Here is a 57,671-nt window from a genome sequence, read left to right as displayed (position 1 = left end):
CCGAGTGCTCGGCCTGGCCCCGTACAACGGCTACCGCGAGCACTGCCGCTTCCCCCGGGTGCGCGCCTTCGAGCAGATCACCGGTGACCGGCGGGTCAGCGGCGCGCTGCGCGACCTCTACCGCGACGTCGACGACGTCGACCTGTACGTCGGGCTGTTCGCCGAGGAGCCCGGCTCCCCCGACGCGATCCTGCCGCCGCTGCTGACCAAGATCATCGCCATCGACGCCTTCTCCCAGGCGCTCACCAACCCGCTGCTGGCGCCGCGGATCTTCAACGCCGCCACGTTCTCCCCCCAGGGCCTGCGGGTCATCGCGGCCACGCGCACGCTCGCGGACGTGCTGCGCCGCAACACGCCCGAGGACCCGGCCCCCCGCTTCGTCAGCATGTCCCGGCGGGCCCGGCCGTGACCGGCGACGACGATCCGGCCGCCGGGCCCCTGCGCGCCCTGGCCCGGGAGCTGGTGGACGTCGCGGTCACGATCCACGGCGCGGCGTCGCACGCCACGGCCGCGCTGACCGACGACGCGCTGCTGCGCGCCGTGCCGCGCGCCCCCTCGGCGGCCCGGCCCGCCTACCGCGCGCTGCTGCGGGCCACGACGAACGGCCGCGGCCTCGGCTACTCGTTCGCCGGGGGCCGGCTGGCGACCGCGGCCGCCAAGGCCGGCGCCATGCTGGGGGCCGAGAGCCTGGCCGTACGGGTGCTGGCCACGTCGTTGCGGTTGCGCGTGGCGGCGGTGGCGGTGACCCATCCCGAGCTGACCGAGGACCCCATGCTCGCCCGGCTCATCGAGGCGGCCGCCGCCGACCGCGACGTGGAGGCCGTCCGGGCCCTGCGCGCCCTGCTCAAGGACCGTGGCGCGGTGCGCGCGCTGAGCCAGCTCGCACCGGTCTTCGGCGAGGTCCTGGCGCTGCGCGCGCTGCTGGACGAGAACCCGCTCAACGACGCCGCCGCCTGGCTCATCGCGACGGGGAGGGGCTTCGCCACCGCCGATCCGCTCCTCGGGCTGAGCAACAGGGCGATCGCCGTCCTCGACGTCGGGGAGGGCGCCGCGCGCCGGGTCGAGCTGAGCGCGGCCGAGTCCGCCCGGCTGTGCGCGCGCGGGTCGCTGCTCGGCTTCCTGTCCAACATCAGCACGATCGGCACCACCGGGCGGGCCCTCCTCCAGAGCGTCGAGGGGCCGGACGGCGTGATTCGGCATGTCCTGCACGCGCCGGGCATGCGGCTCGGGCGTCCCGACGGCGAGTCGCCCCAGGACCTGCTCGGCGCGTTCAGCAGCGCCGTCCTGGCGGCCAGCCCCTACAGCCGCGCCCTGGCACAGGCCGTCGCCGACTACGGGCCGCCGCCGGGCGCCGAACTGGCGCTCGTCGGGCACAGCGCGGGCGGGGCGGCGATCATGAACCTGGCCCAGGACCCCGCCTTCTGCGCCCGGCACACGGTCACGCACGCCGTCGCCGTCGGCTCGCCCGTCGACTTCAAACGCCCCGCCGACCCGCGCACCTGGGTGGCCAGCGTCACCAACCAGCACGACATCATCCCCACCCTCGACGGCCAGGGCGCCGGCACCTGCTTCGACCTGCACCCCGACTGGTACGTGGTGGACTACAGCGATTCCACCCACATGTTCCCGCAGTGCCACAGCATCGAGCGCTACCTCGCCAACCTCACCGACGACCTGCCCGAGGCCCGCGACGTCATCGAGCAGCGGCTCGCCCCGTACCGGGGGCGGGTCGTGCGCTCCCAGGCGTACCTGCTGTTCGACCGTCCGCCCGCGCCGGAGCGGTCGCCCTTCCGGGCCGTGCCGGTGGACGGGCCCGAAGGGGTCGTCCAGTTGCCGATCAGGTGCCGCGACGGCGAGGCGCTCACGGCCTGCTTCGCCGTCAGCCCGGCGGCGGTGGCGGGGCTGCTGGAGGGCACGGGGCTCGGTCCCGTCGTACGGGTGGCGGGGCGGGCGCTGGTCGTCGTGCACGCCGCCCGGAACCGGCGCACCGGCGTGGGCGACTACGCGGAGCTGCAGGTCGGCGTCGTGGTGCCGGGGCCGTTCCGGTCGCCGGAGTCCGGTCCGCCGTGGCGGGGCTTCGGTCTTCCCGACCTGCTGCGGGCCGCGGACGTGCGCCGCTCCGGCGCCTTCCTCGTCGGCTCCGCGGTCGACAGCGCGGTCGTCCAGGCCCTGGGCGCGCGGCTGTGGGGCGGCGAGACGTACCTGACGGCTCTGGAACTGCGGCTCGGCGCGCGGTCCGCGCATCTCGCCGCCGACCGGGTCCTCACCCTGCACGGGCGGCTCGGTCCCGGCCTGCCGCTGAACGATCCCGGCCTGGTCGGCTACGCCCGGGAGGCCGGCGCGGTGCTGCGCTCCCACGTACGCGCCCACGGGCGGGCCCGGCTGCACGCGGCGCCGTCGCTGCGGCTGGCCGTCGAACCGCGGTCGGCCCACCCGCTGGCCGGACGGCTGCGCGAGCTGGGCCTCGACGGCGCCCGCCCGCTGCTGTGCCTGTCGGCCACCACCCGCCGGACGCTCCGGGACGCCGCCGTCCCGGTGCCGACGGGCTGACGGAGGAGCCATGTCCGCCCGGATCGCCGCGATCGTCGCGCACGCCGAAGTCCTGCGCGCGGACGCCCGCGCCCTCGCCGCCTGCGCCGAGCGGCTGCGCGCCGTCGAGGCGGGTCTGAAGGCGGGCGACGGGACGCCCGCCTGGTTGCGCTCGGCGGTGACCGCCCATCTGGCGGCGTGCGTGACCGCCGCCGCCGACCTGGAGGCGTCCGCCCGCCACCTGCTCCGCTACGCGGCCGAGGCGGGCGGCGAGCACGCACGGCCCGGTCGCGGCGAGCCCGGCCGGTAGCGGCGCGGGGTCATTCGTCGGCCCGCGGCTCCGGCTGCCGTTCCCGGTCGGGCGGGGCCGCGGCCCGCTCGCGCGCGGCGCGGGCTTCGGCGGCCTTGGCCCGCCCTTCGGCGCGCACCAGGTGGACGACGCCGACGATGAAGGCTCCGCCGACCACGACGGGGGGCGCGAGAGCGGCCACGATCTCGTACACAGGGGCACCTCTTTCCGGGCGGGCTGCCCAGGATATGCAGAACGTCTAAGCCTTGGCGGTGCCGAGTTCCTCGACCAGGCCGTCGAACTCGGCGGCGAAGGCGGCCCGGTTCGTCCGGGCCAGACCGGCCACCTCGTCGCCGCGCCACCACACCCGGCGGCGGCGCACGCCGACCGCGAGGGTGACGCCGATCGTGGCGGCGGTGACTGTCGCGTCGGAGACCCCGCGCTGCGGGATGAGCGACCCGGGCACCGAGGCCAGGGCGAACAGGAACAGCAGCACCAGGGCGGTGCGCATCGACGTCAGCGTCCGCCAGGCCCAGCGCAGGCTGGCCTTCATCGCGCACCTGGCCGACGGCTCGCAGCAGGTCGTCGTACGTGACCGCGCCCAGGGCCCGGCCCGCGATCCGTCCCCGCCGGTCGATGATCAGCGTGGCGGGGACGGCGGCGGGCGGCACGCTGCCCTGGAACGACAGCACGATCCGGCCGGGCTGGTCGTACAGGCTGGGGTAGCCGGGAGCGGCCTTCCGTTCGAAGGCCAGTGCCTGGGCCTTGTCGTCCTTGATGTTGACGCCGAGGAAGCGCACGCCGCCGGCTTTCGTCCTGGCGGCGACGTCCCTCAGGACGGGCGACTCGGCCCGGCAGGGCGCGCACCGGAACGCCCAGAAGTTCAGGACCGTGACCTGCCCGGCGTACGGGACGGCCGACAGGGGGCCATCGCCGAGCCGTTCGCCCCGCACGCCGGGCGCCCGGCGCCGCGGCACGCTGCCCCCTCCCATAACTTCTACAAGACGTAGAAGATACTAGCGGGCAGGTGGGACGCCCCCGAGACGACCCCTCACCGGACGGAAGCCGCGCGCCGTTCCCCCGCCGGCCAGGACGACCGCGGCCACGATCAGGACCAGGGCCGCTAGAGCGCGAGACAGACCAACGGCGCGATCAGGACCGCAAGCGGCCCGCTCAGCTGCAGGACGGCCGCCGAGTAGGCCGCCGCCGACACCCAGCGGGGCCGGCCGCGCCCGTCGAGCAGACGCTCCAGCCGTTCCACCACACCGGCGTCGGCCAGGGCGAACGTGGCCACCCCCGGCGCCGCGCCACCGGCCGCCATGCGTACCAGGGCACGCGCCAGAGGCAGCTCTCCGTGCAGCCGGCGGGCGTGGTCGTCGGCGATCATCTCCAGCAGCACGGCCACCGCCTCGCGGGCCGTGCGCGCGGCGGGCAGCCACGAGAACGCGTGCGACAACGCCACGAACGGCAGCAGGGCCAGGTGGTGACGGCCGCGCGCGTGCGCCCGCTCGTGCTCCAGGACGGCCCGCAGCTCGGCCGGCGCCAGCGCGTCGAGGGTGCCCTGGCTCAGCACGATGCGCCGGCGTCTGCCCGGCACGCAGTAGGCCACCTGCCCAGCCACCGGCAGCACGTAGGCGTCGTAGGCCGGATGGTGGTCGGCCACCACGTCGACCAGCAGGCGCTGCCGCCGCCGCTCGCGAAGGGTCTTGGCCGTGGCCCGCGCCGTGTGCACGGCCAGCCAGCTCAGCAGGCCCGCCGACCAGGCCAGCGCCAGCAGGTGCAGCGGGCCGAGGCCGTCCAGCCCGTGGCCGCTGACGATCTGCCGCAGCAGCGTGTGCATGCCGTGCGGGAACACCGCCGCCGGCGGCGCGACCGCGGCCACCAGCCCGAGGCCGACCGCGCCCAGGCCCGCGCCCAGCCCGATGGCCTGCCAGAGCGCCAGCGCCGCCCGCGGGCAACGATATGACCAGGCCGCTCCGGCCAGCGCGCGGGCGACGCGGCCGCCCAGCGTCACCGGCAGCAGCGCCGCCCCGGCGGCGACGAACCAGGCAATCACCGGGCCGGTCCGTCCTGCTCCTCCAGCGCCTCGCGCAGCGCCGCGGCCACCTCGGGGGTCACCGTGCCGACGAACCGCTGCACGGCCGCCACTACGTCGCCGGCCTCCGCCAGCGCCGCGCGCATGGCTTCGGCGACGAAGGCGTCCTTGCCCGCGGTGGCCTTGTAGAGGTGGGCCCGGCCGACGCGCTCGCGGGCGACCATGCCCTTGTTCGCCAGGCGCATCAGCACGGTCAGCACCGTCGTGACGGCGGGCTCGGAGGGCAGGCCGGCCGCGAGGTCGTGGGCGAACATGCCCTGAGGATGCCGCCACAGGGCTTCCATGATCGACCGTTCGAGATTGCCCAGTTGCATCCGCGCCTCCTCCCGGGTTCTACCCGGGGTAGAAGGCTACCGCCCGGACGTGCTCAGGAGTCCGTGCGAGCGGCCTCGGCGGGATGCGGGCCCCGCCGATGAGTTTCGCGACCGCGGCGGGTCTGTCCCTGTGCATCGCAGGCCGCGACCGATCAGTGAGGGACCATGAGCGCGAACGCACTACCGCCCGTCGTCGACGCCGAGACCTGGCGGCTCCGGCTCGACGAGCTGCGGGCCAGGGAGAAGGCCGCCACCCGCGAGCTCGACGCCATCGCCGCCCAGCGCCGTCGCCTGCCGATGGTGCGGATGCCCGACTACGTCCTGGAGGGCGAGGACGGGCCGGTCCGGCTGGCGGACGTCTTCGAGGGCAGGCGGCAGCTGATCGTCTACAACCACATGTGGTTCCCCGGCAAGGAGTGGCAGTGCCCGGGATGCACGGGGTTCACCGCGCAGTTCACCCGCCTGGAGTTCCTGGACGACTACGACGCGCGGTTCGTCGTCGTCACCCAGGGCCCGATCGGCGAGGCCCTGGCCTACCGGCGGCGGGTCGGCAACCGGATGCCCTGGTACTCCACGTCCGGGAGCCCGTTCGGGGCCGACGTCGGCGCGCCGCCCGGCGCGGGCTTCGCCGTGAACGTGTTCCTGCGCGACGGCGACGCGGTGTACCGCACCTGGCACACCGACGGCCGCGGCACCGAGCAGCTCACGCACACCTTCGCGCTGATCGACCTGCTGCCGTACGGGCGGCAGGAGGAGTGGCAGGACTCCCCCGACGGCTGGCCGCGCTCGCCGGCCTACAGCCGCTGGCCCTCCTCTCAGGACATCGCCCGCCGTTACGGGCCGGACGATCAGGTTTAGCGATCTTCCGTCATGTCAGGGGGAATGACATGACGGACGACTTACAGCCCATGCCCGATGACTGGACGAGAGCACTGGCCGTCGTGGCCCATCCCGACGACATGGAGTTCGGCAGCGCCGGCGCCGTGGCCGCCTGGACCGGGGCCGGCAAGCAGGTCGGCTACCTCCTGCTCACCCGCGGCGAGGCGGGCATCGACTCGATGCCCCCGGACCAGGCGCGCAAGGTGCGGGAGGAGGAGCAGCAGGCGAGCGCCGCCATCGTCGGCGTCTCGTCGGTCGAGTTCCTCGACCATCCCGACGGCGGGATCGAGCACTCCCCCCGGCTCCGGCACGACCTGGTGGCGGCGCTGCGCCGGCACCGGCCCGAGCTGGTGATCACCTTCAACCACCACGACTTCACCTTCACCGGGAAGTGGAACAGTCCCGACCACCGCGTCACCGGCCGGGCCGTGCTGGACGCGGTCCTCGACGCGGGCAACCGCTGGATCCTGCCCGACGCGGGGGCCGAGCCGTGGGGCGGCGTCAAGTACGTGGCGATCGCCGGTTCCGTCCGGCCGACGCACGCGGTGGACGTGACCGGGCACCTGGACACGGCGCTGACCTCGGTCGAGGCGCACGCGGCGTACCTGTCGGCGCTGGGGGTGCCGCCGGGCGGGGCCCGGGTGCCGCTGGAGGGGTTCGTGAACGCCGCAGGTCAGCGGTTCGGCGGCCGTCCGGCGGTGCCGTTCGAGCTGATCTCCTGCTGAACGCCGCCCGGCCCGGCCCGCCGCGCGCGGACCGGGCCGGGGGCGGCTCGCCGGCCGTCAGCCGACCTCGTGGCCGTCAGTTGACCTCGTCGACGTACTCGGCCAGGCGTTCCTCGTCCACGACCAGGTACGGGTCCGAGGTGGGCAGGACCAGGCCGGCGTCCTTGAATCGTTTGAGGAAGAATCCGACGCGCGACCGGGTGGTGCCGACCATGCCGGAGAGTTCTTCCTGGGTGATGCGTTCCTCGATGGCCCGCACATTCGGGGCACGGCGCTTACCGATCTTTCTGGATAAGCGCAGCAGAACGGAGGCCAGGCGCTGCTCGCTGTCCATCGTGACCATTGTCGCGATCACTTCCTGCTGTTCCCGCAGGCGTAGCGCGAGATAGTCGATGAATCCGTCCATGAGTTCGTTCTCGGCCATGGCGGCGCGGAAGCGGGCGGCCGGGATGCGGCGGACCCAGGTGGTCCGCATGGCGGTGGCCGTCTCGCTGCGCTCGGCCCCGAGCAGGGAGGACTCGCCGAAGATGTCGCCCGCGGTGAAGATCGAGAGCAGGCATTCCTTGCCGCACCGCGCGTACATCTGGGTCTTGATCTGGCCGCTCTCGATCACGTAGATGTTGCTGTCGCGCTGGCCGCAGTTGTAGATGTTGGTGCGTCTCGGCACCCGGATCGAGCAGGCGCCCGACGTTTCCTGCGAGATGAAGGAGCGGAGCCCGGCTCTCAGTTGCGCAGCGTCCGATGACTTCATTTACCCCGCCCCTCGGAATTCATTTCATGTCGTCGTTGCCCCTACCCATCAATCGACTGATTAACAAGCTGCCCCATAATTCTCTGATATGTCCGGAGAATTACCTGGAAGCGGATTTCGGCTGTTATCGGGCGGCTGCGGAGTCAATAAAGTCCCGGGCCATATCCATCAACTCCGGGTCACCTTTGAACAGCGAAATGTGGTCGCCGTGCGCCCGCAGATGCAGGACGGCGTCCGGCAGCGCCGCCGCCACCGCCTTCGAGCCCGCCGGGTGGGCGGTCTCGTCGTCGTGACTGGAGACCACCAGGACGGGCCGGTCGATCCCGGCCAGCCAGGGGCTCACGTCCGTGGTCATGATCTCGCCGTTCAGGCGGCAGTAGCGGTGCAGCAGCTCGGGCGTCGCGTACGGGTAGACCACCAGGTGCGCCAGGTCGGGCGGCACCGAGGAGAGCATCGTCTGGCAGAGCACGGGATGGATGGCGGCGGCCCGGTCGGGGCCGGTCGCGGCCATCTCCATGAGCCCCACCAGGTTCTGCTGGTGGTGGGTCCGGTCGGCGCCCTTCACGGCGGCGAAGTCGCCGTGCCACAGGCTGAGCGAGCCGACGCGGCCGGGATCGAGGTGCGCGGCGGCCAGGCCGATGACGGCCCCGCCGCACAGGCACATCAGATGCGCCTGCCGAACGCCGAAATGGTCCATGACCGCGAAGAGGTCACCGGCCTGCGCCGACACCCCCACGTCCGGCGGCTCCGCCGAGGGGTCCGGCCCGAACAACGCGCGGGTCTCCCAGGTGAGGACGTGATGGGTGCGGGACAGGAACCGCATCCACCGCTCGCACAGGCGGGCCGGCATGCCGCAGGCGGCCACGATCACGACGGCCGGGGCCTGCGGGTCGCCGGCCGCGTAGGCGGGCAGCGGCGGGCCCCCGTCCGCCGGCACGACCTGCTCGCGCGTGCACAACCCCTCGAAGCCGTCCCGCGCCGCGCCGTCCACGACCTCGTCGACGGCGGCCGGCGGCAGGTCCTCGCCCATGCCGTCGCGGAGCGCGAGATGGTCGCTGACCAGGCGTTCGAAGGTGTCGAGCGAGTCGTGGTCGGTCAGGGCGAACTCCGGTGCGCCCAGCCGTCGGGTCACACGGCCCAGGAGGGAGGCGAGGCCGGGCGGGCCGGCCAGGCGCACCGGATGCCGCAGGACGTCCACCAGCGGCCGCGCGTCCTGCACGGCCCGGGTCAGACGTCTCAGTTCGGCGGCCACGAGATGATCACCGCATTCCGTGGATCGTCAGAAGACGCGCGGGTCGCCGCGCGCCGTGGGCTTGGAGAGGTCACGGCGGGCCTCATCGGGTGGTGAAGGGGTGGCCGGTGGTGGTGGCCGTGGCGATCCGGTTGCCGGGGTTGGTGTTCTGCCCGGTGACCAGGACGGCGCCGTACCGGTCCAGGCTGACCCGGCCGCCGTACTCCTCGATCTCGTCGGTGTCCGGGTAGACGTCCACCTTGGTCGGGACGTACCGGGCGGCGAACCCCAGGCGCATCTCGTCGGTCAGGCCCTTGTGCGGCAGCGAGGCGTGCATGAGCGTCGACCAGAACAGGATGGCCTCGCCCGGCCTCATCACCATGGAGACGGCCTGCGACTCGTCGGGCTTCCAGTCGGGGTCGATCTGCAGGTCGCGGTAGTCGTAGCCGAAGAAGCCGCGCCGGACGCCGTCCTTGTCCTCCTGGTTGATCTTGTTGGGGTCGTAGTGCATGCGCTTGGTCTCGTCGTAGAACATCGTCTCGTGGGTGCCGGGGATGAACTGCAGGCACCCGGTGTCCTCGTTCGCCTCGGTGAAGGCGGTCCAGACGGTGATCGTGCCGCCGAACTCCTCCGCCTGCGGCCAGACGATCTGCGGCTTGCCGGAGGCGTTGGCGAAGGTGTCGGCCTGGTGCCAGTCGGTGCCCTCGTCCCCGGGGTACTTGGGGAAGAACTCGGTGCGCCAGCAGAGCACGTCCGGGCCGAGCACGCTGACGACGCGGTCCACGATCTGCGGCCGGCTGATGTGGTCGGCCAGGAAGGCCGAGTCCAGGTGCCGGTCGTAGTTGGAGATGTTGGTGTTGCCCGAGGCGGCGGCGTCGTCGCGGTAGACGGCGTTGCTGCGGTCCATGAGACGCATGCGCTCGCGCCGCCAGTTCTGGCGCATCTCGTCGATCTCGTAGACCTTGAACGGGCCGAAGTAGCCCTGGGTGTGGAAGCTCTTCAGCTCCTCGGGGGTCATCGAGTGCTCGCCCCGGACGGTGGTCTCGTGCATGGTCTATCCCCTCACGGTCAGTCGTTCCTCGACGCAGGAGGCCAGGGCGGCGACCGACGCCTCCTCCTCCAGTTCGCGTCCCGTCAGCTCCAGCCCGAAGCGCTCGTTCACCTGGGCGATGATGCGGGTCATCGCCAGCGAGGTCGCGCCCAGGTCGAACAGGTCCACCCGGGGTGGCACCTCGTCGCGTTCGAGCACGTCCTCGGCGATGCGCTGCACGACCTTGGCGGCCGACGATGCCTGCGCGGACCTGGCCAGAGCGGCGCGGTCCGCCTTTCCCTGCGGCGTCATGGGGATCTCCGACACGATGTGGTAGGTGGACGGGCGGGCGTGCGCCGGCAGCCGGCTCGCGGCCCGCTCGGTGAGCTGGTCGATCAGGTCCGGCCGCGGATCGCCGTCCGGCACGACGAAGGCCAGCAGCCGGACGTCGCCCTCGCCGTAGTCGCGGTGGGCCACCACCGCGTGGGCGACCCCCGGATGGCCGAGGAGGCACAGCTCGATCTCCCTGGGCTCCAGGCGGAACCCGCGGACCTTGATCTGGTCGTCGGACCGCCCGAGGTAGGCGTACTCGCCGCCGGGCAGGCGGGTGACGACGTCGCCGGAGTCGTAGCGGCGCCCGCCGTCCGGCGCGACCCTGAACCGCTCGGCGGTCAGCTCGGGCCGGTCCAGGTAGCCGCGGGCCAGCCCGGGGCCCGAGACGTGCAGGTTCCCGGTGACGGCCGGGCGTCCGTGCTCGTCGAGCACGTCGAGGCGCAGGTCCGGGATGGGCACGCCGATCGGGCTCAGCTCGGGGTGGCCGAGGTCGGCCGCGCGGACGCGGCGGTAGGTCACGTGGACGGTGGTCTCGGTGATGCCGTACATGTTGACGAGCTGCGGGTGCTCGTCGCCGTAGCGGTCGATCCACGGGGCCAGCAGCTCGACGTCCAGCCGCTCGCCGCCGAAGACGATCCGGCGCAGCCGGTACGGCGACGGCTCCTCCTGCCGGGCGTCGGCCGCCACCAGGTGCCGGAACGCGGAGGGCGTCTGGTTCAGCACGGTGACGCCCTCCGCCACCAGCAGCCGGCGCAGCGACTCGGGCGACCTGGCCACGTCCGCCGGGACGATCACCAGCCGGCCGCCGTACAGCAGCGCGCCCCAGAGCTCCCACACCGAGAAGTCGAAGCTGACGGAGTGGAAGAGCGTCCAGACGTCGTCGTCGCCGAAGCCGAACCACTGCTCGGTCCGCTCCAGCAGGCGCACGACGTTGCGGTGCTCGACCAGCACCCCTTTGGGCGCGCCGGTCGAGCCCGAGGTGTAGATGACGTAGGCCAGGTCCTCGTCGCGGGCCGTGGCCGCGGGGCGTCCCTCGGGCGGCTCGGTGTCGGCGAGCACGACCTCGCCGGGCAGGACGCCGCCGAGCCGGCCGGCCACCCCGGACGTCGTGACGACCGTGCGGACCCCGCTGTCCTCCAGCAGGTACGCGATCCGCCCCGCCGGGTAGCCGGGGTCGATCGGCACGTACGCGCCGCCCGCCTTGAGTATCGCGAGCAGCCCGGCCACCAGGTCGATGCCGCGGTCGGCGCACAGCCCCACCAGCACGCCGGGGCCGGTCCCCGCGGCCTGGAGAAGGCAGGCCAGCCGGTCGGCACGGGCGTCCAGGTCTCCGTAGGTGATCTCCTCGGCGCCGCAGGTCACGGCGATCCGGTCGGGGGCCTTCGCGGCGCGCTCGGCGAAGATCTCGTGCAGGCAGCGGCCGGTCATGTCGCGTACATCCCCCAGTGGTGCGGGGTGAGCCCGGTGTCGGTCATGCTGCCGGGCACGAACATCCTGGCCCAGGTGCCGCCGCCGCGCTCGGGCGCGATGCGCTGCTGGAAGTACAGGTCCCGCACCTTCTCGTCCTTCACGTGCAGCGCCAGGACCTTGTAGTAGGTGCTCAGCGACTTCATGTGGATCAGCCAGTGGATGCGGTCGGCCGCGCCGAAGGCCTCCTCGTAGACGAAGACGGTGGCCTCGCCGGGCAGGTTCTCGTTGATGGACTCGGCGGCCTCGCGGGCGAACGTGCGTCCCTCGGACCGGAAGTCGTAGTCGAGCTGGGCGGTCCGGTGCAGCAGCAGGCCGCAGTTGCCCGAGTGGACGAGCTGCTCGTAGGGCTGCGGCACCTGCTCGCGGGCGCCGGGCAGCCCGGTGATCTCGCCCTGCTGCAGGTAGACCGTGGACTGCTTCTCGCGCTCGCCGTCGACCGCGGTCCCGTACATGCCCCAGAACTGGGGCAGCAGCACGGTCTCGGTCATGCTGCCGTCGACGAAGATCTCGTCCCAGCCGCTGTCGGCGGTGTTGTCGCGGTACTCGCCGTCGGAGGTGCCCATGTGCACCATCTGCTCATAGGCGTGCAGCGAGCTGAGGTGGATCAGCCAGTGCAGCCGGTCCTTGGTCCCGAACGTCTCCTCGTACAGGAAGACGCTGGCGACTCCCACCTGCTTGGCGGTCACCATCTCGGCCATCATGCGGGCGAACTTGCGCCCCTTGGCGTGGGAGCCGTTCCTGACCTGCGCGGTCCGCTCGACGATCACGCCGGCCGTGGCCGAGTTGATCAGATCCGCCGCGGGCACCGAGGTCTGCTGCTCGGCCGGCGGGATGACGGGATTCGGGTTGGTCATCGTTCCACTCCGTCTGTCGGCTTGTTCGTCACGCTAATGAGGGCCCGCCGTGCTGCCTGCTCAATAGTGAGCAGGGGCTTCACAGCGGGATGTTGGTGTGGTCGCCGCGCAGCGGCACGGCCTTGAGCAGGGCCTCGGCGAGCCGCCGCCGGGTGCCGTCGGGCTCGATCACCTCGTCCACGACGCCGATCTCCACGGCCTTGCCGACGCCGCCGGCCTCGCGTTCGTGCTCGGCGACGAGCCGGCGGCGCAGCTCCTCGCGCCCGTCCCGCGGTCCGTCGCGCAGCTTCCTGCGGTGCAGGATGTCCACCGCGGCCTCGGCGCCCATGACGGCCACCTCGGCGGTGGGCCAGGCGTAGACCGCGGAGGCGCCCAGGGCGCGGGAGTTCATGGCGACGTACGCGCCGCCGTAGGACTTGCGCAGCACGAGCGTCACCCGGGGCACGACGGCCTCGGCGAAGGCGTGCAGCAGCTTGGCGCCGCGCCGGACCACGCCGTCCCACTCCTGCCGGACGCCGGGCAGGTAGCCGGGCACGTCCACGAGCACGACGAGCGGCACGCCGAGCGAGTCGCACATGCGGACGAACCGCGCGGCCTTCTCGGCCGCCGCCGCGTCGAGGCAGCCCCCCTTGCGCAGCGGGTTGTTGGCGATGACGCCGACGGTCCTGCCGGTCAGCCGGCCGAGCGTGGTGACGAGGTTGGGCGCCCACTTCGGGTGCAGCTCCTCGCCGGGGCCGTCGAGCAGCCGGGCGACGATCGGGTGCACGTCGTAGGCGCGCCTGGCGCGTTCGGGGAGCAGGCCGCCGAGCTCGGGGTCGTCGCGGGCCTCCCAGGGGCGCAGCTCGCCCTGGCCGCCGAGCAGGGTGGTGATCCGGCGGGCGGCGGCGACGGCGCCCTCGTCGTCCGGGGTGGTGAGGTGGGCCAGGCCGCTGCGCCTGCTGTGCGGGTCGGGGCCGCCGAGCCGTTCCATGTCTACGTCCTCGCCGGTGACCTTGCGGACGACGTCCGGGCCGGTGACGAAGACGCGCCCGCTCTCGCTCATGATCACCACGTCGGTGAGGGCCGGGCCGTAGGCCGCGCCGCCTGCGGCCGGGCCGAGCACGACGGAGATCTGCGGGACGGCGCCGGAGGCGCGGACCATCGCGGCGAACACCTGGCCGACGCCGTCGAGCGCGGTGACGCCCTCGCCCAGCCGGGCGCCGCCGGAGTGCCAGAGGCCGACGACGGGCGCCCGCTCCCGGACGCCGAGGTCGATGGCCCGGACGATGCGGGCGCAGCCCTCGGCGCCCATCGCGCCGCCCATCCGGCCGGGGTCGGTGGCGTAGGCGACGGCCGGTCCGCCGCCGATGCAGCCGCGGGCGGCGAGCACGCCGCAGCCGTCGTCGCCGTCGTCGTCGCCGGGCAGCGGCCGGACGGTCCCGGGGTCGAAGAGCGCGCGGACCCGGTCCCGCGGGTCGCGGTTCATCCCCAGGTCACCGGGAGGGCGTGCACGCCGTACACGAACATGTCGGAGCGGAAGGGCACCTCCTCCAGCGGCACCGCGAGGCGCAGCCCCGGGAGCCGGGCGAACAGCGTGGACCAGGCGATCTCCAGCTGGGCGCGGGCCAGGAGCTGGCCCATGCACTGGTGGATGCCGAAGCCGAAGGACAGGTGCTCCTGCCGGTCGGCGAGGTCGCCGAAGCGGCCGAAGTCCAGCCGGTCGGGGTCGGCCCACACCTCCTCGTCGCGGTTGGCCGCGGCCAGCACGACGACCACGCCCTCGCCCTTCCTGACCAGCTTGCCGCCGACCTCGACGTCGGCGGTGGCCGCGCGGCGGGCGCCGTAGTCGATGACGGTCTGGTGGCGGATGATCTCCTCGATGGCGGCGGGCAGCGCCTCAGGGCGTTCGCGCAGCTCGGCCAGGCGTTCGGGGTTCTCCAGCAGCGCCACGGTGCCCACGCCGATCTGGTTGGCGATGGTCTCGTAGCCGGCCACCATCAGCAGCGTGACGATGCCGACGACCTCCTCCCGGCTGACCTTGGCCGCCTCGCGGTGGGCGCCGAGCCGGCTGAGCAGGTCGTCGGCGGGCCGCTGTTCGCGCTCGGCGACCAGCCGCTCCAGGTAGTGGCGCAGGTCCTCGCGGACCTTCATGCGCTGCTCGGGCTCCACGTTGCGGTCGCCGATGACCTTGGTGGTCTCGTGGAAGTAGTCGCGGTCCTCGTACGGCACCCCGAGCAGCTCGGTGATGACCTGGGAGGGCAGCGGCAGGGCCAGCGTCTGGACCAGGTCGGCCGGCGGGCCCTGGGCGGCCATCTCGTCGACGAGCGTCTCGGTGATGCGGCGGATGGCCGGGCGCAGCGCGTCCACCCGCCTGCGGTTGAACTCCGGCAGCAGCAGGCGGCGCAGCCGCGAGTGGTCGGGCGGGTCCATCCTGATGAAGGTGCCCGGCCCCGGAGGCTGCGAGGTGAGCCGGGCCGGGAAGCCGGGGGTGGCGAAGTCGGAGCTGAACCGGGCGTCGCCGAGCACGGCGCGGGCGTCCTCGTACCGCGTCACCAGCCAGACCTCGCTCCCGTCGAAGTCCAGCCGGACGCGCGTGATGGGCCGCCCCGCCTGCAGGTCCCGGTATTCGGACGGCGGATCCAGCGGGCACGTCCTGGGGATGGGGTAGGAGTCCATGCCAGCAGCCTCGCCCGCGCGCCCGCCCGCGTCTGCTCAACTGTGAGCAGGCCCGTGCGTGCGGCCGGTACGAGCGGACATGGCGGGCGGACATGGCGATGGCGGGGCCGCGCACGGCCCCGCCACCCGGTGGTCCGAGGTCACGCCCTGGCGGCACGCCCCTGGTTGGGCGCGGCCTTCTGGTCGGCCTTGCCCGCCTTCGACCGGCCCATCGACATGTCGCGCAGCGGGACCTCCTTCAGGAAGAGGCTGGCCACCAGGCCGATGCCGACCGCGATCGCGCAGGCCAGGAACAGGTCGCCCAGCGCGTCGGCGAGCACCGCCGGCGCGACGCCCTCGCCGCCCTGACCGGCGACGCCGAGCCGGGACGACATGATCGAGCCGAGGATCGCCAGCGAGACCGGCCCGGCGATCATCCGCCAGAACTGGATCTGGCTGGTGCCGACGCCCACCTGCTCCATCGGGATCGCGCTCTGCGTGACGGCCGTGGCCATCGGGAACGCGATGCCGATGCCGACGCCGATGAGCACCATGGCGACGATCGGCAGGCCCTGGCCGCTGTCCGGCCCGACGGCCGACAGGATCAGCAGCCCGGCGACGATGGCGGCCATGGCGAACACGCCGAGCAGCCGGTAGCGCGGCATGGCCGTCATCGCCTTGCCGGCGATCGGGGCCATGAGCATCAGGCCGAGCATCATCGGGATCAGCAGCGTGCCGGAGTGGGTCGCGCTCACGCCGAGCACGCCCTGGTAGAGCAGCGGCACGTAGAAGGCCGTGCCCATCATGGCGAACGCGGAGAAGAAGGCCACCACGGCCATGACGGACACCTGGTTGCTCCGGAACAGCGCGAACGGCACCAGCGGGTTCTTGGCCACCCGCGTCTCGACGAAGTAGAACGCCACCAGCAGCACGGCGCCGCCGATCAGCAGCGCCAGCACCTCGGGCGAGGTCCAGGCGTGCCGGTCGCCGGTGAGCGTGAGCCCGATCAGGATCGGGACGAGCCCGGCCACGAGCGTGACGACGCCGGCGAAGTCGATGTCGCGCCAGCTCGCGCCGCTGCGCACGAACGGGACGCCGATCAGCACGGCGGCGATCGCGAGCAGCCCGATGGGCACGTTGACGTAGAAGACCCAGCGCCAGCTCCAGTTGTCGGTGATGAAACCGCCGAGCGGCGGCCCGATCACCATGCTGAGGCCGGAGAAGCCGAAGAAGACGCCCTGCATCTGGGTGCGGCGCTCCGGCGTGTAGACGTCGGCGAGCAGCGTGAAGACGTTGGCCATCAGCACGCCGCCGAACAGCCCCGCCAGCCCTCGCGCGCCGACGAGCTGGGGCATCGTCTGGGCCGCGCCGCACAGCCACGACGCCACCAGGAAGCCCGCCAGGCCGACGAGCAGCACCGGTTTGCGGCCGAACATGTCGCCGAGCTTCCCGGCGATCGGCACGACGACGGCGGCCGCGACGGCGTAGGAGACCCCCACCCACGCGTACAGCGACAGGCCGTGCAGGTCGGCGGCGATCCGGGGCATCGCCGCCCCCACCACCGAGACGTCGATCGACGCCAGCGCCAGGGCCAGGAGTGCGCCGATGGTGGCGAACAGCTGGCCGCGCGTACTCGAACCGGTTTGGTTCATGTCATCGCCTCCCTTGTTCTTGGCAGCCGTCCCACTTCTTCGCGGACCCATGCCGACTCCAGCCCACACGAAAGCGCCCCACGGGTCTGCTCAACACTGAGCATCCGGGGAGCGCCCGGCTTCCTACCATCGGCCGCATGACGACGAACCCGGCAGAACTGGTCAGCGCCCGTCCGGGCGATCATGTGGCACTCGTCGTGGACGGCGAGCGCGAGCTGCGGGTGGCCGACTGGACCGCCCGGTCGGAGGAGCTGGCCGCCCGGCTGGCCCCGGTCAGGACGGCGCTGCGGCACGACGACTGGATCGGGCACGCCGTCGCCGCCGTGGCCGTGCACCTGGCCGGCGGCACCGTGCTCGGGCTGCCGCCCGCGCTGCCGGAGGAGGAGGTCCGCGCCCGGCTGGCCGAGTGCGGGGTGGGCCAGGTGCTGCCCGGCCCGTTGGGTGACGCGGCGGGCGCCCGGGACGACGACGTCGCCGAGATCCTCTACACCTCGGGCACGACCGGCCGCCCCAAGGCCGTGGCGGTCCCCGTCGCCAACCTCACCTACGGCCACGAGGGCCGCGGGAAGCTGTTCACCGGCGTGGACGGGGTGCTGGCCGCCGTCCCGCTGGGCACGAACGCCGGGCACAGCGCGCTGATGACGGCGATGACCGCCCCGGCGACCACGCACGTGCTGACCGACCTCGGGCCGGAGAACGTGGCCCGCATGCTGGAGAAGCTGCGGGTGCCGATGGCGATCGTCCCGCCGTCCACCGCGTCCCGGATGGTGGCGCACGGCTGGCACGAGCGGTACGACCTGTCCGGCCTGCGGGCGCTCATGCTGGGCTCGGCACCGGTGCCGATGGCCACGGTGGCCCGGCTCATGCAGGCGCTGCCGGGCGTGCGGATCGTCATCGGCTACGGCTCGACGGAGTCGGCCCCCGCCTTCGTGCACCGCCCGGTGGAGACGCCGCCCACGCCGGACGACGAGGGGCTGCTGGGCCGCCCGAGCGCGGGCACCGAGGTCAAGGTCACCGACGCGGGCGAGATCTGCCTGCGCTCGGCCGCCCCCCGCCGCTACTACCTGACCGACGCCGCCGCCGACGAGCGCACCTTCCGCGACGGCTGGACCCACATGGGCGACCTGGGCGAGCTGGACGGGGAGGGCCGGCTGCGCTTCTTCGACCGGGCCGCCGACGTCATCACCGCCGGCGGGCGCCGGATCTCCTCGCTGCGGGTCGAGCACGCCCTGCACTGGCATCCCGAGGTGGTCGAGGCCGCCGCGTTCCAGGGGCCGCAGGGCGTCACGGCGGCCGTCGTGCTGCGCTCGCCCGTGCCCGAGGACGAGCTGCGCGCCTTCGCCGCCGACCGGCTGGACCCGGCCGAGCGGCCGGCGCGGTACGTGGTCGCGAAGTCCCTGCCGCGCGGGCCGATCGGCAAGACGCTCAAGCGGGTGCTGGCGGGCTAACCGGCGGTGGCCAGCTCGTGCAGCTTGGAGACGGTCTTCCAGTTGCGGGCGGTGGCGGTGAGGCCGAGCTTCTTCTCCCAGAAGGAGTAGGACAGCTTGGTGTTGCGCACCCCGTCGGGGCACCAGACGTAGATCTCCTTGCCGACGTGCCTGAAGACGTCGGGCTTGAAGGCGTCGGGGTCGAGCGCCTTGATCGGCCCGGCGTCGGGCTCGTCCGACAGGAACGTGACGAGGTGCAGGGCGTCGTCGGCGGCGACGTCCCCGAGCGGGTTGGCCTTGAGGATCTCGCCCAGCTCGGCGCCCGTCCTGGCCAGGACGGGCACCGAGACGCCGAGGTCGCGGGCGAGCGCGGCCTGGATCTCGGCCGCCGCCTTGTCGGGGCTCTTCCCGCTGGTGTAGACGACGTTGCCGCTCTGCAGGTGCGTCTTGACGTCCTCGAAGCCGCGGCCCTCCAGCAGCTTGCGGAGCTCGGCCATGCTCACCATGTTCCGGCCGCCGACGTTCACTCCGCGCAGCAGCGCCACCTGCCTGGACATGTCGCTCAACCCCTTCTGCCCGCCACCGCCTGGGGACGGAACTGCCTGATGCGCTCGACCAGATAAGCCGCGTCGTCCTTTACCCACCAGATGAGCGCCGAACCGTAGGAGTGCTGGCACTGCATGCCGAGGACGTAGAGGCCGGGGGACGCGGTCACACCGCGGTCCTGCGTGATGCCGCCGCCCTCGTCCTGGACGGGCGCGTGCACCCAGGAGTAGTCGTAGCGGAAGCCGGTCGCCCAGACGACGGCGTCGACGTCGGCCGAGCGGCCGTCCTCGAAGCGCATCGTGCGGCCCTCGGCGTCGACCGTACGGCCCACGAGCTCGAAGCGGTGCCGCTTGGCCAGCTTCTTCAGGCTCGGCCCGACCAGGATCGTCTTCTTGTGCAGCCGGTCGCGCTCGCCCATCAGCGGCTTGGCGATCAGCCCGAACTTGTCGCCCCACCAGTGCAGGCCCTTGCCCAGGAACCGGCGGCCGAAGTGCGGCAGCGGCGAGCCCTGCGACAGCAGCACGCGGCGGCCGGCGGCCAGCTCGGGGGCGATCTGGGCGCCGGAGTTCGCGGCGCCGACCACGACGACGGTCCCGCCCGGCACCTGGGACGGGTTGCGGTAGCGGCCGGTGTGCACCTGGTAGACCTCGGGGTCCAGCCTGCCCGCGAGCTCGGGCAGCTTCGGCACCCGGTAGGCGCCGGTCGCGATGATCACCTGCGGCGCCTCGTACGTGCCCTTCGTGGTCTCCAGCCGGTAGCCGCCCTCGATCGGCTCCAGGGAGGTGACGCGGGTGCCGAGCCTGACCGGCAGGTCGAACTCCTTGCCGTACGCCTCGACGTAGTCGGCCATCTCCTCCTTGGTGGGGAAGCGGTTCTTCCGGCCGGGGAAGCGCAGGCCGGGCAGGGCACAGTACTCGGCGATCGTGAACAGCTCCAGGGAGTCCCAGCGCTGCCGCCACGCCTCGCCGAGCCGCGGTTCCTCGTCGAGGATGACGAAGGGGATGCCGGCCTGTTTCAGGTAGTAGCCCGCGACGAGCCCGCTCTGGCCGCCACCGACGACGATCACTTCAGTGTCCATGCGGCCATCGTCGCGCGCGGGCGCGAGGCGGTCTGCTCAACACTGAGCAGTTCCTGACATGCGAGTACGCGGAGCCCCCGGCCCCGCGTACTCGCCTGTGTGCAGCGCCTACTTGAGGTTGAAGTTGAGGGTGACCTCCGCCGAGCCGTCGGTCTTGGAGACGTACCCTCCCTTGCCGCTCAGCCCCTTCAGCTCCTCCGTGCCGGAGTTCGGCACGACGGACCAGTCGGCCTTGGCCACGCCGCCGTCGAAGGTGCCCGTCGCCTGCAGCACGAAGGAGCCCTTCTTGCCGCGGACGCTCCCGACGACCTTCTGCAGGCCGACGAAGCTGGCCTCGGTGTCGCTGGCGTAGGCCATCAGGTACTCGGCCTGCCCCTCGCCTTCGATGTCGCCGGTCCAGGCGTTGGTGACGTGGGCCTGAGTGAGCTTGGGCTGGCCCTTCTTCTCCTCGTAGGGCTTCTCGTCCCAACCGGTGATCTGGTACGAGCCCTTACCTTGGGTAGTCATGTCAGCTCCCTTTTTTGCTCTCTTTTTCGCTACCCCTGACCCTGGGCGCTATGCGTCGGCCGTCGGTCAACGCTCGCGTCCGAGGACGATGCAGGTGTTGAAGCCGCCGAACCCGAAGCTGTTGGACAGCGCGTAACGGATGTCGGCGGCCCGCAGCCTGCCGGGTGCGAGCCGGCAGTCGCGGTTGATCGGATGGCGCAGGTTCAGGTTGGGATGGACGAAGCCGCGGCGCATCTGCACCACGGTCGCGATCGCCTCCACCACGCCGGCCGCGCACATGCAGTGGCCGACCAGCCCCTTGGTGGAGTTGACCCACGGCCGGCCGAAGCTGTCGCCCAGCGCCCTGCGCAGCGCGGCCAGCTCGGCCACGTCGCCGCTGGGCGTCGCCGTGGCGTGGGCGTTGACGTAGTCGATGTCGCGCGGCCCGACGCCCGCGTTGGCCATGGCGTTGACCATCACCTTGGCCTCGCCCTCCTCGCGCGGGTCGGGCAGGCTGTTGGCGTCCAGCTTCAGGTCGTAGCCGCACAGCTCGGCCAGCGCCGGCGCGCCGCGCGCGGCGGCCGAGCGGGCGCTCTCCAGCACGACGCAGCCGGCGCCCTGACCGGGCACGAACCCCTCGTGCTCCTCGTCGAACGGCCGGCACCTGGCCTGCTGCGGCTCCTCGACGCCGGCGACCGCCCCGAGCGTGGCCAGGCCGCGCTTCTCCATCGGCGACAGGTCGGTCATGGCGCCCACCACCAGGCAGACGTCCACCGCCCCCGACTCCACCAGCCGGCTGCCGTTGATGATGCCGACGTTCCCGCTGGCCGAGGCGCCGCCCACGGTGTAGCCCTCGCCCCTGATGCCGAACACCTGGCTGAGCGTGCCCACCCGGTCGGTGTCCATGAAGTGCAGCGCGAACCTGGCCGGCAGGTGGGCGGGGTTGTCCTCGTACTTGGGGTGCAGGTCGTGGGCGTAGCCGGAGCTGAGGTTGTGCCCGGCCACGACCAGGCCCATCCGCTCGGGGTCGGCCCGCGCCTCGTGCAGCCCGGCCTGCTCGTACGCCTGCATGGCGGCGACCAGGTCCATCTGCAGCGGCTGCGGCGAGCGGTTGGCCGCCCGCAGCGCGTTGCGGACGATCTCCTCGGGCAGGCGGCGGCGGGCCGCCACCGCCTCCCGGAAGCGGAAGCCCTTGACCAGGGCGGCCAGGCGCGGCCCGCCGTCGCCGGGGTCGGGCACCGGCCCGATCCCGCACCGTCCGGCCCGCAGCGCCCTGGTGAACGACGGGACGGTGGAGGCGATCGAGCAGACGATGCCCATGCCGGTGACGACGACCTTCATGAATGCCTCGCCAGCAGGTCCACCAGGGACCGGATGTCGTGCACCTCCTGGAACTCCGACACCGGCACGGTCAGCCCGAGGTCCTCCATGCTCATGGTGACCACGTCGGCCCGGTCGACGCTGTTCGCGCCCAGGTCGGTCAGGGTGCCCTCGGTCGTCACGTCGCCGGGCCGCAGGTCCGGCAGCACCCTCAGGACGTTCTGCTTGACGGTCTCGAAAATCTCCGCATTGGTCATGGTGCCAGCCATTCGTAGGTTCGGTGGTAGTCCTTCGTCCCGGTGTTCACCAGGAGGTCGCGGTCGAAGCGGGCGCGGGCGAGCAGGTGCTCGTACGCGTCCACGTCGACCTGCCTGTCCCGCTCCGGCACGAGGCAGGTCAGGGTCTCGGGCAGCAGCGCCGCGTACTCGTCGAAGCCGAGCTCGCAGCGGCCGTCCAGGTGCTCGCCGATCCGCATCGCGGCCAGCGTGCTCGCCGACTCCTCGTCGACCAGGCCGCTGAAGAACTCCGAGGAACAGCCCGAGCCGTAGGAGTAGAGGCCGACCCGGGCCGGGCCGTCCAGGGTGGCGTGGTCGATCAGGCTGGCCAGGGCCAGGTAGACCGAGCCGGAGCAGAGGTTGCCCACGCGTCTGGGGTAGGCGAGCGAGGGCAGCACCCGCCGCTCGAAGTCCTCCTCGACCGACGCCGTGCCGCCGCCCGACTCGCGCATCAGCTTGCGGTGCGCGGCCTTGACCATCCCGGCGAACGGGGTGTGCATGGCCAGATGGTCGAAGGTGGTGGCGAAGTCGGCGTCCTCGACCCTGGACCGGTAGCCGGCCAGGCAGCTCGTCAGGCAGTCGAGGTAGGCGAACAGCGAGCGGTCGGAGTCGGCGATGTCGAACGTCGGCCCCGGCCGGGCCGAGTCCATCGTCTCGTAGCTGTGGTTGCCGAACGCCCCCAGATCCAGGTCCAGGACGCGCGGCCGGTCGCTGATCAGCACGGCCGCCGCCCCGGCGCCCATGGCGGGCTCGGCGTAGGCGGCGCGCTCGTCCACCAGCGCCACGTCCGTCGCGATCACCAGCGCCTTCGCGCCGGGCGACACGCCCGAGGCGACGTACGCTGCGGCGAGCTGGACGGCCGCCGTGGCCGCGTAGCACGCCTGCTTGACCTCCACGACCCGGCAGCTCCTCGGCAGCCCCAGGTACTCGTGCACATAGGAGGCCACCGACTTGCTGTAGTCGAGGCCGGACTCCGTGGAGGTGATCAGGATCTCGATCCGGTCGTCGCCGGCGATCGGCCGGGCGGCGTTGACGGCGTTGGTCACCGGGTCCTCGAAGGGCAGGCCGACCGAGCGGTTGCGCATCATCAGGTTGCCCAGCCGCTCGGCGTCGAGCCCGCGCCCCTCGAACAGCTCCGGCACCGGGATCTGGGCCAGGCCGCAGTAGACGTTGAGTGCCTCGATTCCGACGTTCACCTCACACGCTCCCACAGGAAGTCGACCAGGGCGTCGATGCTGGGCACGCCGCCGAAGGAGGACAGCGGCTCGCGCACGCCGAGCCGGTCGAGCACGGCCAGGATGATCTCGACCCGGTCCACGGAGTCCGCGCCCAGGTCCTTCAGGTGCGCCCGGCCGTCGATCTCGACGCCGGGCAGGATCTCGTCGATCGTCTTGTGCACGACGCCCTCGACGTGTTCACGCGTCGTCATCGGTGTCTCCCCTCCTGAGAACGCGCAGGGTGCTGACCGCGATCGTGCGGCCCCGGTCCTCCATGACGAGGTTGACGATCTCCTCGTTCTCGTCCTCCGGCGCCGGCCAGCACTCCAGGCTCACCCGCAGCACCGAGTCGGCGTTCGCGTTGCCCAGGTAGCACAGCCGCTGGTCGAGCACGACCCGCCGGAGGAAGTCGGCGACGCCGATCCCCCGGCTGCGCCAGAAGCGCAGCAGCACCCAGTCGACGATCGCGAAGTAGGAGGCGAAGTAGAGCAGGCCCACGCCGTTGAGGTCCCTGGACGGCTCCACCGGGTAGTCGGCGGTGAACGTGACCGGGTCGTCCGGTTTGCGGGCCAGGAACGTGCCGGTGCTCCGCGCGTGGCCGTAGATCTTCCGCGGCGAGTACGCGCCGGGCAGCGTCGGCAGGTGCTCGTGCCTGAAGTCCACCGGCGACGACTTGACCAGCCCCTCGTTGCTGCCGGGCGCGCTGCGCGAGATCCAGCGGTTGAAGGTCTCGACGTAGATGCAGCCGGGGTCGTCGAAGGCGTAGAAGCGGTCGGGGTCGAGCTCGCCCGTCCGGCCGCCGCCGCGGCCGATCCGGTGCAGGGCCAGCACCGACTCGCTGCCGAAGCCGAACAGCCGGGAGGTGACCTCCAGCTCGTCGCCGAACGTCAGCGCGTTGACGTGCAGGTCGCGGCTGCCCCTGACGTGGAAGTAGTAGAACGACAGGTACGTCGGGTCGCCGGCGGCGTTGCGCGCGTCGAAGGCGTTCGTGCCGCACAGCGCGCTGACCGTGTCCCAGGTCCAGTCGCCGACCTCGCCCATGAACAGCGAGCTGGGCCCGCACATCCCTGGCTTGACCAGCTCGGTCCTGGTCACGGTGCTGTCGTCAATTCTGTTCATCATGGAACTCGCAGATCAGCCGGTTGACGTGGTCGGGGCTGGTGAGCTGCGGGAAGTGACCCGCGTCGGGGATCTCCTCGTACCGGGAGTCGGGGATCAGGGCGTGCAGCAGGTGCGCGGTCTTGGCCGGGATGACGGTGTCGTACCGGCCCTGGACGATCAGCGTGCGCGCCCGGATCTCCGGCAGCCGGTCGCCCAGGTCCGGGCGTTCGGCGAACACGTCCAGGTAGCGCAGGCCGACCTGCGGGGCCATGCTCTCGGCGCGCAGCAGCAGCCGCATCAGGGCGTCCCGCCGTTTGCGCAGCCGCTTGGACCCGCTGCCCTCGATGACCCGGTCGAAGTCCTGGGTGGCCACCACCTCCAGCTTGTCGATGTCGCCGACCCGGTTGCCGATGCGGCAGGAGCTGCCGATCAGGATCAGCGACTCGGTGTCGTCGGGATGGTCGAGCGCGTACGCCAGGGCGACCAGCCCGCCGAACGACGCCCCGGCCACGTGCGCCGGGCCGCCCGCCACGTCGTGGCAGAGCCGGGCCAGGCCGCTGAGCGACAGGTCGGCGGCGGCCGTGGTCGCGCCGACCCCCGGATGGTGCACGCTCGTCACCCGGTAGCGGTGGGCCAGGCCCTCGAACTGGCGGGCGTAGACGCCGGCGCCGATGTTGAACGGGTGCATGAGCAGCAGGGCCGGTCCTGAGCCGGCGCTGAACAGCTCGACGTCGCCGTCCGCGGTGGTGACGATCTCGTGCTCGACGTCGGGGTGGTGTTCGCGCAGGATCGCCAGGTTGGGGTGGTCGGGGTTGCTCCTGGTCTCGTGCTTCCGGCCTTTGGGACGGGCGGCTTGCGGGGCGTCGGCCTTCCGGCGGGCGGATTGCGAGGCGTCGGCGCCGAGGAGGGCGCCCAGGCGGGCGGCGGCGTCCTTGGCCTCCTCGACGCTCAGGCCGACCGGCACCGCCAGGCGCACCACGCCCTCGCGGCCGAAGTGCGGAGCGCCCCTGATGCCCGTCTCGCGGAAGATGCGCACGTGGTCGGCGTCCTTCAGCAGCACGCAGTGACCGCCGGGCGGGCCCTCCAGCGCGACGCCTGCCTCCGACAGGCCCTGCCGGAGCGCCGCCACCGCGTCCGCTCGGGCGCGGACCTGGTCGGCCACCGTCTCGCGGTCCTCCAGGGCGGCCGCCATGATCCGGCGGTTGGCCAGGCCGACGTCGCTGCCCCAGGTCTCCAGCCGCTCGGCGACCCGCTCGCGCAGGGCGTCGTCGCGGGTGGCGAGCAGGCCGCCGAACGGCACCCCGAAGTCCTTGGACAGGCTGATCGTGGCGCTGTCGGCCAGTTCGAGCAGCTCGCCGACGACCTCCCACACGTCCCGGCCGTCGGCGACCGCGACGGCGTTGTCCACCACGCGGGCGCCGTCGATCACCAGCGGGACGCCGTGCCGGGCGGCGGCCTCCTTGACCGCGCGCAGGCTCGCCGGCGAGGTCGGCGCGCCGCCGGCCGCGTTGTTGGCCACCTCCACGCAGACGAACGACACCGGCTCGTCCCCGGCCAGCTCCGCCTCCAGCGCCTCTATGTCGATCTCCGGGCCGCCGGGCAGCTCGACCGGCTTGAAGCCGTTGTCGGCCAGGCTCAGGAACCAGGTCGGGAACAGGCCGTTGTGCAGCACCCGCCCGCGCCGGCCCGGCCACGACCGGCACAGCAGCGCCTCGGCCGCCCGGCCGGAGCCCGTCGGGACGACGAAGGGGAACGGCAGGCCGTCGATCTCGGCGTCCGGGCGGGCGGCCGATCGTTCCGTCAGGCGCCGCAGGCGCTCGGCGATCCAGGGGGCGTCCAGCTCGGCCCAGGAGTCGGTGATCAGGTCGGTGGTGACGTGGTGGGCGGGGACGCGGGCCGGCTCGCCGCCGTACCGGTTCAGCAGTCCGGCCATATCCGGCTTGTCCCCTGCCGGCTTGGCTTCTGCGGGCTTGGATTCTGCGGGCTTGGATTCTGCGGGCTCCTCGGTGGTGGCGGGGCGCAGGTCCGGGTCGGCGATCATGAGGATGATCTCCGAGACCGGGGTGCGGTCCTCCCCCTCCGGCTGGCACAGGTAGATGGGCACGTTCACCGGCCGGAACTTGTTCTTGAACTGGAAGTTCCCCTCGCCGAAGATGCCCGCGGAACGCAGCTCGTCCAGCGCCTGGCGCACGTCCGGGGCGGCGTTGGCCGACTCCTCCGTCTCCACGCCGAAGCTGGCGCCGAAGCTGAACATCGTGCAGCCCTCCTCCACGAGCCGCTCGATGATCTGCACGATCGCGAACTCCAGCCCGCCGAGCGGCATGCCCTTCGGGTAGAACTCGACGTCCAGCAGGTAGCCGTTCTCCGACGGGATCTTCGTGATGACGACGGCGTTGGCCACCTCGTCGTCCAGGTAGGTGACGAAGACGCGGTGCCTGTCGTCCAGGCGGCCCTCCTCGATCTCCCGCCGGACGACCGACACGTACGGGTTGACCATCTGCTTGCGGCCGGCCCAGTCGTCCACCAGCCCGGCCAGCCTGCGGTCCATCGCGGGGTCCTCGCCCGAGCGGTACTCGGCCGTCCGGCACTCGCCCGCCTTGCAGAAGCGCCGCACCATGTAGCGCAGGCGTTCCATCCGGCCGCCCTTCAGCGTGAAGGAGCCCAGGTCGTCGAGCCGCTGCACGGCCCCGAACGGCGTCGCGCTGTACGGCTCCCCGGCCACCTCGCGCACCGGGAGGAGGGACAGGAAGTTGGGCCGCAGGCCGCGCGCCCGCGCGTAGGCGGTGTACTCCTCGACCAGCTCCTGGAAGTACTCCTCCGAGCCGGCGTAACTCCAGGCCAGCAGGTTGCCGCCGTTCTCGGAGACGTGCAGGTAGCCCTTGCGCGCCGAGCCGATGAAGGCCAGCGGCGCGATGTCGCGTCCGGCCAGGCCGCCCTCCTTGGCGTGGCGGCGGTCGATGTCTGCGACCAGGTCCCGCAGGTCCGGGTGCCGGTGCAGGTCCCGCTTCAGCAGCACGGCCGGCTCGCCGTCGCGCGCCCTCGTCTCGAACGGGGCCGGTCCGTCCGGCTGCTGCGGGGGCTGCACGGACTCTGCGCCGCGCTCGTCGCGCAGGTGGGCGGCCAGGTCGGCGGGCGTGGGGTGGTCGAACAGGAGGGTCTTGCGCAGCGCGCCGACCTGCTTCTCCAGGACGCTCACCACGCGCAGCATCTCGAAGGAGGTCAGGCCGTTGTCGGCGAAGCTGCGGGCGGGGTCGAGCGGGCGCTCGATGATCGTGCCGACCAGGTCAGCGAGCTGGTCCTCCAGGGTGCCTGCCTTCTCCTGCGCCGGCTCGGGGGCCTTGGCTCGCGCTGGGCTGGGCGCCTGCGCCTGCTCGGGCGTGCGGGTGCGCTCCGGGGCCGGTTCTGCGGCCTTTCGCGCGGGTTTCGGGGCCGGTTTCGAGGCCGGTTCGGTGGCGCGCTTCGGGGCCGGTTTCGGTTGCGGTTTTTGGGCGCGGGCGGAGTCGGTGATGGCTGATTCGACGGCGCGGGCGAGCCGGTCCACCGTGTCGTACTCGTACAGCTCGGCTGCCTGGAGGTCGAGGGAGAAGGCGGTGTTGATCGCCTTGACCAGTTCCATCCGGAAGATGGAGTCGAGTCCCAGCTCCTCGAAGGGGGTGTCCACGTCCACGCCGGCGGGGTCGGCGTCCAGGATCGTGGAGAGCCGTTCGCGCAGCATCTCCTCCACCCCGGCGGGCCCGCCGGCGCTTCCGGCGGGCGCGACCGGCGTCTCGTCCAGCCGCGCGGCCTCCGCCCGCTCGGCGGCGGCGGGGGCTGGGGCGTCGGGCGTCCGGCCGCCCTTGGCGGCGCGCAGGCGCACCTTCCCGTCGCTGGTCCGTCGCACGACCCCGCCGTCCGAAGCCGCGGCGGCCGGGGCGGTGGCGGCCGGGGCGGCGGCGCGGGACGGCTCGGGCGCGGTGAACCAGTGCTCGACGCGGGCGAAGGGCGGGCCGGGCAGCGAGACCCGTACCGGGCGCGGCCCCTGCCACACCCCCTGCCAGTCCACCTCGCTGCCGGAGACCCACGCCTCGGCCAGGTCCTCCGGCCCGGTGCCCCACGGCGCCGGGGCGTCCCTGCGGGCGGTGCCCCTGTGCACGCCCGCCGGTTCGCCGCTCAGCGCCCGTACCGCCTGCTCGCGATCGCTGACCACCACGGCGAGCCGTTCGGACAGGTGGCGGCGTCCGTTCTGGAGGGTCCAGGCGATGCGGTCGAGGCCGATCTCCGGATGTTCCCGGATGTACCGGGCGACGTTCCGCGCGTACTCCTCCAGGGCCTCCCGGCGGGCCGCCGACAGCACCAGCACCCGCGGCTCCCCCGCCTTCTCCGGCGGGACCTGCTGCCGGTACGCCTCCAGCACCACGTGCGCGTTCGTACCGCCGAAGCCGAACGAGCTGACCCCCGCCACCCGGTCCGGCCCGTCCCACGGCGTGAGCCGCGTGTTGATGGTGAACGGGCTGCCCTCCAGCCGCACGTACGGGTTGGGGCGCTCGTAGTGGATCGTCGGCGGCAGCGCCCCGTGACGCATGCAGAGGAGCACCTTGAGCAGCCCGGCGATGCCGGCCGCCGCCTCCAGGTGGCCGATGTTGGTCTTCACGGTGGCGAGCGCCACGTGCGGGACGTCCGGCGCGGGCCGCCCCCGGTCGGCGTACAGCCGGGCGAACGCCTTCTTCATGCCCTCGATCTCGATCGGGTCGCCGAGCCTGGTGCCCGTGCCGTGCGCCTCGATGTAGGTGACGCGGGCGGGATCGACGTCCGCCTTGCGGTAGGCGTCGACCAGCACGCGCGCCTGTGCCTCGGGGTTGGGCGCGGTGAGCGAGCTGGCCCGGCCCCCGTGGTTGACCGCGCTGCCCCTGATCACGGCGAGGACCTGGTCACCGTCCGCCAGCGCCGTCCGCAACGGCTTGAGCAGGACGGCTCCGCAGCCCTCGCCCCGGCCGTAGCCGTCGGCGCGCTCGTCGAACGTCTTGCAGACGCCGTCCTCGCTGATCATGCCGGACTTGGCGAAGGCGATGTAGAGCCCCGGGCTGAGCGTCAGGTTGACGCCGCCGGCGATGGCCGCGTCGCACTCGCCGTCCTCGATGGCGCGTACCGCGTGGTGCAGGGCGACGAGGGAGCTGGAGCAGGCGGTGTCGACCGCCTCGCTCGGGCCGCGCAGGTCCAGCAGGTGGGAGACGCGGTTGGCCAGGATGCAGTCGGCCACGCCGCTGGCGGTGTGGGCCTCGACCGGCACGCCGTGCTCGCGCAGCAGGTCGTCGTAGTCGCACGCGGACACGCCCGCGAACAGGCCCGTCCTGGTGCCGGCCAGGTCGGCGGGACGGTAACCGGCGTCCTCGATGGCCCGCCAGACGGTCTGCAGGAACAGCCGCTGCTGCGGGTCCATCATCGCCGCCTCCTTGGGCGAGATGCCGAACAGCGCGGCGTCGAAGGAGCGCACGTCGTCGAGGAAGCCGGCGCGGACGTTCGCCGTCTCGGGGTTCTCGCGCAGCTCGCGCCGGTCCTCGGGGACCGGGCGGGTCAGGTCGCGGCCCTCGGCCAGGTGGCGCCAGAAGTCGTCCAGGTCGGCGGAGCCGGGCAGCATGCCCGCCATGCCGACGATCGCGATGCCACCCGTCGCGGGGGTGTCCGTCGCGCTCCCAGCCGCCGTGCCGGTCGCCGTGCCGGTCGCAGTGCCGGTCCCTGTGCCGGTCCCTGTGCCGGTCCCTGTGCCGGTCCCTGTGCCGGTCCCTGTGGTCGGTGGGTTGTCAGGGGCGGTCGGGGAGGTCCCGGCGCCGGGCCGTGGGGGCGAGGTCACGGTCTCCGGCGCCGGGCCTGGCTCGGCGTCCTCCTGCCGCCCGGCGGAGGCGGCGAGAGGTTCTGCGGCAGGGGCGGATGGGGTGGCGGGGGTGGGCGAGGTGGTGGCGGGGGTGGGTGGGGTGTGGGCGGCGGCGATCTCGGCCGGGTGCTCGGCGAGCAGGTGGTCGCAGAAGGTGGTCAGGTCGGTGGCCTCGAAGAGCACGGTCGGCAGCAGGTCCAGCTTGTACCGCTCGTTGACCTGGTCCACCAGCTCGGCCATGGAGATCGAGTCGAACCCCATGTCCATCAGCTCGGCGTCGAGGTCCACGTGCTCCTCGCCCACCAGCAGGAATCCGGCCGCCGCGCGACGCAGCTCCGCCCGGACCGCCTCGATCAGATGGTCGTCGGACCCGGTCGTCTCCGTCGCGGACATGGGCTCACTCATCTCCATAACCTCGGATTCGGGGTTCGCGGGCGGCTGGGACGGTTCGGGGGCGGGCTCGGCGGGGCCTTCGACCACGGCGAAGCTCGTCTCGGCTCCGGCCAGCCCTCGGGCGAAGGCGGCGAGCCCGGCGGCGGTGCTCATCGGGACGCTGCCCCAGCGGCGTTCGAACAGCCGGCGGGTGGCGTCGTCCACCTTCATGCCGCCCTCCTCCCACAGCGGCCAGCCGACGGCGAGCGTCCTGCCGTGCCCGAGCCGCGTGCGCCGCTCGGCGAAGTGGTTGAGGAAGGCGTTGGCGTAGGCGTAGTCGATCTGCCCGATGTTGCCGGTCTCGGCGGCCACCGACGAGAACAGCGCCAGGAAGTCCAGCGGCTGGCCGCGCAGGGCCTCGTCCAGCAGGACGGTGCCCAGGATCTTGGGCTCCAGCACGGCCCGCGTGTCCTCGGGACGTTTGCGCACGGCCCGCGCGTCCCGGTGGATCCCGGCGGCGTGGATGACGCCGTGGAAGGGGCCGTACCGGTCGCGCAGCTCACGCAGGTCGGCGGCCGAGCACACGTCGGCGCGCACGTAGACGGCGGGCAGCCCGGCGATCCGGCGCTCGATGTCGTCGCCGGGCTCGGAGCGTCCGGTCAGGATCAGCTTCGCCGCCCCGCGCGCGGCGAGGAAGCGGGCGAACGCCAGCCCGATGGCCCCGGCGCCGCCGGTGATCAGGTACGTGCCGTCCGGCCGGACGTCCAGCCCGGGCGGCGGCGGCTCGTACGGCTCCATGCCCTTCACCAGGCGGGCGCCGTCGCGGTAGGCGACCTCGGAGACCCGCTGCTCGGGAGCGGTTCCGGCGGCGGGCGCCCGCAGCTCGGCCGCGACCTGCGCCGGGGTGGCGCCGGTGACGCACACGCCGCTGAACGCCGTGTGCTCCAGGGCCAGCGTCCTCAGGGCGGCGGCCAGGGCGGTGTGGTGCGGCTCGCCGGTCGCGGCGGACACCACCACCCTGAGCGGACCCCCGTCGCGCAGGACGGCGGTGGCCGTGCGCAGCAGGGCGTCGAAGGCGGCGGTCCCGGGGAACGGGTCCGAGGGGGCGATCACGATGGCGTCGGGGGTCCGATCCAGGCCGCCGAACTGCCGGGCGGCCTGTTCGGGGGGATCGTCCGATGGGAGGGCGTCGCCGGGGTGGAGTCGGGCGCCGCCGAGCGCTTCGGCGAGCTGGTCGTCGTCGGTGATGACCAGGAGGGCTTCCGGTTCCCGGGGTCCTTCGGGAAGTGCGGCGGGTGTCCAGCGGGGCCGCAGGTAGGTGCAACGCCCGTCGGCGGCCTCCCCCGCTCCCTGACCGGACGCCGGCCCGGCGGCGAGCTCGGAGCCCGTCTGAGAGGCGGGCGCCGGCTGAGGGGCCGGAGGTCTGGGCATGGGGCTGGGTCGGTCGGCAGGCTTGCCGACGGGCTGGTCGGTGGTCTGGGCGGTGGTGGGGGTGGTGGTGGGGGTGGTGGGGAGCCAGTAGGGGCGGCGGTCGAAGGGGTAGGGCGGGAGGGTCACGCGACGCGGGTGGGGGGTGGGCCAGTTGGCGGCCCAGTCCACCCGGGCCCCCGCGACCCATCCGGCCCCGAGCCCCTCCGCGCCGTCCTCCGGCGGAGCCTGGCCGGCGCCGGGCTCCGCCGTCCCCACGAGGACGCCCTCGGCCTCGCCGTCGCCCGCGAACGAACGCAGCCGGGCGGCCAGCTCGTCCAGGGTGGCCGCCCGGACGGCGAGCCGTTCGGGCAGCTCGGCGCGGCCCACCTGGGTGGTGTAGGCGAGCTCCGCCAGCCCCGCCCGCCCGCTCGCCGCGACGTCGGCGACCTGGCCCGCCATGGCGCGGAGCTGGTCTGGGGTACGCGCCGAGAGCAGGATCACCTGCTCCCCCGCGTCGGCGGGCTCCGGCGGCGTCCCGGCGGTGGGCACGTACTCCTCCAGGACGACGTGCACGTTGGCCCCGCCCGCGCCGAACGAGCTGACCCCGGCCCGGCGCGGGAACGTCTCGCCGTCCAGGAAGGGACGCTGCCAGTCGGTCAGCCGGTCCGGCGGCCGGAAGGGGGACGCGGTGAAGTCGATCTTGGAGTTGGGCGTCTCCAGGTTCGCGCAGGGAGCCACCTGGCCGTGCTGGAACTGCAGCAGCACCTTGGTCAGCCCGGCGATGCCCGCCGCCCCCTCCAAGTGCCCGATGTTGGCCTTGACGGAGCCGACCATCCGGTCCACACGATCCGCGTCCGCGAAGCCCTGGGAGCCGAAGGCCCGGGTCAGGCTGGCGATCTCGATGGGGTCGCCGAGCGCGGTGCCGGTGCCGTGGGCCTCGACGTACGAGATGGTCCGCGGGTCCAGCCCGGCCCGCCGGACCGCCTCGGAGACCAGGTCGGCCTGGGCGCTCGGGTTGGGCACGGTGTACCCCGCGGTCTTCCCTCCGGCGTTGGCGAAGGCGCCCTTGATGACGCCGTAGATCCGGTCGCCGTCCCGCTCGGCGTCGGCCAGGGGCTTGAGCAGCACCGCCCCGACGCCCTCCCCCGGCACGAACCCGTCCGCCGCCTCGTCGAACACCTTGCAGGCGCCGTCGGCGGCGAGCATGTTCAGCGAGCAGAGCGCCACGAAGTGGGCGGGGTGCAGGATCAGGTTCACGCCGCCCGCGATGGCCTGCGCGCACTCGCCGCGCCGCAGGCTCTCGCAGGCGAGCTGCACCGCGGTCAGCGACGACGAGCAGGCCGAGTCGACGGCGAGGCTCGGCCCGCGCAGGTCGAAGAAGTACGACACCCGGTTGGCGATCGACCAGTACGCCGAGTGCGCCCCCGCGAACCTGCCCTCCGGCCAGCCCTCGGCCGCCGCCATGCGCCCGTAGGAGCCGTACATGGTGCCGACGAAGACGCCGGTGCTCGGCTGGCTGGTGTGCTCGCTCAGGTAGCCGGCGTCTTCGAGCAGGGTCCAGGCGGTCTCCAGGAACAGGCGTTCCTGCGGGTCGGTGATCTCGGCGTCGCGCGGCAGGATGCCGAAGAACGGCGCGTCGAACTGCTCCACGCCCTCGATGAAGCCGCCCCACTTGCTGTAGGTGCGCTGCTTGCGTCCACGTTTGGGGTCGTACAGGGCGTCCAGGTCGAAGCGGTCCGCCTCGGTGATGCAGTTCGCGCCCTTCGCCAGGTTGCTCCAGAAGGCGTCCAGGTCGGGGGAGGCCGGGTAGCGTCCGGTCACCGCGACCACGGCGATGTCGAGGGCCTGCGCGGCGGGCTCGCGGCGCGGCGCGGGCCGCGCCGGCTCCTCCGGCGCGGGTTCCTGGCCCAGGGCCGCGCGCAGGCGCTCGCCGTGCTCGTTCTCCAGGTACGCGGCCAGCTCCTCGATCGTCAGGTTCTCGAACAGCAGGGTGGACGGCAGCGGCCCCAGGTCCTGCTCGAACCGGTGGATGACGTTCTGGCTCACCAGCGAGTCGATGCCGAACGTCTCGAAGGTGGCGCGCTCGTCCAGATCGGTGCTCCCGTACTTGAGCACCTCGGCGAACACCCGCTTGACGTAGCCGCGGGCGCCGGTGCCGGGAGCTGTGGCGGGCGCCGTCTCGCCCACCAGGACGCACTGGTCGAGCTCCGCGACGGGCGTGCCGGGGATGCCCAGGGTGCGGGCGGGGGTGAGACCGGCGTCCCGGAACGCCCGCTGCCATTGCGGCGCGCCGAGCAGCGGGCTGTGCGGCAGGCGCAGCTCCTCGTCGGTGAAGCGCCACCAGCCCGGCGTCAGCCCGAACGTGAGGGTCAGGAAGTCGGCCGCCCTGGTCACCTCGTTGACCAGCAGCCGTCCGCCGGGACGCAGCAGCGCGGCGGCGTTGCGCAGCGTCCGGCCGACGTCGGCGGTGGCGTGCAGGACGTTCGTGGCCAGCACGACGTCGTAGGTCCCGGGTTCGAAGCCCTGCTCGGCCGGGTCGCGTTCCACGTCGAAGAGGGCGAGCACGAGGTCCGGGCGGCGGGCGCCGAACTCCCGCTCGCCGTGGCGCAGAAAACCGGGCGAGACGTCGGTGTAGGTGTACTCGACGTCCTGGCCTTCGAGGGCGTCCAGCACGAAGCCGGTGCTCGCGCCCGTACCGGCGCCGATCTCCAGGACGCGGCGGGGGCCGCCGCGGGCGACCTCCCCGGCCAGCAGCCGGTTGAAGTGGTCCGAGACCGCCTGCCCCTTGTAGACCTGCTCGACCAGGCTCATCGAGCCGCCGGGGAACAGCACCTCCATGGGGTCGCGCTCCCCCGCCAGCACGCCGGGCAGCGCCTCGACGCAGGCGGTCAGCAGCTTGACGTGCGGCTCCAGGTCGGGGAAGCGGGCCAGCACGTCCGCCGGCGACGTCTGCGGCGCGGGCCCGTCCAGCAGGTCGAGCACGGCGGCGCGCAGCCGTCCGCGGTCCGCGCGCACGTTCTCGACGGCCCTCACCCGGTCGGCCGACCGGTGCAGCAGCGCGCGGGCCAGGTCGTCCAGAGCGGCGAACGCCGTCCGCGCCCGTTCCAGCTCGCCGGGCTCGCCGGTCCGGCCGGGCTCGGCGGCGGCGTCCGGGGTGCGGACGCCGATGTGGGCCAGTCCCTTCGGCTCCGCCTTGACGACGAGCGCCTGCCGCGTGCCCGAGCCCAGGACGGACGCCAGCGCCGCCATGCCCTCCTCCGGCTCGATCGAGCCGATGCCCAGCTCGGCGAACCGGCCGTCGTAGCCGCCGCCGGAGACCGCGCCGACGCTGCCCCAGTAACCCCAGTTGATCACGCTGACCGGCCGGTCGGGCAGGCTCAGCGCGTAGGCGTCCTCGAACGTGCTGGCGGCCGCGTAGTTCGCCTGGCCGCCCACCTCGACGAACGAGGCCGCCGAGGAGAAGTAGGCCAGGAAGTCGAGCGGCAGCCCGGCCAGCGCCTCGGCGAAGACGGCGGCGCCGGCGACCTTGGGCGCGAGCACCTGGGCGAACGCGTCGTCGTCCATGTTGGCGAGCGTCATGTCGCGCAGCACCAGAGCGGCGTGGAAGGCGCCGTGGAGCTCGCCGAACCGCTGCCGCGCCGCCTCGACGGCCCTGCCGAACGCGGCCTGGTCGGCCACGTCGGCCCGCAGGTACACGGCCTGGCCGCCGAGCGACTCGATCTCGGCCAGCTGCTCGCGGATCTCGGGGCTGATCTCGCGCCGCCCGACCAGGGCCAGCCGCGCTCCCGCGGTGGCGGCCAGATGCCTGCTCAGGGTGCGTCCGAGCCCGCCGGTCCCGCCCACGATCAGGTAGGCCCCGCCGTCCCGGTACGGGCTGCGCCCGGCGGTCAGGGGCAGGGGTTCCAGGGCGCGGAGGTGGCGCTGGCCGTCGCGGAGGGCGACCAGCTCGTCGGCGCAGCTCTCGGCGCGTACCAGGCGGGCGAGGTCGGCGGGCGGCTGCGGCGCGGCCCCGACGTCGATGACGGCGACGGTCCAGTGCGGGTGCTCGGCGGCCACCGCCCTGGTCAGTCCGATCACACCGGCCGCGTGCGGGACGATCTCCTCGTCCCCGACCCGCACGGCCCCGGCGACGACCACCTTCACCGTGGGCCGCCAGCCGCCGCGCCCCTGCTCGGAAAGCCGCCTGACCAGGCGGAACACGTCGCGGGTGGTGGGGTCATCGGCGGGCGGGCCGCTCCGGTCGGGCAGGGCGAGGACGTACACGGTGTCGTACCGTTCCTCCGGCGCTGCGGGTGAGGCGAGCGGGGCCAGGCGGCCGTCCTCGTGGGTGTCCAGGAGGGCGCGGGCCAGCGGCTCGGCGGCGGGGGTGTGCAGCACGAGCGCCTTGCCGCCGCCCGCACCGGCCCCAGTGACGGGCTCGGTCCGGCGCCAGACGGGGGCGAAGATCATGCCGTCCACCGGGCGGCTCGGCCGGGGCCGCAGGACGACCCCCCGGAACTCGGCCCTGACCTGCCCCGCGGCGTCGGCGAGGCGGACCGTGTACCCGTCCCGGCCCTCGTCGGTCACGTGGGCGTGGGCGGGGCCGGTGATCGGGCCGTCCAGCTCGGCCGACTCCACGCTGAACGGCATCGCGGGCTCACCGCCCTCGGGACGCAGCGCCGCGACGGTCTGGAGCGCGCCGTCCAGCAACGCCTCCCAGCGCGCGCCGTCGCGCAGGACGCCGAGCGCCTCGCCGTCGCCGATGCGGACCTCGCGCAGCACCCGGAACCCGGGCCCGTAGTGCAGCCCGGCGCGGCCGAAGGCGCGATAGAGCTCGTCGGCCGGACGGCTGTCCGCGCAACGGGCCTCGACCTGGGCGACGTCCAGCCGCCCGAGTGCGCCGTCGCCGGTCCGCAGGGTGCCGCGGGCGTGCCCGTCCAGCTCGAAGCCGCCGTCGTCGCGCACGACCACGTCCAGGGCGCGGGCCTCGCGCACCTCGAACGGGCGCAGCCACCGTACCCGCTCGAAGCGCACCGGACCGGACAGCCCGCCGCGCTCGGCGGCGATCGTCAGGAAGGCCATGCCGGGCAGCACGGGGGTGCCGCCGATCCGGTGGTCGGCGACCAGCCGGTCGTCGGGGCGGATCCACGTCCCGGGGGCGGGCCCGGCGGGGTGGTCGTCGCCGCTGATCCAGTGGCGCCGGTCGTCCGCGAACGGGTATCCCGGCAGCGGCACCCGCCGCCCGCCCGCCGTCAGGTCGTCCCAGGGGAGGTCGTCGCCGCCGGTGTACCGCTCGGCGAGGCGTCCCGCCTCACCGCGTGCCGGGCGGGCGCCGTCGCGCAGCTGGCCGCGCAGGTCGGCGAGGTCCCCGGCCACGTACGCGCACCGGGCCCCGGCCAGGTGCGGCCTGCCCACGGCGAGCGTGTGGGCGACGTCGCGCACGTCCAGCTCCGGGTGGGCGTCGAGGTGGCCGGCCAGGCCGGTGCGCAGCCGGGCCAGGGCCTGCTCGTCCGAGGCCGACAGGGGGACGACGACGTCCTCGCGGCCGCCGGCCCGCGGTTCGCGGGAGGGCGGCTCGGCGACCACGACGTGGCAGTTCGTCCCGCTGAAGCCGAAGCTGCTCACCGCCGCGACCCGCTCGCCGGAGCGGCCGGGCGTCCAGGGCGACAGCTCCGTGACCACTTCGAGCGCGCCGTCCGCGAAGTCGATCTTCGGGTTGGCCCGGACGAACCCCGGCGACGGCGGCAACTGCCGATGCCGCAACGCCAGCAGCGTCTTGAGCAGCCCGCCGATCCCCGCCGCCATGGTGGTGTGGCCGACGTTCGCCTTGAGCGAGCCGATGCGGCACGGACGTTCGCGGTCCGCGCCGAACACCTTCGCCAGCGCCTTCACCTCGATCGGGTCGCCCAGCTCGGTCCCGGTGCCGTGCGTCTCGACGTAGTCCACCGCGCCGGGCCGGATCCCGGCCCGGCGGTGCACCTCGGCCAGCAGTTCCGCCTGGGAGGAGGCGCTGGGCGCGGTGATGCCGTTGCTCGCGCCGTCGCCGTTGACGCCGCTGGCCCGGATCACGCCGTGGACGTGGTCGCCGTCCGCCAGCGCCCGGTCCAGCCGCTTCAGCACGACCACGCCGACGCCCTCGCCCAGCACGATGCCGTCGGCCGACTCGTCGAAGGGCGCGCAGGTGCCGGTGGGCGAGAGCATCCCGGCCTTGCTGCACCAGATGTGCATCCTCGGGGTGTTCATCACCGCCACCCCGCCCGCGACCGCCGCCTCGCACTCGCCGCGCCGGATGCTCTCGCAGGCCAGATGCACGGCCACCAGCGAGGACGAGCACGCGGTGTCCACGGCCATGGTCGGCCCGCCGAAGTCCAGCAGGTACGCGATCCGCGCGGGCAGCACCGAGGAGGCGTTGCCGAGGAAGGCGTGCCCGGTGTCGTCGCGTCCGGCCGCCGCCAGCAGGCCGGCGTAGTCGCCCGCGCCGCAGCCGACGAAGCAGCCCCACGGCCTGCGGCCGGACCTGGCGGCGTAGCCGGCGTCCTCCAGGGCGTGCCACGCCTCCTGAAGGAACAGCCGCTGCTGCGGGTCCATCGTCTCGGCCTCCAGGGGCGAGATGTTGAAGAAGGCCGCGTCGAAGGCGTCGACGTCGGTGAGCATGGCGGCCCACTTGCTGTACGTCCGGCCCGGCGCCATGCGGTCGGCGTCGTACACCCGCGAGACGTCGAACCGCTCGGTGGGCACCTCGCGGATGCTGCACCGGCCGTCCGCCAGGTTCCGCCAGAACGTCCGGAGGTCGGGCGCGTCCGGGAACCGCCCGGCCATGCCGATGACGGCGATGTCCCCCTCCCGGACGGGCGTCTCCTCCCGGGCGGAGGGCCCGGTTTGTGTTGTTGAGGGCTCCTCATGGGCGGGGGGCTCTTCGGGGGGCCGTACCGTCTCCAGGGTGACCGTGCCGGTGCGCGTGGGAGGCTGGGCGGCTGTGGGGTCCGGCTCGGCGCGGTCGCCGTCGAGCGAGGGCAGCCGGACCTGGCCCGACCGCTCCTCCGGGCCGCCCGGTTCGGGCGTCTCGTCCCGCTCGGCGGGGGTGGGTTGTCGGGGCACGAAGGGCCGCTCCTCCGGGACGGGCTGCTCGGGGGCGGGACGCGGCGGAGGCACGGTCAGCCCGTCGGCGGCCACGGCCTCCCGCACGGCCTCCACCAGGGCCGGGACGGTCGGGTGGTCGTAGACGGCGACGGAGTCCAGGTCGAGCCCGAAGCTCCGGTTCAGGTCCCGGACGATCTCCACGGCCCCGATCGAGTCCAGCCCCATCTCGCTGAAGCTCAGCGAGTCGTCCACCTCGTGGGCCTGGAGGTAGAGGTGGCTCATGAGCGTGCCCTCGATGACCCGCCGCACCTCCCCCGGCTCAGGCCCGCCCCCCGCAGAACCCCCCTCCACGGGCCGGACCTCCGCACGGCCTCGGCCGGCCCCGCTTCCCGCGGTCTCCGGCTCCGAGGCGGCCCCTGCCTCGGAGGACCCGCCTTCGGCGGCGCCGGCCTTCGGTGACGTGCTTCTGCCCGCGTCCGCCTTCGGGGCGTCGCCTCTGAAGGTGTCCACCTTGGCGAAGTAGTCGTCGACGCGGGCCAGTGACTCCTCCCCCAGCACCCGCTCGTGCATCCCCGACTCCCCCGCGATGACGCCGGTCAGCCGGTCGAGCACCCGTCCGGCCAGCTCGGACTTGAGCGCCCGCAGGGCGGGCAGCGGCAGCGCGGCGATCGAGCGGGCGTGCCTGAGCGCCGCCTTCAGCACGGCGCCCTGCGGCAGGACGGTCACCCCGGCCCCCCGCCGGGCCAGCTCCTCACCCGTGACGGACCGGCCGGTGTAGAGCATCTCGTGCGCCGCCGACCGGCCCAGCCGCTCCTCCAGGATGTACGTCGCGCCCATCCCGGGCGTGAAGCCGAACTTCATGAAGTTGGCGCTGTAGACCCCCTCGGCCGCCATGATGACGAGGTCGGCGAAGAGCCCGAAGGCCAGCCCGCCGCCCGACGCGTGCCCCTGGACGGCGGCGACGACCGGCCGGTCGCACCGCAGCAGCCCCTCGTACAGGAAGGGCACGTCCGTGAAGCGTCCCGCGCCGCCCGCGAGGGTGCGCAGGGCCTCCGGGGTGGCGCCCATGCTGAAGACGTTGCCGCTGCCGGTGAGCACGACCGCCTTGACGTCCTCGCGCCGGGCGATCTCGGCGAACGCGGCCTGGAGGTCGTCGATCAGCTCCCTGGTGAACATCGACGCCCCGGACCCCATCACCACCAGCGCCACCCCGTCGGGCAGCACCTCGAACCGCAGCCCTTCACCGTCCGGCACGAGCTCCACGGCCTGCTCCTCCGGCGTCTCCACGACGGCCGGCTCGGCAGGCGGCTCGGCAGGCGCCTCGGCGGCCGTGGTGGCGCGCTGCCAGCGACCGAGCCAGCAGCTCTCCTCCTGGAACGGGTAGACCGGCAGCGACACCAGCCGTCCGCCGTCGTGGCACTCACGCCACGGCACCTCGGCTCCTCCGGCCCAGGCGGCCGCCACCTCTTCCAGCCGTCCGGCCCGGAACAGCCGGACGCAGTCCGCCGCCGACGGCGTCCCGTCCTCGCCGCCGGAGCCGGTGAAGACGCCGGGGCCGGGGTTCGCGCCCGCCGCGTACGCCTCCAGCCCGTCCCGCAGCTCGGCCACGTCGTGCACGACGAGCGCCAGCCGCTCCGCCATGCCGGTCCGTCCGACCTGCGAGGTGTAGGCGAGGTCGGCCAGAGCCGTGCCGGGGCCGGCCAGGTCGGCGACGGTGTCGTCCAGCGAGAGGCCCTGTCCGAGCTGGATCAGCGCGGCCGGGTCGAGGCCGAGGTCGCCCAGCGAGTCGGCCGGGTCGAGCTGGTCGGCGGGGATGCCGAGCAGCGCGGCCACCCGTTCGACGCCGCCCCGGGAGCCACCCGGGGAGCCTGGCAGGGAGCCGTCCGCCGTGGCGGTCTCCGCCAGGAAGCGGGTCCAGGCGCGGGCGTAGTCGCGCAGCGCCTCGGGCGTACGGGCGGAGAGCACGACCAGGCAGGGCCCGTCCGCGCCCGGCCCGGAAGCGGGCTCGGGCGCCTCCTCGACCAGGACGTGCGCGTTCGTGCCGCCCGCGCCGAACGCGCTGACCCCGGCCCGCCGGGGTGTGCCGTCCGCGCGGGGCCAGGGTTCGAGCGCGCGCTGCACGTGGAAGGGCGTGGCGGCGAAGTCGATCTTCGGGTTGAGCTCGTCGGCGTGCAGGGACGGCACCAGTTGCCCGTGCTGGAGCTGGAGCAGCACCTTGGTCAGCCCGGCGATCCCGGCCGCGCCCTCCAGGTGGCCGATGTTGGACTTGACCGAGCCGATCGCGCAGTCCGCGCCCTCCGGCAGGGCCTGGCGCATGCCCTCGACCTCGATCGGGTCGCCGAGCGAGGTGCCGGTGCCGTGCGCCTCGATGTAGCCGATGCTCGCCGGGTCCCAGCCGGACCTGCGGATCGCCGTGCCGATGAGCTGGGCCTGCGAGCGCGGGCTCGGGACCGTGGCGCCGCTGGTCCGGCCGGTGTGGTTGACGGCGGTGGCGGCGATGACGCCGTAGACGTGGTCGCCGTCCGCCAGGGCCCGCGAGAGCGGCCTGAGCAGGACGGCCCCGACGCCCTCGCCGGGCACGTACCCGCTGCCGCCGGCGCCGAAGGCGCGGCACCGGCCGTCCTCCGACAACCAGTGTCCCTGGGCGAGTTGCAGGTACTTCTGCGGGTGGACGGTCGCGTTCACGCCGCCGGCCAGGGCGAGGTCGCACTCGCCGCGCCGCAGGCTCTCGACGGCCAGGTGCACGGCGGTCAGCGAGGAGGAGCAGGCGGTGTCCAGCGCGATGCTCGGGCCGTGCAGGTCGAGGGTGTAGGAGACGCGGTTGGCGATGGAGGCGTGCATGGCCGTGGGGGCGACGCCGCCCTCCCCGCCCTCGACGAGCTGGTAGTGGTTCCACATGACGCCCGCGAACACCCCGACGTTCTGCGCCGACAGCGACTCCGGCGGGTGGCCGGCGTCCTCCAGCGCGTGCCAGCAGGTCTGGAGGAACAGCCGTTCCTGCGGGTCCATGCGTTCGGCGTCGCGGCGGGAGATGCCGAAGAAGGCGGGGTCGAAGCGGTCGACGCCGTCGAGGAAGCCGCCCCACTTGCCGTACGTCCTGCCACGGGCGCCCTTCTCGGGGTCGTAGATCTCGTCGTGGTTCCAGCGGTCGTCCGGGATCTCCTCGATGCAGTCGCGTCCCTCGGCCAGGTTGCGCCAGAAGGCGCGCAGGTCGGGGGCCTGCGGGTAACGTCCGGCCAGCCCGACGACCGCGATGGGCTCGTCGCCGCGCACCCCGCCGGGCTCGCCGCCGCCCGCCGCCCGCGCCTCCGCGCGGGGCGTGGCGGCCGCGGGCCGGGAGGCCGGGCGGGACGAGGGTTGCGGCGGGGCGGGCGGCAGCAGCGCGGGGATGCGGTCCGCGTCGCCGTGCAGCACCGTCAGGACGTCCTCGGTCCCGCTCAGGGCGCGGTCGAACACGTCGAGGGCGGCCTCGGTGGGCAGCGGGACCATCCCGGTGGCCGTGCGGGCGCGCTCGACCGTCTCCGGCCCGACCCGCATCCCGCCCTCGGCCCAGTACGGCCACGCGATCGCCAGGGTCCGGCCCGGCCGGTCCCGCCGCGCCGCCCGCCGCCTGGCGAACTCCTCCAGGTACGCGTTCGCGAAGGCGTAGTCGGCCTGCCCCGGGTTGGCCAGCGACGCCGACACCGACGAGAACACCACGAAGCAGTCCAGGTCGTCGTCCCTGGTCGCGGCGTCCAGGTGGCGCACGCTCAGGGCCTTGGCCGCCACCACGGCCTCGATGTCGGCGGCCCGTTTGCCCGGGTAGAGCCCGTCGCGGTTGACGCCCGCGCAGTGGACGACGCCGTCGATGCGGCCGTGGCGCGCCCGGACCGTGGCGAGGGCGCGCTCGACCTGGTCCGGGTCGGTCAGGTCGGCGGAGATCTCCGCGTTCCTGCTGACGGGCACGGCGGTGGCCTGGTGGCGGCGTTCCAGGTGCTCGGCGAGGAGGCGGCCGATGCCGCCCGTCCCGCCGGCGATCACGTACACGCCGCCCTTCCTGATCGGGACGCGCCCGCCGGGCACGGGCTGCTCGGACGGCTCTGGCTGCTCGACCGGGAGCCAGCGGCGCACCAGGCGTTCGCCGTGCTCGTAGCGGATCTCGGGCTCGGCGGAGGCGTCCCGCAGCACGCCGGAGGAGGCGGAGACGTCGGCGGAGGCCGGGTCCAGGCGGATGCTGCGGCAGCGGATCAGCGGGGTCTCGGCGGTGATCGTCCTGGCCAGCGCGCCGACGGCCTCGTGGGCTGCGTCGTCGCCGGTGTGGGCGTAGGTCAGGGTGACCGGCCGCTCCGGCTTCGCGGCGAGGACGGCCTTCGCGGTCTCCCAGACGGCCAGGCACGGGTCGGCGGGCTCCCCCGGCGTGGCCCGGATCACCAGGTGCCGGGAACCGTCGTACCGGGCGCCGGGGGTGATCTCGCGGTACTCGCCGGGGTCGTCGCCGTCCTCGGGTTGCGGCACCCACACGTCGCGGAAGCAGCGCGTCTCGCCCGGCTCGGGCTCCGGCTCCCCCGGGGTGAGGTCGTAGGCGGAGGAGAGGTGGGCTGCGAGGCTGTCGATGTCGCCGTACTCGAAGAGCAGGGTCGGGTAGAGCCGCCGCCCGACGATCTTCTCCAGCCGCTCGCTGATGTCCACGAGCGTGACCGAGTCCAGGCCGAGGTCGTAGAAGCCGGTCCCGGTGGGCACCTCGCCGGGCGGGCGGCCGAGCGGCCCGGCGACGAGCTCGCGCAGGCGGCCGACCAGGTCGCCGGAGCCGTTGTGGCCGGTGGCGGACGGCTGCTCCGGGCGGGCCGGGTCGTCGAGCAGCCGCTCGATCAGTCGCGGCGACCTGATGCGCTTGCACGACAGCCCGCCGAACCCGGCGACGAAGCGCCCCCGCTCGTCGTAGAGGCCGAAGTCGTTGGTGATCACGTCGCCGGACGGCGCGATGCTCTCCGGGCGCGGGGCGTACACGTGGAAGGCCGCGCCGAGCCGCCGGGGCGCGCGGAACTCGGCGATGTAGACCGGGATGAACGGCTCCCGCCCCGACGCCTGGGTCTGGCCCAGCCCGGCCAGGGTGGCCGCGTCCAGGCGGGCGGGGTGCAGGTGGAAGCCCTCGTGGCCGGGGGCGGGCGCGTCCTGCCGCAGCTCGGCGAGCAGGTAGCCGTCGCCGTGGTGCAGCCGTCCTGCGCATTTCATCGGGGCGCCGTGGCTGATGTCCTCGGCCCTGGCGCGGGCGTACAGGTCCTCCATGTCGCCGTGCCGCCGGGTGCCGCGGCGGAGGGCGTCCAGGTCGATCGGGCCGGGCTCGGGGCCGCTCGGCGTGCCCACCTTGCCGGTGAAGTTCCGCCGCCAGCCGGACAGCGGCGTCCCGTCCCTGCTCCAGCGGCTCTCCGCCCGCACGTCGGCGCCGTCGACGGTGACGCGGATCTCCCGGTCGGCCTCCGGCTTGGTGACGATCGCCTCGGTGAACAGCACCTCGCGCAGGACGATGTCCCCAGGGTCGCGCCCGGTCGCCATCAGCGTGCGGAACACCAGATCGAGGAACGTCACCCCGGGCATGACGGACACGTCGTGCACCCGGTGGTTCCGCATGATGAAGTCGGTGTGCTTCAGCGTGGTGTGACACTCGATCGCGGGCATGGAGTCAGCGCCTCCCCGTGGTGATGTTCAGGTCGAGCAGCGAGCTGGCGTCGTCCGGCGGACCGGGATCGGGACCGGTGCCGGTGCCGGAGGCGCCGGCCGGAACCGGGTCACGGCCCGGATCACGCGCCGTGTCACGGGCCGGGGCCGGGTCGCGTTCCAGCCACAGGCGCCTGCGCCGGAAGACCGGCGCGGGGGCGGGCTCGCGTTCCGGCCGCACGCCCGGCGGCGGGTCCGGCTCGCTCAGCACGAGGTGCGCGTTGGTGCCGCCGAGCCCGAACGAGCTCACGCCCGCGACCCTGGGCGAGGGCCAGTCCCGCGGCTCGGTGGCGGGCTCGAAGGGCGAGGCGGCGAAGTCGAAGCGCGGGTTGGGGCGTTCGCAGGACAACGTCGGCGGGATCCGCCCGTGCTCGACGGCCAGCGCCGCCTTGATCAACCCGGCGATCCCGGCCGCGCTGAGCGTGTGCCCGATGTTGGTCTTCACGCTGCCGATCGCGCACGTTCCCGGGTCGCCGCCGCCCTCGGCGAACACCCGCGTCAGGGCGCGCAGCTCGATGGGGTCGCCGATCAGCGTGCCGGTGCCGTGCGCCTCGATCAGGCCGATCTCGCCCGGCGTGCGGCCGGCCGCCGCCAGCGCCCGGCGGACCACGTCGGCCTGGGCCTCGGGGTTGGGCGTCGTGACGCCCATGGTGCGGCCGTCGTTGTTCACCGCGACCGCCTCGATGACCGCGTGCACCCGGTCGCCGTCGGCCAGCGCCGCGCGCAGCGGCTTGAGCAGGACGACCCCGCACCCCTCCCCCGGCACGAACCCGTCGGCGCGCTCGTCGAACGTGTGACACCGTCCGGTGGGCGACAGCGCCTTGGCCGCGCTGAGCTGGAGGTAGTCGTTCTCGTCCAGGAGCACCTCCACCCCGCCCGCCAGGGCGACCTCGGCCTCCCCGGCGAGCAGGCTCTGCGCGGCGAGCTGCACGCCGACCAGCGAGGAGGAGCAGGCGCTGTCCACGACGAGGTTGGGGCCGCGCAGGTCGAAGTGGTGTGCGACCCTGGCCGCGATGAAGTTCTGGTCGGAGGCCAGCCCGCCCGGCCGGACGCCGACCCGGCGCCCGTAGTCGGACATGCGGGCTCCGGCGAACACGCCGGCCCGGCGTCCGCGCAGCTCGGCGGGGTCGTAACCGGCGTCGGCCAGGCAGGCCGCGCAGCACTCCAGGAACATGCGGATGGCCGGGTCGAGGGCGCGGGCCTCGTCCTCGCCCAGGCCGAAGTAGTCGTTGTCGAAGTCCTCGATGCCGTCGACGAAGCCGCCCCACTTGCTGATGCTGCGGCCGAGGGCCGGTTCGGGCGAGTACAGCTCGCGGTGGTCCCAGCGGGAGGCGGGCACCTCGCGCACGTCGCACCGGCCCTCGGTGAGGTTCCTCCAGAACGCGGCCACGTCCGGGGCGCCGGGGAACCGGCAGGCCATGCCGATGATCGCGATCCTGCGATCCTCGGCGCCCGGAAGGGCAGACCCGGAGGCGCCGCCCGGCGCACTCTCCCGGCCCTCCTCCCGCGCGCCCGTCTCGGGGACGCCCGTCTCGGGGGCGTCCGGGGGAACGGCGGTCGGCTCGGGGACGTCCGGACGGTCGGCGGTCGGCTCGGGGGCGTCCACGCGGTCGGCGTCCGGCTCCGGGACGCCCAGGCGGTCGCGGAGCTGCTCCAGCGTCGGGTAGTCGAGCAGCAGCGACGGTTCCAGGCTCTCCCCGAGCCGTTCCTCGATGCGCTGCACCAGCTCGGCCAGCATCACCGACTCGACGCCGAGGTCCCCGAACTCCGCCGTCGGGTCCAGAGCGTCCACGGGGATGCCGATCGTCTCGGAGAACAGCACGGCCAGCCAGTCGGGTCCACCGGTCCGCGCCGGCTCGGGAGCCGGGCGGGCGGGGGCCGGGCGGTGGTCCGCCCGCTCGGGGAGCCGGATCAGCGCCGGGACGTCCACGGACGCGCCGGACGGCGGGCACGGCAGCACGGTCGCGCCGCGCGGCAACCCGATCACCCGGTCCAGCACCCGCAGCCCCTCCCGGTCACCGAGCGACGCGAGCCCGACGGCCTCACCGACGTTCGGCCTGCCGCGCGCCCCGCCGGACTCCCGCCACTGCGGCCAGTCGACCGACCGGAACTCGGTCCGCCCGGACCGCCGCCTGACCCCGGTGCAGTAGTCGAGGAAGGCGTTGGCGGCCGCGTAGTCGGCCACCCCGGCGGCCAGCGCGGGCACGGCGGCGCACACGGAGGAGAAGGTGACGAAGAAGGCCGGACGGTCCCCGGCGCACGCCTCGTCCAGCGCCTCCAGGAGGTCGGCCTTGGGCGTGAGAACGGCCCGCAGGTCGTCCTCGGACTTGTGGGCCAGCGACGGACGGCCCTGGCTGGAGCGTCCCGCGCAGTGGACGACGCCGCCGATCGGGCCCAGCTCGCGCCGCACGCCGTCCAGGAAGGCGGCCACCCCGGACGGCGGCCCGGTGTGCACGACCACCCGGCAGCCGGCGCGTTCCAGGTCGAGGACGGTGGCGACGGCCTCCTCGCCGGAGCCGTCCCACTGCTCGCGCGGCGGCAGCGGACGCGCGCCGAGCAGGGCGAGCCGGCGCGCGCCGCGATCGGCCAGGTGGCGGGCCACCAGCGCGCCCAGCCCCCTGGTGCCGCCGCTCACGACGTAGACGGCCGCGGGGTCGAGCCGCGGCTCGGCGTACGGCGCGGACAACTCCCGCAGATCGGGACGGAACCGCTCGCCGTCGCGGTAACAGACCTCCCCGTACGGCTCGGCGGCCGCCCATTCGGCGCGGATCTGCGCGGCCGTGGGCCGGTCGCTGTCCAGCACGGTGGCCGTGACCGCCGGGTACTCGGCGGCGAGCATCCGCACGAACCCCGCCATCCGCGCCCCCGCCAGGCTCGGCGACGCGCCGCCGAGGTCCAGCAGGCCGCTGGTGACGTGCAGGATCCGGAGCTGGCGGCGCCGGGCCAGGGCGTCCCGCAGCACGGCGAGCCGGTCCAGCTCGCCCGCCGGGTCGGCCTCGCCCAGGTCGCGCAGGTCGATCCAGCCGGTGAACTCCTCCGGGACGGGGTCGCCCGCGCCCACGGGCACGACCTGGTCGCCGAGCGAGCGCGCCAGCTCCTCGGAGGCGTCGCCGAACAGGCACACCACGATCCCGTCGCCGAACGTCCCGGGGTCGTGGGCAGGCTGCCCGGACGGCGCCCAGGTCCGCTCAAAGAGCGGCGTCTCGGCGACGGCCGGTCCCCGGTCATCGACGGCGGGCTCCCGGTCAGCGACGGCGGGCTCCCGGTCAGCGACAGCCGACCCCGGGACGCCGGAAGCGGGCTCCCGGTCACCGGAGGCGGGTTCGAACGGCCAGCACCGCATCCGGTCGAACGGGTACGACGGCAGCCCCACCAGCCGCGCGCCCGGCGGCGGCGTCCAGTCCACGTGGCCGCCGTCCACCCAGTGCCGCCCCAGCTCCAGCAGGTCGCCGGGCCGTCCGGACAGCTGGGCGCCGGCCCGCCCGGACGGCGGGGCGCCGGGACGTGTCCGGCCGCGCAGGACGTCGGCGGGCTCCGACCGGGCGAACCGCTCCAGCCGTTCGCACAGCTCCGCCACGTCCGCGACGACCAGGGCGAGCCGTTCGCGCAGCGGTTCCCGTCCGATGCGGAGGGTGTGGGCGACGTCGGCGAGGCTCTCGGGCGTCGCGCGCAGATGGGCGGCCAGCCGGCCCGCCATGGCCCGCAGCCGCCGCTCGTCGTGGGCCGACAGCACGATCAGCTGCGGTCCGTCGTCGGGCGCGGCGGGCGTGCCGATCGCGGCGGGCGTGCCGGTCGAGGCGGGCGTGCCGGTGACGGCGGTCGAGGCGGGCGTGCCGGTCGCGGTGGGTGGGGCCTCTTCGATTACCGCGTGGGCGATCGTCCCGCCGGCGCCGAACGAGCTGAGGCCCGCCCGCCGGGGCGCGCCGCCGGGCCCCTCGGGCCAGTCGGCCGCCTCGCGCTGCACGCGGAAGGGGATCTCGTCCCAGGCGATGTCCGGGTTGAGCTCGTCGGCGTGCAGGGAGGGCACGAGCCGCCGGTGCCGGAGCTGAAGCACGATCTTGGTAAGCCCGGCGATGCCGGCGCCCGACTCGACGTGCCCGAGGTTGGACTTGACCGACCCGATCGGGATGCTCCCCGGCGCCGCCCCCACCTGCCCGAACACCCGCATGAGGGCGTTGATCTCGATGGGGTCGCCGAGCGCGGTGCCCGCGCCGTGGCATTCCAGGTAGCCGATCCCGGCGGGGTCCACGCCCGCGTCGGCGAGCGCGCGGCCGACGAGCTCGCCCTCCTCGACGGGGCTCGGCACCACCCAGCCGTTCGTCCGGCCCGAGTGCACGACGGCGGTTCCCCTGATCACGGCGTGGATGCGGTCGCCGTCCGCCTTGGCCCTGGACAGCGGCTTGAGCAGGACGACCCCGGCGCCCTCGGCGGGCACGAAGCCGTCGCCGCCCGCCCCGAAGCTGTGGCAGCGCCGGTCGCCGGCGGTGAGCCGCATGCGGGCGTGCTGGACGAACTTGTTCGGATGCAGGTTGAGGTTGACGCCGCCGGCGATCGCCAGCTCGCACTCCCCCTGGCGCAGCGACCGGACCGCGAGGTGCAGCGCGGCCAGCGACGACGAGCACATCGTGTCGACCGACATGCTGGGCCCCTTGAGGTCCAGGTGGTAGGAGACGCGGTTGGCCACGCCGCCGAGGGTCGCGCCGGTGTCCTGGGGCGTGCCGCGCAGGCTCTGCTCGACGCCGAAGAAGGGGTACTCGTTGTACATCACGCCCGCGTAGACGGCGACGTTCGAACCGTGCCGGTCGCGCAGGCGGGTGCGGGGGTAGCCCGCGTCCTCCAGGGCCTCCCAGGTGACCTCCAGGAAGACGCGCTCCTGCGGGTCCATGAGGGCCGCGTCGCGCGGGGTGATGCCGAACAGCAGCGGGTCGAAGTCGGTGACGCCGTCTAGGAAGCCGCCCCACATGAGGTCCACGGGCCAGCCGTCGCGCGTCCTGTCGGCGGGGACGCGGGAGAGCGAGTGCCGCCCGGCGGCCAGGTTCTCCCAGAACGTGCCCAGGTCCGGGGCGTCGGGGTAACGCCCGGCGATCCCGATGACGGCGATCGCGCCGTCATCGGCGGTGTCGGCGGCTTTGTCAGGGTTGTCGGTGGAGCGGTGGGGCCGGGGCGTCGGCGGGGCGGGGGTTCTGGCGGACAGCGCGGCGGCGACCCCGGCCAGGTCCTTGTGCTCGAAGAAGAGCGTGCGCGACCGCTCGCCCAGGTCCCGCTCCAGCCGCGCGTTGAGCTCCACGATCTGGGACGACGTCAGCCCGTACTGCTCCAGCGGCACCCGCGTCCCCAGCCGGTCGGCGTCGATGCCCGAGACCTCGGCGTAGACGCCCTTGAGGTAGTCCTCCATGTCCCCGGCGGCGGCCTCCGACGCGACCGGCTCCGCCCGTTCGATCCAGTACGGCTCGGCCTCGAACGGGTAGGCGGGCAGCGCGACCCGTCCGGGCGGCTCCGGCCAGAACCGGGCCCAGTCGACGTCCTGACCGGCCACCCAGGCGGCCGCCGCCTCGGCCTCCGCGCCGGTCGGACGCCCGCCGGAGCCTCCGGCGAGCACGGACGGATGCGTCCTGCCCGCCGCGAACGCCTCCAGCCCCTCCCGCAGTCCGGCCGCGTCACGGCAGACGACGGCGAGCCGGTGCGCGAGGGCGGCGCGCCCGGTCTGGGTGGTGTGGGCGATCCGGCGCACGTCCCGCTCCCCGGTCTCGGCCAGGCGGCGGGCGGCGGTCACCAGCCGCTCCTCGGTCGCGGCGGACACCAGGACGGCGTGCTCCCCTCCGTCCTCGGCCGCGCTGCCCGGGGTCTCCTCGGGAAGGGGCGCGCGGACGACGGCGTGGGCGTGCGTGCCGGTCGCCCCGAAGGCGTTGATCAGCGCCCGCCGCTCGCCGGTCCACGGCTGCGGCTGCTCCGGCACGGCGACCGCGTCGGTGGGCGGCTCGGCGAGCAGAGTGGGCGCCAGCCGTCCGTGCCGGAGCTGCAGCAGCACCTTGGCGAGCTGGGAGGCGCCGGACGCGGCTTCCAGATGGCCGATGTTCGGCTTGAGCGTGCCCGCCGCGACGGGCTCGGACCGCTCGCCGAAGACCTCGGCCAGCGCCTCGGCCTCGGCCGCGTCGGCCAGGGCGGCTCCGGCCGCCGCGCACTCGACGTAGGAGACGTCGCCGGGCCCGGCGCCGGCCCGCTCCAGGGCGTGGCGCATGGACGCCGCCATGGCGTCGGCGCTCGGCGCGGTGAACCGCCCGGTACGCCCGGTGTGCGCCACCCAGGTGGCCTCGACCACGCCGTGGACGGCGTCCCCTGCCCGGACGGCGTCCGCGACGGGCCGCAGCAGGAAGGAGCCGACGCCCTCGCCGACCGTCCAGCCGGGCCGGTCGGGGTCGAAGGCGGCGGCGCCGGCCTCCTCGGCCAGCAGGCCGAGGCCGGCCAGCAGCCCGGCGTGGTAGGGGTCGGCGAGCAGGTTGACGCCCGCGACCACGGCCGCGTCGCAGTCGCCCGTACGGATGGCCTGGGCGGCCAGGTGCAGGGCGGTCAGCGTGGACGAGCACGACGTGTCCACGGCGATGCTCGGCCCGGTGAAGCCGAAGAAGTACGAGACGCGGTTGACCATGTCGGACGCGGTCGCCGAGACCACGGCCGGGCCGCCCGCGCGCCAGGCGGCGGCCCCCGCGTGCTGGTAGTCGTGCCACATCGAGCCGACGAAGACGCCCACCCTGGGCGCCGTCGCGTGCAGGGAATCGGGGGTGTGACCGGCGTGCTCCAGGCACTCCCAGACGCTGTGCAGCAGGAGCCGGAGCTGCGGGTCGAGCGTCGCGGCCTCCTTCGGCGAGACGTGGAAGAGCAGGCTGTCGAAGCGGTCGATGTGCTCCAGGTAGCCGCCGGGACGCTCGCCCCTCGGGCTCGGGCCCAGGCTGCGGGCGCCGGTGCTGAGGTTGCGCCAGAAGCCGTCCAGGTCGTCGGCGCCGGGGTAGCGGCCGGCCATGCCGATCACGGCGAGCCCGGCCGCCCGCTCCTCGGGCGCCGCCTCCCCCCGCCGGGCCGGCTCGGTGCGGGGGGCCGGTTCCGATTCCCGGGTGGAGAGCACGGGGGTGGCGAACACGGGGGTGGCGTCGCCGGTCGCGTACTCGGCCGGGCCGCCCAGGAACGCCTGGAGGAAGCGGTGGCCGTCGTCCAGGTCGAACTGGTCGCGCACCTGGTCGAAGGCGACCTCGCCGATGGGGCAGAGCCCGATGCCGCAGGCCGCCTGGCCGGTCATCAGGAGCTGGCCGAGGTAGCCCGCCTCCAGGGTCAGGTAGCGCAGGCTCTGCTCGCCGTACAGGGGCTCGATGCCCTTGGTCTGGCCGATCAGGTAGAGGCTGAAGCCGGCGCGGTCGTAAAGGTCGCGGTTGTAGACGAAGTGGGCCGTACGGTCGAGCTGGGGGCGGCCGTTCACGAGCTGGAGGGCGTGCTCGACCGGGTTGTAGTAGTAGATCCCCTCGGCGACGCCGCTGATCGCGCCCTTGGCGACGTGCAGGTACGCCTGCACGGCGTAGGTGTCACCGGCCGACGGGTACAGGTGGCGCGCGCGGTCGCCGAGCCGCCGTTCGCGCAGCAGCCCGAGCAGCCGGCACAACGACCGGTACGGCAGCGAGCCGGGCGCGAAGTCGCGCACGCTGGCCCGCCAGTTGTAGTGCTCCTCGGGCACGCCCAGGCGGTCGAGGCGGATGAGGCTGGCGTCGGGCTCCAGCGGGCGCAGGTTCCATCGCCCCGCCTTGAACGCCTCCCGGTCCTCGGGCGAGAAGAAGTCGACCTCCCCGGGCCCGTCCGCCTCGACGTCGGCCTTCACAGGCTGCTCGACGGGCTTCCCGGTGGCGGGCTTCTCCGTCGCAGGCTTCTTCGGCGCGGGCTCGCCGGTGGGGGCGCCGACGACGGTGGCGATGCCGGTGACGGTCGGGTTCTCCAGCAGCAGCGCCACCGGCACCCGCCTGCCGTACCGCTTCCGCAGCGCCTTGGAGACCTGGACCATGGTGAAGGAGGTGACGCCCTGGTCCCACAGGTCCTGGCCGGGATCGACCTCCTCGACCCCGATCAGCTCGGCGAACAGCTCGGCGATCTCCGTCACCGTCCGCCCCGCCACCTCGGGCTCGGGCTCCGGCTCCGGTTCCGGCTCGGGGGCGCGGTCGGTGAGCGGCCACGGAAGCGCGTCCCGGTCCAGCTTGCCGTTGGCGGTGGCCGGGAACGTGCTGACGAACGCCACGTGGTTGGGCACCATGTACGCCGGCAGCGTCCCGGCCGCGTGCGCCCGCAGCTCCCCCACGTCCGGCTCCGCGCCCTCGGCCATCACGTACGCGACCAGCTTCCGCTCTCCCGACCGGTCGTCGCGGGCCAGGACGACGACGTCCCGCACGCCCGGATGCTGCCGCAGCCGGTGCTCGATCTCGCCGAGCTCCACGCGGAACCCGCGGATCTTCACCTGGTTGTCGGCCCGCCCGAGGAACGTGATGTTCCCGTCGGGCAGCAGCGCGGCCCGGTCGCCGGTCAGGTACATGCGCCCGCCCGCGAACGGGTCCGGCACGAACCGCTCGGCGGTCAGCTCGGGCTGGTTGCGGTAGCCGAGGCTCAGGCACCTGCCGCCGATGAACAGGTCGCCCTCCTCGCCTTCGGGGCAGGGCCGCCGGTCCTCGTCGAGGATGTAGTAGACGGCGTCGTCGATCGGCCGCCCGTACGGGATGCTCCGCCACGACGGGTCGACCTCGCCCACCTCGAACCAGTTCGACCAGACGGTGGCCTCGGTGGCGCCGCCCAGGCTGACCACCCGCGCCCGCGGGAAGGTCGCGCGCACGGCGTCGGGCAGCGGCAGCGGCGTGTAGTCGCCGCTGAGGAAGACCAGCCGCAGGTCGCCGGTGCCCTCCCCGCCCTGCCGCTCGGCCAGCAGCGGGGCGAGCTGATTGAGCGTGGTGGGCGCGGAGTTCCAGAACGTGATCGGCTCGTCGATGAGCACGTCCAGCAGCAGTTCGGGGTCGCGCTGCTGGCCCTCGTCGGCGATGTAGAGCGAGGCGCCCCGGCCGAGCAGGCCGAAGATGTCGAACACCGACAGGTCGAAGCCGAGCGAGGTGACGCAGAGCCCGACGTCGGAGGCGTCGAAGTCGAACGTGCGGTAGCACCAGTCGAGCAGGTTGAGCAGCGGCCGGTGGCTGACCTCGACGCCCTTGGGCTTGCCGGTGCTGCCCGAGGTGAAGATCACGTACGCGAGATCGTCCACGGTGCCGGCGAGGGGCGGGTCGCCGCGGTCGTCGCCGCCGGCGTCCAGCTCGACGGCGCGCACGCCCTCGGGCACGGCCCAGCCGGGCGTCCCCGCGCAGGTGAGCACGATCCCGGCGGCGGCGTCGTCCAGCATGACGGCGGCCCGCTCGTCGGGCAGGGACGGCTCCACCGGCAGGTAGGCGCCGCCCGCCTTGTGTATCCCGAGGACGGCGGCCACCATGTCGGGCCCGCGGCACAGGCGCACGGCGACCACCGTCCCCGGCCCCACGTCCAGCTCCTTCAGCCGCCAGGCGACGGCGTTGGCGCGCCGGTTCAGCTCCCCGTACGTCATGGTCCCGCCGGCGTGCCGCAGTGCGACCGCGTCGGGACGGGCGGCGGCCTGCCGCTCGAACAGCCGGTGCGCGGGGCGCAGCCGGTCCTCGAAGGCCGCGAACAGCTCGGCGAGGTCGGGGAACTCCGGCTCCAGCGCGTCCCAGTGGTAGTGCAGCCGGTCGCCCTCCCTGATGACGATGCAGTCGAGCGCGACGTCCGGGGTGTAGGTCATCCAGGGCCCGGCCTCGACGCCGTCCGGCAGGGGGTGCTCGGTCAGGTCGAGGGTGCTGGTGTAGACGACGGGGAAGGCGTAGGCGCGGCGGCGGCGCTCCTTCATGACGTGGCCGCGCAGCGTGGCCAGGCCGGTCAGGGCGCCGTTCGCGGCGTCGGCGGCGATCCGGTCAGGGTAGGACTCCGCGTCGGTGACCCAGCTCAGGGCGGTGTGCTCGCCGGGACGCCGCGGCTCGGACTCGGCGGTCCAGCGCACCACGGACACGCTGAACGGATCGGCGAAGCGCCCGCGCAGCGCGCCGGCCAGGGCGGCGAAGACGGTCTCGTCGGACACCGCGGCGACGCTGCCGCTCAGCCGGACGCGGCGCGCGGGCGTGGTGGCCACCTCGGGCCCCGGCGGCAGGTCGCGGAACCGCTCGTCCCAGTAACCCCCTTCACGCGGACGCTCCGGGGCGGCCGGGGCCTCGGCGGGCGGCCGCGGCTCGGCGGACGGGTCGGCGTACAGCCTGAACAGCTCGCGCAGCACGATGTGGATGCTCCGGCCGTCCAGCACGGCGAGGTCGACGGCCGCGTGCACCGTCTCGCCGCTGACCCGCAGCTCCCAGTGCGGCCAGCGGCCGAGAGGGAACGCCCGCCCGGCCATCTCCGCGGCCGTCTCCCCGGGCTCGGCGCCGGGGATCTCGGGGATGTCCCAGTTCTCCGGCGCGTGCGGTCTGACCCGCAGCGTCCCGTCGTGGGTGACCTCCGAGCGCAGCGCGTCGTGCGCGGCCACCAGGCGCAGCCAGGCCCGTCCGAGCCGGTCCCGGTCCAGGTCGCGGACGTGGAAGCTGTGGTGGACCTGGCAGCCGTCGTACGGGTGCGAGCCGCCCGCGCGGGCCACGTAGTACGCCTTCTGCAGCTCGTTGAGCGGCCGGATCTCCTCCTCGCCGGTGTCGACGGCCAGGGCGCGCAGCGCGTTGGTGAAGCGGGCGAACAGGGTCTCGGGCTCGCCGGGCGCGAAGCAGCCGGGCACCAGGTCCCAGCGCACCCGCAGCTCGCCGTCGTGCTCCCACATCTGGTGGTCGAGCGCGACGCCGGAGGTCTGGCTCAGCGCGTACGTCACCGGCGGCACGGCCTCGTCCGGCCGGGCGTCCAGCAGGCTGGTGAAGACGACGGGCAGCGCGGTGCGCTCGCGCAGCTCCCGCATGACGGTCACGCCGGGGACGCCCGCGTGGCCGAGGTCGCGCCACAGCCGCCGGTGCACCTCCTGGACCGCCTCCGGGAGCGGCTCGCCGAGCGTGCTCTCGGCGGCGAACACGGCGGTGCCGGTGAACGGCCCGACCACCTCGTCCACCTCGCGCGGGAGCCAGGCCCGGCCGGTCGTGGTCACGGCCAGGGAGCAGTCCTCGCCCCTGCCGACCGTCTCGGCGAACAGGGTCAGCACCAGGGCGGTCGGCGAGACGTCCAGCTCGGCGGCCCTGGCGCGCAGGGCGCCCCACTGGGCGGCGGTCAGCGAGCCGGTCAGCGCGGAGCGCGGCGACCCGTCGGGCACGCCGGCGGCGGGGCCGGGCGGCAGGTCGGCCAGGCGTTCCCGCCAGTAGTCCAGGTCCTCCTGGTGGCGGGGGCCGCGCCGCTGGGCGTCCAGGGCCAGCAGACAGTCGCGGACGGACAGGCCGCTCTCCGCCGGCTCGTGGCCGGGGTCGCGGTAGCAGCGCCACCAGTCGCGCAGCAGCACGTCGAGCCCGCGGCCGTCGGTCACGCTCGCGTCGATGCCGAAGTGCACGGTCCCGGGCGTGGTGACCTCGACGGCGAACGGCGGCCAGACGCCGGGCTCGTAACGCCGGTGCGCGAGGCGTTCGCGGGCGCCGGGCTCGTCCACCGGCAGGTCCCAGGAGGGGGCGTGCTCCAGGATCCGCTGGGTGCCGTCCTCGCCCAGCTCCAGGCGCAGGGCGTCGTGGTGGTCGACGACGCGCTGCCAGGCCGCGCGCAGGCGGTCGGGGTCCACGCCGGGCACCTCGAACTCGCGGTAGACCTGGCAGCCGACCGGGTCGGGGGTGGCGTCCTCGTCCGCGCCCATGACGTACGCCTGTTGCAGGGGCGTCAGGGGGAACGGCTCGTGCCGGTCGCCGGGGGCGGCACTGATCGCCCCGCCGGTCCTGGGGGTGTCGTGCTCCGCCGTGCCGGCCAGCTCGGCGATCCGCGCGGCCAGCTCGGCCGGCGTCGCGCAGCCGCCCAGCCGCTCGACGGGGAGGTCCAGCGAGAACTCCCGCTGGATCTCGAACCACACCCGTACCGCGGAGATCGAGTCGAGTCCGCTGTCCTTGAGTGAAGCGTCGGGGGTCAGCTCCGCACCGCCGGGCAGCACCTCGGCCAGCAGGCGGATGACCGTCTCCGTCACGCGCTCGTCGTGCTCCATGGGCCTCCTCCCTCACTGCGACGCTAGTGAGGACGGCGGGCGCTGCCTGCTCAAGACTGAGCAGGCGGCGCAAGGCGATCGGCCGTAGCTTTCTGACCATGCCTGGTTCCTGGATAGCGGGCGGCGAGCCCAGAGCCGACGCCCGCATCAGACTGTTCTGCTTCGCGCACGCGGGAGGCGGGTCGGCGCTGTTCCGCAAATGGGACGACCACCTGTCGCCGGACGTCGACGTCTGCCCGGTGGTGCTGCCGGGGCGCGAGTCACGCCTGCGCGAGCGGCCCTACAACCGCATGGAGCAGCTCGTGGGGCCGCTGTCGGAGGCCATCGAGCCGTACACCGACCTGCCGTTCGCGCTGTTCGGGCACAGCATGGGGGCCGTGGTGGCCTGGGAGACGGCCCGCCGCTTCCCGCCCGCGGTGCTGTTCGTGTCCGGCCGCCGCGCGCCGCACCTGCCGACCCGCCGCCGCCGCTTCACCGACCTGTCGGAGGACGAGCTGCTGAGCGAGCTCGGCAAGCTGAACGGCACGCCGTCGGAGGTGATGGACCAGCGCAGCCTGCTGGAGGTGTTCCTGCCGGGCCTGCGCGCCGACTTCGAGCTGAACGAGTCGTACACGCCGCTGCCCGGCCCGCGTCCGGACTGCCCGATCTCGGCGCTGACCGGCGACGCCGACCCGGAGGTCGACCCGGACGAGATCAGCGCCTGGGCCGACGCCACCGGCGGCGGTTTCACCTTGCGCGTGTTCGGCGGCGACCACTTCTACCTCAAGGGCCCGCGGCCCGAGGTGCTGACGGCGGTCCAGGAGGACCTGAACCGCCATCTGCTCAACGTCTAGCC

Annotated in this window: 28 protein-coding genes and 2 pseudogenes (1 of these 30 cut by a window edge); 7 read left to right on the top strand and 23 right to left on the bottom strand. The window is 74.0% G+C overall.

Annotation, left to right across the window (positions count from 1 at the left end; translation table 11 throughout):
- The 3 genes in view from AB0J46_RS28605 to AB0J46_RS28595 are tightly spaced (at most 10 nt apart) and all read left to right on the top strand, a layout consistent with a single transcriptional unit that may run on beyond the window.
- Positions 1-409: the end of a peroxidase family protein gene (locus AB0J46_RS28605; protein ID WP_364337139.1), read on the top strand. The gene continues 1,169 nt to the left of window position 1, outside the view; 409 of the gene's 1,578 nt are visible here — the last part of the coding sequence; the start codon falls outside the window, past its left edge; it ends in the stop codon at positions 407-409.
- Positions 406-2,550 (top strand): hypothetical protein, encoded by a 2,145-nt coding sequence (locus AB0J46_RS28600; RefSeq protein WP_364337137.1) that lies wholly within the window; start codon positions 406-408, stop codon positions 2,548-2,550. The genes AB0J46_RS28605 and AB0J46_RS28600 overlap by 4 nt, the downstream gene beginning before the upstream one ends.
- A 10-nt stretch (positions 2,551-2,560) precedes the next feature.
- Complete coding sequence (locus AB0J46_RS28595) at positions 2,561-2,839, top strand: hypothetical protein (RefSeq protein WP_364337135.1); 279 nt, start codon at positions 2,561-2,563, stop codon at positions 2,837-2,839.
- A 10-nt stretch (positions 2,840-2,849) separates the two neighbouring features.
- Here AB0J46_RS28595 and AB0J46_RS28590 read toward each other — a convergent pair whose 3' ends face one another.
- The 5 genes and pseudogenes from AB0J46_RS28590 to AB0J46_RS28570 all read right to left on the bottom strand — a co-directional run bounded on the left by AB0J46_RS28590 (position 2,850) and on the right by AB0J46_RS28570 (position 5,227).
- A complete protein-coding gene (locus AB0J46_RS28590; RefSeq protein ID WP_364337133.1) occupies positions 2,850-3,032 on the bottom strand; it encodes a hypothetical protein in 183 nt (60 codons plus the stop codon).
- Between the two features lie 216 nt (positions 3,033-3,248).
- Positions 3,249-3,371 (bottom strand): annotated as a pseudogene (locus tag AB0J46_RS28585) (cytochrome c biogenesis protein ResB); the annotation flags it as partial.
- Between the two features lie 100 nt (positions 3,372-3,471).
- Positions 3,472-3,810, bottom strand: a pseudogene (locus AB0J46_RS28580) (TlpA disulfide reductase family protein); the annotation flags it as partial.
- Positions 3,811-3,941: 131 nt separating this feature from the next.
- On the bottom strand, positions 3,942-4,874 hold the full coding sequence (locus AB0J46_RS28575) for a M56 family metallopeptidase (RefSeq protein WP_364337131.1): 933 nt from the start codon (positions 4,872-4,874) through the stop codon (positions 3,942-3,944).
- Positions 4,871-5,227 (bottom strand): BlaI/MecI/CopY family transcriptional regulator, encoded by a 357-nt coding sequence (locus AB0J46_RS28570; protein WP_364337129.1) that lies wholly within the window; start codon positions 5,225-5,227, stop codon positions 4,871-4,873. The genes AB0J46_RS28575 and AB0J46_RS28570 overlap by 4 nt, the downstream gene beginning before the upstream one ends.
- A gap of 165 nt (positions 5,228-5,392) precedes the next feature.
- Here AB0J46_RS28570 and AB0J46_RS28565 point away from each other — a divergent pair, with 165 nt between their 5' ends.
- Entirely contained in the window at positions 5,393-6,085 is a 693-nt protein-coding gene (locus AB0J46_RS28565) for a DUF899 family protein (RefSeq protein ID WP_364337127.1), read from the top strand.
- Positions 6,086-6,114: 29 nt separating this feature from the next.
- Positions 6,115-6,831, top strand: a complete 717-nt coding sequence (locus tag AB0J46_RS28560) for a PIG-L deacetylase family protein (RefSeq protein ID WP_364337125.1) — start codon at positions 6,115-6,117, stop codon at positions 6,829-6,831.
- A gap of 76 nt (positions 6,832-6,907) precedes the next feature.
- On the opposite strand, the gene AB0J46_RS28555 is transcribed toward AB0J46_RS28560, so the two are convergent.
- From AB0J46_RS28555 to AB0J46_RS28520, 8 genes are all read right to left on the bottom strand, one after another.
- Positions 6,908-7,498, bottom strand: coding sequence for a Crp/Fnr family transcriptional regulator (locus AB0J46_RS28555; RefSeq protein ID WP_364337123.1), 591 nt, complete (start codon positions 7,496-7,498; stop codon positions 6,908-6,910).
- 208 nt (positions 7,499-7,706) lie between these two features.
- On the bottom strand, positions 7,707-8,834 hold the full coding sequence (locus AB0J46_RS28550; RefSeq protein ID WP_364337121.1) for an alpha/beta hydrolase: 1,128 nt from the start codon (positions 8,832-8,834) through the stop codon (positions 7,707-7,709).
- 82 nt (positions 8,835-8,916) lie between these two features.
- Positions 8,917-9,864: a chlorinating enzyme gene (locus tag AB0J46_RS28545; RefSeq protein ID WP_364337119.1), complete on the bottom strand. Its 948-nt coding sequence runs from the start codon at positions 9,862-9,864 to the stop codon at positions 8,917-8,919.
- Positions 9,865-9,867: 3 nt separating this feature from the next.
- On the bottom strand, positions 9,868-11,604 hold the full coding sequence (locus AB0J46_RS28540) for an amino acid adenylation domain-containing protein (RefSeq protein WP_364337117.1): 1,737 nt from the start codon (positions 11,602-11,604) through the stop codon (positions 9,868-9,870).
- Positions 11,601-12,500 (bottom strand): DUF6039 family protein, encoded by a 900-nt coding sequence (locus AB0J46_RS28535; protein WP_357978792.1) that lies wholly within the window; start codon positions 12,498-12,500, stop codon positions 11,601-11,603. The genes AB0J46_RS28540 and AB0J46_RS28535 overlap by 4 nt, the downstream gene beginning before the upstream one ends.
- Before the next feature lie 79 nt (positions 12,501-12,579).
- A complete protein-coding gene (locus tag AB0J46_RS28530) occupies positions 12,580-13,965 on the bottom strand; it encodes a carboxyl transferase domain-containing protein (RefSeq protein WP_364337116.1) in 1,386 nt (461 codons plus the stop codon).
- Positions 13,962-15,155, bottom strand: coding sequence for a cytochrome P450 (locus AB0J46_RS28525; protein WP_364337114.1), 1,194 nt, complete (start codon positions 15,153-15,155; stop codon positions 13,962-13,964). The genes AB0J46_RS28530 and AB0J46_RS28525 overlap by 4 nt, the downstream gene beginning before the upstream one ends.
- Before the next feature lie 140 nt (positions 15,156-15,295).
- Positions 15,296-16,786 carry an MFS transporter gene (locus AB0J46_RS28520; RefSeq protein ID WP_358298235.1) on the bottom strand — a complete coding sequence of 497 codons (1,491 nt, stop codon included), beginning with the start codon at positions 16,784-16,786 and terminating at the stop codon, positions 15,296-15,298.
- Positions 16,787-16,923: 137 nt separating this feature from the next.
- Between AB0J46_RS28520 and AB0J46_RS28515 the strand changes: the two genes are divergently transcribed.
- Entirely contained in the window at positions 16,924-18,234 is a 1,311-nt protein-coding gene (locus AB0J46_RS28515; RefSeq protein ID WP_364337113.1) for a fatty acid--CoA ligase family protein, read from the top strand.
- Here the strand turns inward: AB0J46_RS28515 and AB0J46_RS28510 are convergent.
- The 10 genes from AB0J46_RS28510 to AB0J46_RS28465 all read right to left on the bottom strand — a co-directional run bounded on the left by AB0J46_RS28510 (position 18,231) and on the right by AB0J46_RS28465 (position 56,836).
- A complete protein-coding gene (locus AB0J46_RS28510) occupies positions 18,231-18,770 on the bottom strand; it encodes a DUF1697 domain-containing protein (protein ID WP_364337112.1) in 540 nt (179 codons plus the stop codon). The two genes, AB0J46_RS28515 and AB0J46_RS28510, sit on opposite strands and share 4 nt — an antisense overlap.
- Positions 18,771-18,775: 5 nt before the next feature.
- On the bottom strand, positions 18,776-19,837 hold the full coding sequence (locus AB0J46_RS28505) for an NAD(P)/FAD-dependent oxidoreductase (protein WP_364337111.1): 1,062 nt from the start codon (positions 19,835-19,837) through the stop codon (positions 18,776-18,778).
- A gap of 108 nt (positions 19,838-19,945) precedes the next feature.
- Complete coding sequence (locus AB0J46_RS28500) at positions 19,946-20,344, bottom strand: DUF3224 domain-containing protein (RefSeq protein ID WP_352327373.1); 399 nt, start codon at positions 20,342-20,344, stop codon at positions 19,946-19,948.
- Between the two features lie 66 nt (positions 20,345-20,410).
- Positions 20,411-21,664 carry a beta-ketoacyl synthase N-terminal-like domain-containing protein gene (locus AB0J46_RS28495; RefSeq protein WP_358298243.1) on the bottom strand — a complete coding sequence of 418 codons (1,254 nt, stop codon included), beginning with the start codon at positions 21,662-21,664 and terminating at the stop codon, positions 20,411-20,413.
- Complete coding sequence (locus AB0J46_RS28490) at positions 21,661-21,900, bottom strand: phosphopantetheine-binding protein (protein ID WP_358298245.1); 240 nt, start codon at positions 21,898-21,900, stop codon at positions 21,661-21,663. The genes AB0J46_RS28495 and AB0J46_RS28490 overlap by 4 nt, the downstream gene beginning before the upstream one ends.
- Positions 21,897-23,114, bottom strand: coding sequence for a hydroxymethylglutaryl-CoA synthase (locus tag AB0J46_RS28485; protein WP_364337108.1), 1,218 nt, complete (start codon positions 23,112-23,114; stop codon positions 21,897-21,899). The genes AB0J46_RS28490 and AB0J46_RS28485 overlap by 4 nt, the downstream gene beginning before the upstream one ends.
- A complete protein-coding gene (locus AB0J46_RS28480) occupies positions 23,111-23,347 on the bottom strand; it encodes a phosphopantetheine-binding protein (RefSeq protein WP_352327369.1) in 237 nt (78 codons plus the stop codon). The genes AB0J46_RS28485 and AB0J46_RS28480 overlap by 4 nt, the downstream gene beginning before the upstream one ends.
- Positions 23,334-24,257 carry an LnmK family bifunctional acyltransferase/decarboxylase gene (locus tag AB0J46_RS28475; RefSeq protein ID WP_364337106.1) on the bottom strand — a complete coding sequence of 308 codons (924 nt, stop codon included), beginning with the start codon at positions 24,255-24,257 and terminating at the stop codon, positions 23,334-23,336. The genes AB0J46_RS28480 and AB0J46_RS28475 overlap by 14 nt, the downstream gene beginning before the upstream one ends.
- The gene (locus tag AB0J46_RS28470; protein ID WP_364337104.1) at positions 24,241-44,580 is read right to left on the bottom strand and encodes an SDR family NAD(P)-dependent oxidoreductase; all 20,340 of its coding nucleotides are present in this window, start codon (positions 44,578-44,580) and stop codon (positions 24,241-24,243) included. Before AB0J46_RS28470 ends, AB0J46_RS28475 begins: the two co-directional genes overlap by 17 nt.
- A gap of 4 nt (positions 44,581-44,584) precedes the next feature.
- Positions 44,585-56,836 carry an amino acid adenylation domain-containing protein gene (locus tag AB0J46_RS28465; protein ID WP_364337103.1) on the bottom strand — a complete coding sequence of 4,084 codons (12,252 nt, stop codon included), beginning with the start codon at positions 56,834-56,836 and terminating at the stop codon, positions 44,585-44,587.
- A 98-nt stretch (positions 56,837-56,934) separates the two neighbouring features.
- Here AB0J46_RS28465 and AB0J46_RS28460 point away from each other — a divergent pair, with 98 nt between their 5' ends.
- Positions 56,935-57,669 (top strand): alpha/beta fold hydrolase, encoded by a 735-nt coding sequence (locus AB0J46_RS28460; RefSeq protein ID WP_364337101.1) that lies wholly within the window; start codon positions 56,935-56,937, stop codon positions 57,667-57,669.
- Positions 57,670-57,671: the final 2 nt, after the last annotated feature.

The organism is Nonomuraea sp. NPDC049758, assembly GCF_040674635.1.
GTDB lineage: Bacteria > Actinomycetota > Actinomycetes > Streptosporangiales > Streptosporangiaceae > Nonomuraea.
This window is presented reverse-complemented; position numbering and strand designations above follow the sequence as displayed.

Bases quoted from the DNA above. Each gene is read 5' to 3' on its own strand.
- AB0J46_RS28540 (WP_364337117.1), bottom strand. From the start codon at position 11,604: ATGACCGGCCGCTGCCTGCACGAGATCTTCGCCGAGCGCGCCGCGAAG.
- AB0J46_RS28565 (WP_364337127.1), top strand. From the start codon at position 5,393: ATGAGCGCGAACGCACTACCGCCCGTCGTCGACGCCGAGACCTGGCGG.
- AB0J46_RS28460 (WP_364337101.1), top strand. From the start codon at position 56,935: ATGCCTGGTTCCTGGATAGCGGGCGGCGAGCCCAGAGCCGACGCCCGC.
- AB0J46_RS28535 (WP_357978792.1), bottom strand. From the start codon at position 12,500: ATGACCAACCCGAATCCCGTCATCCCGCCGGCCGAGCAGCAGACCTCG.
- AB0J46_RS28545 (WP_364337119.1), bottom strand. From the start codon at position 9,864: ATGCACGAGACCACCGTCCGGGGCGAGCACTCGATGACCCCCGAGGAG.
- AB0J46_RS28490 (WP_358298245.1), bottom strand. From the start codon at position 21,900: ATGACCAATGCGGAGATTTTCGAGACCGTCAAGCAGAACGTCCTGAGG.
- AB0J46_RS28570 (WP_364337129.1), bottom strand. From the start codon at position 5,227: ATGCAACTGGGCAATCTCGAACGGTCGATCATGGAAGCCCTGTGGCGG.
- AB0J46_RS28595 (WP_364337135.1), top strand. From the start codon at position 2,561: ATGTCCGCCCGGATCGCCGCGATCGTCGCGCACGCCGAAGTCCTGCGC.
- AB0J46_RS28480 (WP_352327369.1), bottom strand. From the start codon at position 23,347: ATGACGACGCGTGAACACGTCGAGGGCGTCGTGCACAAGACGATCGAC.
- AB0J46_RS28520 (WP_358298235.1), bottom strand. From the start codon at position 16,786: ATGAACCAAACCGGTTCGAGTACGCGCGGCCAGCTGTTCGCCACCATC.
- AB0J46_RS28500 (WP_352327373.1), bottom strand. From the start codon at position 20,344: ATGACTACCCAAGGTAAGGGCTCGTACCAGATCACCGGTTGGGACGAG.
- AB0J46_RS28465 (WP_364337103.1), bottom strand. From the start codon at position 56,836: ATGGAGCACGACGAGCGCGTGACGGAGACGGTCATCCGCCTGCTGGCC.
- AB0J46_RS28525 (WP_364337114.1), bottom strand. From the start codon at position 15,155: ATGGACTCCTACCCCATCCCCAGGACGTGCCCGCTGGATCCGCCGTCC.
- AB0J46_RS28530 (WP_364337116.1), bottom strand. From the start codon at position 13,965: ATGAACCGCGACCCGCGGGACCGGGTCCGCGCGCTCTTCGACCCCGGG.
- AB0J46_RS28475 (WP_364337106.1), bottom strand. From the start codon at position 24,257: ATGATGAACAGAATTGACGACAGCACCGTGACCAGGACCGAGCTGGTC.
- AB0J46_RS28470 (WP_364337104.1), bottom strand. From the start codon at position 44,580: ATGCCCGCGATCGAGTGTCACACCACGCTGAAGCACACCGACTTCATC.
- AB0J46_RS28495 (WP_358298243.1), bottom strand. From the start codon at position 21,664: ATGAAGGTCGTCGTCACCGGCATGGGCATCGTCTGCTCGATCGCCTCC.
- AB0J46_RS28510 (WP_364337112.1), bottom strand. From the start codon at position 18,770: ATGTCCAGGCAGGTGGCGCTGCTGCGCGGAGTGAACGTCGGCGGCCGG.
- AB0J46_RS28560 (WP_364337125.1), top strand. From the start codon at position 6,115: ATGACGGACGACTTACAGCCCATGCCCGATGACTGGACGAGAGCACTG.
- AB0J46_RS28515 (WP_364337113.1), top strand. From the start codon at position 16,924: ATGACGACGAACCCGGCAGAACTGGTCAGCGCCCGTCCGGGCGATCAT.
- AB0J46_RS28505 (WP_364337111.1), bottom strand. From the start codon at position 19,837: ATGGACACTGAAGTGATCGTCGTCGGTGGCGGCCAGAGCGGGCTCGTC.